At 68.4% G+C, this 55772-nt stretch carries 53 protein-coding genes, 1 tRNA gene and 1 pseudogene (1 of these 55 running past the window's edge); 29 read left to right on the forward strand and 26 right to left on the reverse strand.

Annotation, left to right across the window (positions count from 1 at the left end):
* The coding region (locus Q8W67_RS19165) for a methyl-accepting chemotaxis protein (RefSeq protein WP_305548643.1) at window positions 1-1370 on the reverse strand (1370 nt) is incomplete at its 3' end.
* A 633-nt stretch (window positions 1371-2003) separates the two neighbouring features.
* Here Q8W67_RS19165 and upp point away from each other — a divergent pair.
* Complete coding sequence (gene upp, locus Q8W67_RS19170; protein ID WP_305548645.1) at window positions 2004-2639, forward strand: uracil phosphoribosyltransferase; 636 nt, start codon at window positions 2004-2006, stop codon at window positions 2637-2639.
* Window positions 2640-2957: 318 nt separating this feature from the next.
* On the opposite strand, the gene Q8W67_RS19175 is transcribed toward upp, so the two are convergent.
* Genes Q8W67_RS19175 through kaiC form a run of 4 tightly spaced genes read right to left on the reverse strand, consistent with a single transcriptional unit; the run spans window position 2958 to window position 7055 of the window.
* Window positions 2958-4715 (reverse strand): ATP-binding protein, encoded by a 1758-nt coding sequence (locus Q8W67_RS19175; protein WP_305548647.1) that lies wholly within the window; start codon window positions 4713-4715, stop codon window positions 2958-2960.
* The gene (locus Q8W67_RS19180; RefSeq protein WP_370693908.1) at window positions 4712-5032 is read right to left on the reverse strand and encodes a circadian clock KaiB family protein; all 321 of its coding nucleotides are present in this window, start codon (window positions 5030-5032) and stop codon (window positions 4712-4714) included. Before Q8W67_RS19180 ends, Q8W67_RS19175 begins: the two co-directional genes overlap by 4 nt.
* On the reverse strand, window positions 5029-5370 hold the full coding sequence (locus tag Q8W67_RS19185; protein WP_305548649.1) for a circadian clock KaiB family protein: 342 nt from the start codon (window positions 5368-5370) through the stop codon (window positions 5029-5031). The genes Q8W67_RS19180 and Q8W67_RS19185 overlap by 4 nt, the downstream gene beginning before the upstream one ends.
* Window positions 5367-7055: a circadian clock protein KaiC gene (gene kaiC, locus Q8W67_RS19190; protein WP_305548651.1), complete on the reverse strand. Its 1689-nt coding sequence runs from the start codon at window positions 7053-7055 to the stop codon at window positions 5367-5369. Before kaiC ends, Q8W67_RS19185 begins: the two co-directional genes overlap by 4 nt.
* Before the next feature lie 319 nt (window positions 7056-7374).
* Between kaiC and Q8W67_RS19195 the strand changes: the two genes are divergently transcribed.
* From Q8W67_RS19195 to Q8W67_RS19210, 4 genes are all read left to right on the forward strand, one after another.
* Complete coding sequence (locus Q8W67_RS19195; RefSeq protein WP_305548654.1) at window positions 7375-8007, forward strand: DUF938 domain-containing protein; 633 nt, start codon at window positions 7375-7377, stop codon at window positions 8005-8007.
* 120 nt (window positions 8008-8127) lie between these two features.
* A complete protein-coding gene (locus Q8W67_RS19200) occupies window positions 8128-9369 on the forward strand; it encodes an ABC transporter substrate-binding protein (protein ID WP_305548656.1) in 1242 nt (413 codons plus the stop codon).
* A 126-nt stretch (window positions 9370-9495) separates the two neighbouring features.
* A complete protein-coding gene (locus Q8W67_RS19205; RefSeq protein ID WP_305548659.1) occupies window positions 9496-10509 on the forward strand; it encodes an NAD(P)H-quinone oxidoreductase in 1014 nt (337 codons plus the stop codon).
* Window positions 10510-10621: 112 nt separating this feature from the next.
* Complete coding sequence (locus Q8W67_RS19210; RefSeq protein WP_305548661.1) at window positions 10622-10924, forward strand: hypothetical protein; 303 nt, start codon at window positions 10622-10624, stop codon at window positions 10922-10924.
* 99 nt (window positions 10925-11023) lie between these two features.
* On the opposite strand, the gene Q8W67_RS19215 is transcribed toward Q8W67_RS19210, so the two are convergent.
* The 11 genes from Q8W67_RS19215 to Q8W67_RS19265 all read right to left on the reverse strand — a co-directional run bounded on the left by Q8W67_RS19215 (window position 11024) and on the right by Q8W67_RS19265 (window position 22164).
* Complete coding sequence (locus Q8W67_RS19215; protein WP_305548663.1) at window positions 11024-11905, reverse strand: 3-hydroxybutyryl-CoA dehydrogenase; 882 nt, start codon at window positions 11903-11905, stop codon at window positions 11024-11026.
* A 190-nt stretch (window positions 11906-12095) separates the two neighbouring features.
* Window positions 12096-13049 carry an electron transfer flavoprotein subunit alpha/FixB family protein gene (locus Q8W67_RS19220; protein WP_305548665.1) on the reverse strand — a complete coding sequence of 318 codons (954 nt, stop codon included), beginning with the start codon at window positions 13047-13049 and terminating at the stop codon, window positions 12096-12098.
* Window positions 13050-13115: 66 nt separating this feature from the next.
* Entirely contained in the window at window positions 13116-13865 is a 750-nt protein-coding gene (locus Q8W67_RS19225; protein WP_305548785.1) for an electron transfer flavoprotein subunit beta/FixA family protein, read from the reverse strand.
* A gap of 210 nt (window positions 13866-14075) precedes the next feature.
* Window positions 14076-14648, reverse strand: a complete 573-nt coding sequence (locus Q8W67_RS19230; RefSeq protein WP_305548668.1) for a cob(I)yrinic acid a,c-diamide adenosyltransferase — start codon at window positions 14646-14648, stop codon at window positions 14076-14078.
* A 13-nt stretch (window positions 14649-14661) separates the two neighbouring features.
* On the reverse strand, window positions 14662-15288 hold the full coding sequence (locus tag Q8W67_RS19235; protein WP_305548670.1) for an acyloxyacyl hydrolase: 627 nt from the start codon (window positions 15286-15288) through the stop codon (window positions 14662-14664).
* Window positions 15289-15422: 134 nt separating this feature from the next.
* Complete coding sequence (locus Q8W67_RS19240) at window positions 15423-15608, reverse strand: twin transmembrane helix small protein (protein WP_305548673.1); 186 nt, start codon at window positions 15606-15608, stop codon at window positions 15423-15425.
* Window positions 15609-15677: 69 nt separating this feature from the next.
* Window positions 15678-18320: a TIGR02302 family protein gene (locus Q8W67_RS19245; RefSeq protein ID WP_305548675.1), complete on the reverse strand. Its 2643-nt coding sequence runs from the start codon at window positions 18318-18320 to the stop codon at window positions 15678-15680.
* Window positions 18321-18455: 135 nt separating this feature from the next.
* Window positions 18456-19664, reverse strand: coding sequence for a polyhydroxyalkanoate depolymerase (locus Q8W67_RS19250; RefSeq protein WP_305548677.1), 1209 nt, complete (start codon window positions 19662-19664; stop codon window positions 18456-18458).
* Between the two features lie 305 nt (window positions 19665-19969).
* A complete protein-coding gene (locus tag Q8W67_RS19255; protein WP_305548680.1) occupies window positions 19970-21472 on the reverse strand; it encodes a phosphomannomutase/phosphoglucomutase in 1503 nt (500 codons plus the stop codon).
* Window positions 21473-21547: 75 nt separating this feature from the next.
* Entirely contained in the window at window positions 21548-21793 is a 246-nt protein-coding gene (locus Q8W67_RS19260) for a hypothetical protein (RefSeq protein ID WP_305548683.1), read from the reverse strand.
* A gap of 161 nt (window positions 21794-21954) precedes the next feature.
* The gene (locus tag Q8W67_RS19265) at window positions 21955-22164 is read right to left on the reverse strand and encodes a hypothetical protein (protein WP_305548685.1); all 210 of its coding nucleotides are present in this window, start codon (window positions 22162-22164) and stop codon (window positions 21955-21957) included.
* 423 nt (window positions 22165-22587) lie between these two features.
* Between Q8W67_RS19265 and Q8W67_RS19270 the strand changes: the two genes are divergently transcribed.
* The 4 genes from Q8W67_RS19270 to Q8W67_RS19285 all read left to right on the forward strand — a co-directional run bounded on the left by Q8W67_RS19270 (window position 22588) and on the right by Q8W67_RS19285 (window position 24396).
* Window positions 22588-23241 carry a Maf-like protein gene (locus tag Q8W67_RS19270; protein WP_305548688.1) on the forward strand — a complete coding sequence of 218 codons (654 nt, stop codon included), beginning with the start codon at window positions 22588-22590 and terminating at the stop codon, window positions 23239-23241.
* Entirely contained in the window at window positions 23223-23420 is a 198-nt protein-coding gene (locus Q8W67_RS19275) for a DNA gyrase inhibitor YacG (protein ID WP_305548690.1), read from the forward strand. Before Q8W67_RS19270 ends, Q8W67_RS19275 begins: the two co-directional genes overlap by 19 nt.
* 106 nt (window positions 23421-23526) lie before the next feature.
* Window positions 23527-23602: transfer RNA gene (locus Q8W67_RS19280), tRNA-Phe, on the forward strand.
* Between the two features lie 584 nt (window positions 23603-24186).
* The gene (locus tag Q8W67_RS19285) at window positions 24187-24396 is read left to right on the forward strand and encodes a hypothetical protein (RefSeq protein WP_305548692.1); all 210 of its coding nucleotides are present in this window, start codon (window positions 24187-24189) and stop codon (window positions 24394-24396) included.
* 66 nt (window positions 24397-24462) lie between these two features.
* Here the strand turns inward: Q8W67_RS19285 and Q8W67_RS19290 are convergent, their stop codons facing one another.
* Together Q8W67_RS19290 and Q8W67_RS19295 are read right to left on the reverse strand one after the other, a co-directional pair.
* Window positions 24463-25215 (reverse strand): Crp/Fnr family transcriptional regulator, encoded by a 753-nt coding sequence (locus tag Q8W67_RS19290; RefSeq protein WP_305548694.1) that lies wholly within the window; start codon window positions 25213-25215, stop codon window positions 24463-24465.
* Between the two features lie 340 nt (window positions 25216-25555).
* A complete protein-coding gene (locus Q8W67_RS19295; RefSeq protein ID WP_305548803.1) occupies window positions 25556-25729 on the reverse strand; it encodes a hypothetical protein in 174 nt (57 codons plus the stop codon).
* A 137-nt stretch (window positions 25730-25866) separates the two neighbouring features.
* On the opposite strand from Q8W67_RS19295, the pseudogene Q8W67_RS19300 reads away from it, so the two are divergent.
* Window positions 25867-26208, forward strand: a pseudogene (locus Q8W67_RS19300) (methyl-accepting chemotaxis protein); the annotation flags it as partial.
* A 110-nt stretch (window positions 26209-26318) separates the two neighbouring features.
* Here Q8W67_RS19300 and Q8W67_RS19305 read toward each other — a convergent pair.
* Complete coding sequence (locus Q8W67_RS19305) at window positions 26319-26792, reverse strand: DUF2852 domain-containing protein (protein WP_305548696.1); 474 nt, start codon at window positions 26790-26792, stop codon at window positions 26319-26321.
* 152 nt (window positions 26793-26944) lie between these two features.
* A complete protein-coding gene (locus Q8W67_RS19310; RefSeq protein WP_305548699.1) occupies window positions 26945-27601 on the reverse strand; it encodes a TetR/AcrR family transcriptional regulator in 657 nt (218 codons plus the stop codon).
* Window positions 27602-27793: 192 nt separating this feature from the next.
* Here Q8W67_RS19310 and Q8W67_RS19315 point away from each other — a divergent pair, with 192 nt between their 5' ends.
* The 3 genes from Q8W67_RS19315 to Q8W67_RS19325 all read left to right on the forward strand — a co-directional run bounded on the left by Q8W67_RS19315 (window position 27794) and on the right by Q8W67_RS19325 (window position 29923).
* Window positions 27794-28090, forward strand: coding sequence for a hypothetical protein (locus Q8W67_RS19315; protein ID WP_305548701.1), 297 nt, complete (start codon window positions 27794-27796; stop codon window positions 28088-28090).
* A 133-nt stretch (window positions 28091-28223) separates the two neighbouring features.
* The gene (locus Q8W67_RS19320) at window positions 28224-28616 is read left to right on the forward strand and encodes a thioredoxin family protein (protein ID WP_305548703.1); all 393 of its coding nucleotides are present in this window, start codon (window positions 28224-28226) and stop codon (window positions 28614-28616) included.
* 134 nt (window positions 28617-28750) lie between these two features.
* A complete protein-coding gene (locus tag Q8W67_RS19325) occupies window positions 28751-29923 on the forward strand; it encodes a glycosyltransferase family 2 protein (RefSeq protein ID WP_370693909.1) in 1173 nt (390 codons plus the stop codon).
* Between the two features lie 264 nt (window positions 29924-30187).
* Here Q8W67_RS19325 and Q8W67_RS19330 read toward each other — a convergent pair whose 3' ends face one another.
* Window positions 30188-30925, reverse strand: a complete 738-nt coding sequence (locus Q8W67_RS19330) for a zinc-ribbon domain-containing protein (RefSeq protein ID WP_305548706.1) — start codon at window positions 30923-30925, stop codon at window positions 30188-30190.
* Window positions 30926-31107: 182 nt separating this feature from the next.
* Here Q8W67_RS19330 and ftsE point away from each other — a divergent pair, with 182 nt between their 5' ends.
* From ftsE to Q8W67_RS19345, 3 genes are all read left to right on the forward strand, one after another.
* Window positions 31108-31800 carry a cell division ATP-binding protein FtsE gene (gene ftsE / locus Q8W67_RS19335; protein ID WP_058193336.1) on the forward strand — a complete coding sequence of 231 codons (693 nt, stop codon included), beginning with the start codon at window positions 31108-31110 and terminating at the stop codon, window positions 31798-31800.
* The gene (locus Q8W67_RS19340) at window positions 31797-32765 is read left to right on the forward strand and encodes an ABC transporter permease (protein WP_305548709.1); all 969 of its coding nucleotides are present in this window, start codon (window positions 31797-31799) and stop codon (window positions 32763-32765) included. The genes ftsE and Q8W67_RS19340 overlap by 4 nt, the downstream gene beginning before the upstream one ends.
* Window positions 32766-32917: 152 nt before the next feature.
* Window positions 32918-33700, forward strand: coding sequence for a YdcF family protein (locus Q8W67_RS19345; protein ID WP_305548712.1), 783 nt, complete (start codon window positions 32918-32920; stop codon window positions 33698-33700).
* Between the two features lie 11 nt (window positions 33701-33711).
* Here Q8W67_RS19345 and Q8W67_RS19350 read toward each other — a convergent pair whose 3' ends face one another.
* From Q8W67_RS19350 to Q8W67_RS19360, 3 genes are all read right to left on the reverse strand, one after another.
* A complete protein-coding gene (locus Q8W67_RS19350; protein ID WP_305548715.1) occupies window positions 33712-34038 on the reverse strand; it encodes a hypothetical protein in 327 nt (108 codons plus the stop codon).
* Window positions 34038-34505, reverse strand: a complete 468-nt coding sequence (gene ptsN / locus Q8W67_RS19355) for a PTS IIA-like nitrogen regulatory protein PtsN (RefSeq protein WP_305548718.1) — start codon at window positions 34503-34505, stop codon at window positions 34038-34040. Before ptsN ends, Q8W67_RS19350 begins: the two co-directional genes overlap by 1 nt.
* A 142-nt stretch (window positions 34506-34647) precedes the next feature.
* Entirely contained in the window at window positions 34648-35241 is a 594-nt protein-coding gene (locus Q8W67_RS19360) for an HPF/RaiA family ribosome-associated protein (protein ID WP_305548720.1), read from the reverse strand.
* 155 nt (window positions 35242-35396) lie between these two features.
* On the opposite strand from Q8W67_RS19360, the gene Q8W67_RS19365 reads away from it, so the two are divergent.
* The 5 genes from Q8W67_RS19365 to Q8W67_RS19385 all read left to right on the forward strand — a co-directional run bounded on the left by Q8W67_RS19365 (window position 35397) and on the right by Q8W67_RS19385 (window position 42979).
* Window positions 35397-36965, forward strand: coding sequence for a glucan biosynthesis protein D (locus tag Q8W67_RS19365; protein WP_305548722.1), 1569 nt, complete (start codon window positions 35397-35399; stop codon window positions 36963-36965).
* Between the two features lie 40 nt (window positions 36966-37005).
* Window positions 37006-39195, forward strand: a complete 2190-nt coding sequence (gene mdoH, locus Q8W67_RS19370) for a glucans biosynthesis glucosyltransferase MdoH (protein WP_305548724.1) — start codon at window positions 37006-37008, stop codon at window positions 39193-39195.
* Between the two features lie 170 nt (window positions 39196-39365).
* Window positions 39366-40220, forward strand: coding sequence for a DUF3108 domain-containing protein (locus Q8W67_RS19375; protein ID WP_305548725.1), 855 nt, complete (start codon window positions 39366-39368; stop codon window positions 40218-40220).
* 43 nt (window positions 40221-40263) lie between these two features.
* Window positions 40264-40422: a hypothetical protein gene (locus tag Q8W67_RS19380; protein ID WP_305548727.1), complete on the forward strand. Its 159-nt coding sequence runs from the start codon at window positions 40264-40266 to the stop codon at window positions 40420-40422.
* Window positions 40423-40660: 238 nt separating this feature from the next.
* Complete coding sequence (locus Q8W67_RS19385) at window positions 40661-42979, forward strand: Tex family protein (RefSeq protein ID WP_305548729.1); 2319 nt, start codon at window positions 40661-40663, stop codon at window positions 42977-42979.
* A gap of 106 nt (window positions 42980-43085) precedes the next feature.
* Here Q8W67_RS19385 and Q8W67_RS19390 read toward each other — a convergent pair whose 3' ends face one another.
* Complete coding sequence (locus tag Q8W67_RS19390; RefSeq protein ID WP_305548731.1) at window positions 43086-44279, reverse strand: flagellin; 1194 nt, start codon at window positions 44277-44279, stop codon at window positions 43086-43088.
* 506 nt (window positions 44280-44785) lie between these two features.
* Complete coding sequence (locus tag Q8W67_RS19395; protein ID WP_305548733.1) at window positions 44786-46927, reverse strand: tetratricopeptide repeat protein; 2142 nt, start codon at window positions 46925-46927, stop codon at window positions 44786-44788.
* A 778-nt stretch (window positions 46928-47705) separates the two neighbouring features.
* Between Q8W67_RS19395 and Q8W67_RS19400 the strand changes: the two genes are divergently transcribed.
* The 8 genes from Q8W67_RS19400 to soxC all read left to right on the forward strand — a co-directional run.
* Complete coding sequence (locus Q8W67_RS19400; RefSeq protein ID WP_370693910.1) at window positions 47706-48197, forward strand: CBS domain-containing protein; 492 nt, start codon at window positions 47706-47708, stop codon at window positions 48195-48197.
* A gap of 366 nt (window positions 48198-48563) precedes the next feature.
* Window positions 48564-49208 carry a TetR/AcrR family transcriptional regulator gene (locus tag Q8W67_RS19405; RefSeq protein WP_305548735.1) on the forward strand — a complete coding sequence of 215 codons (645 nt, stop codon included), beginning with the start codon at window positions 48564-48566 and terminating at the stop codon, window positions 49206-49208.
* A 23-nt stretch (window positions 49209-49231) separates the two neighbouring features.
* Complete coding sequence (locus tag Q8W67_RS19410; RefSeq protein ID WP_305548736.1) at window positions 49232-50215, forward strand: MDR family oxidoreductase; 984 nt, start codon at window positions 49232-49234, stop codon at window positions 50213-50215.
* A 145-nt stretch (window positions 50216-50360) separates the two neighbouring features.
* A complete protein-coding gene (locus Q8W67_RS19415) occupies window positions 50361-51581 on the forward strand; it encodes an ABC transporter substrate-binding protein (RefSeq protein WP_305548737.1) in 1221 nt (406 codons plus the stop codon).
* Between the two features lie 12 nt (window positions 51582-51593).
* On the forward strand, window positions 51594-52829 hold the full coding sequence (locus Q8W67_RS19420; protein WP_305548739.1) for an MFS transporter: 1236 nt from the start codon (window positions 51594-51596) through the stop codon (window positions 52827-52829).
* Between the two features lie 20 nt (window positions 52830-52849).
* A complete protein-coding gene (locus Q8W67_RS19425) occupies window positions 52850-53671 on the forward strand; it encodes an enoyl-CoA hydratase-related protein (RefSeq protein ID WP_305548741.1) in 822 nt (273 codons plus the stop codon).
* A complete protein-coding gene (locus Q8W67_RS19430; protein ID WP_305548742.1) occupies window positions 53668-55116 on the forward strand; it encodes a class I adenylate-forming enzyme family protein in 1449 nt (482 codons plus the stop codon). Before Q8W67_RS19425 ends, Q8W67_RS19430 begins: the two co-directional genes overlap by 4 nt.
* A 113-nt stretch (window positions 55117-55229) precedes the next feature.
* Window positions 55230-55772 carry the beginning of a sulfite dehydrogenase gene (soxC, locus tag Q8W67_RS19435; RefSeq protein WP_305548800.1) on the forward strand. 732 nt of this gene lie beyond the right edge of the window, so only the first 543 of its 1275 coding nucleotides appear in the window; its start codon is at window positions 55230-55232; its stop codon lies off the right edge, out of view.

A 55772-nucleotide genomic window follows, 5' to 3' on the forward strand; every position in this document is an offset into this window, starting at 1 on the left:
TGCGCGATCTGGCCGGCGATCTCCCCGGTGGCCCGGGCGGTCTGCTCGGCCAGCGCCTTGACCTCCGCGGCCACCACGGCAAAGCCCCGGCCGGCCTCGCCCGCCCGGGCCGCCTCGATCGTGGCGTTGAGCGCCAGCAGGTTGGTCTGGCCGGCGATCGACGCGATCAGCCCGACCACGTCGCCGATCCGCGCCACCGCGCTGCTCAACTCCTGCACCAGCGCGCCGGTCTGCCCGGCCTCGGCGACCGCGACCTGGGCGAGCTTGGCCGAGCCGTCGACCTGCCGGCCGATCTCCTCGACCGACGAGCCCAGCTCCTCGGCGGCCGCCGCCACGGTGCCGACGTTGGAAGCCGCTTCCTCGGCGGCGGCCGCGACCGTGGTCGACTGGCTGGCGGTCTGGGCAGCGATATCCGTCATGGTCTGCGCCGTAGCCTGCAGTGCGGAAGCGGATGACGTAACCTTCCTGATGATGCCGCCGACCGCGGCCTCGAAGCCATCGGCTAACCGGCGCATGCCGGTCCTGCGCTGCTCTTCGGCGGCGGCCCGCGTCTGGACGGCCTCTGCCTCCAGGGCGCGGATACGGATCAGGTTGTCCTTGAACACCTGGACCGCAGCCGCCATCGCGCCGATCTCGTCGCGGCGCTGCCGAAAGGGGACCTCTGCGACGGTGTCTCCGTCCGCAAGCCGGGACATCGCGGCCGTCATGAGCTGGATCGGACGGGAGATGCGGAACAGGCAGAAGGCGGCCGCCGCCAAGGCCGCGACGATCGACAGGGTGACGTTGCCATAGGCAGCCGTGGCCGCAGCCTTAGCCCGGTCCACTGTCGCGTCGGCTTCGCGGCTCGCGTTACGCTCGTTCACGGCAACCAGACGGGCGAGCGTGGCGCGCGCATCATCGTAGAGCTTGACCGTGTCGGGCCCGGTGATCAGCGCGAGCGCCTCGGGCTGGCGGCCAGCCTCCATCAGGCGGCGCATTTCACCGTCGTCCCGCTCGTACTTGCTCCACAAGGTCGCGAAGTCATCGTACAGGCTTCGCTCTTCGGAGGCGGACATCAGAGGCTCGTAGGCCGCCCGCGCCTTGCCGAGCAGTGCATGGGTGGCTGCGAGCTGGACCTCGTTCGCTGCGCGGCGTTCGGGCGTATCGGACAACGTCGTCAGGCGATACTGCTTGATGCGTACTTCCGAAGCCGCGATCTCGATATCGTTGATCGTCGCGACGGAGGGCAACCGTCTGGTGGCAACGTCCGTTACGGATGTCCGAATATCGGAAAGCTTAAGAACAGAAAATCCGCCCTGCACCGCAGCGATCAGAGCGAACAAACAGAAGATTACGGCAAGCTTTGTCTTGAGTGAGAGCTCGAGATGCATGGCTTTCGTGGGGCTGCTCGACGGGGCAGCCGGAAGCGGCCTCCGATCTTACATACATAATGATTATTCCAGATAAGGGTATGATAATTCAATCGAAAATATCCAGATGTAATGTAATATATCGATCTTAAGTCGTTTTTATTGAATAATATCTCCATTTTAAACGGTCGGCAGAAACAATATTCGAATTCGAATCATTGATATTTTCTCTTAATCAGAGAAATTTTCACATTTTCGTGATGTTGACCATCGCGCTCATGCACACTCGAAGAAGCGATCAATCAGAAGGCGACGCATGGATGATAAAAAATTCAAATTATGACTTAATAATCGAATTTATATAATATCAGATCTAAATATCTGTCTCACGATGCAGAGAATACAAATATCAGGAGCGGGAGCGGGGAACAGTTCCTACCGCACTTCCTGCGTCTCGGACGCGCCCCGCGGCGGCGCTTGTCACTCGGACCTGCCCGTTTCGGCGAGGACAGCGGCGCCATCGGTATCCAGGGCTTCCTCATCGCGCGGGGACCATGGCGATCGCGATCGGATGCCGATTCTTCGCCTTGGAGCGACGTTGCGCCCCGGCGCACGCTCCGGCATTGCTCGCTCTTCGGGGCAGAGGGGGCGGCGATGCCGACAGGTCGGGTCACGGTGGTCGATCACCCCCTGGTGCAGCACAAGCTCACCCACTTGCGGGACAAGAACCGCTCGACCAAGGGCTTTCGACAGCTCCTGAACGAGATCGGCATGCTCCTCGCCTACGAGGTAACCCGGGACCTCCCGCTCGAACCCGTCACAATCGAGACACCTCTCCAGCCGATGGAGGGGCGACAGATCCAGGGCAAGAAGCTGGTCCTCGCCCCGATCCTTCGGGCGGGCGTCGGCTTCCTCGACGGAATGTTGTCGCTGGTCCCCTCGGCGCGGGTCGCCCATATCGGGCTCTACCGTGATCCGGATACGCTCGAGGCGGTCGAGTATTATTTCAAAGCCCCCTCGGACCTTGCCGACCGGACCGTGCTGGTGCTGGACCCGATGCTCGCCACCGCGAATTCGGCCATCGCGGCGCTCGACCGGCTGAAGGCGCGGGGCGCATCAGACCTGCGCTTCGTCTGCCTGCTCGCGGCCCCCGAAGGGCTCGCCAAGTTCCAGGCCGCTCATCCCGACGTGCCGCTCTGGACCGCGGCCATCGATAGCCACCTCAACGACCACGGCTATATCGTGCCCGGCCTGGGCGATGCGGGAGACCGCATGTACGGCACGCGGTGACAAGCGGGCCGCGCCCGGTTCCCCCGGGGGGCGGCAACCGAGCACGCTTTCCGCCTCGGATGCCGTTCTTCTGTACGCCTGCGACTAGGTTCCGACTGGCCGAGTCAGGGCCTGATCTGGACGGGAGCCGGATTTCCCAAGACTGACGCGACCGGGTCGTCGACCAATCCGGCGGTCCGGAAGTGATCCGGTCCTGAGCCTGAGCACCGCCCGGTCAGTCTCTTGCTCGCTGCCGGCGGGAACCGGCAATCCGGCGCCTCAGGTAAATCCGGGCGATGCCGGGCGTCCTGCAATCATCGGAGGCCGCACGGGCGAGCACTAGCGCTTCCCCATCCGGCGCTCGGTCTGGCCCTTGAGGGCCACTTTACGGAGGACCCGAGAGAGCTGCTCGACCGAGTAGGGCTTCTGGATCAGGTCGAACCCGTGCACCCCTTCCTGCGCGAGGACGTGACTGTATCCGGAGGTGAGCACGACGGGCAGGTCTGGCAGGCGCCGCTGCAATTCTCGGGCGAGCGCGATCCCGCCCATCCCGGGCATCACCACGTCGGAGAACACGGCGTCGAAGCGGAACGGGATCTTCTCGATCTCGTCGAGCGCCTCTTCCGCGTTTGTCGCCCAGACGGTCGTGTGGCCGAGGTCCTCCAGGATCTGGGTCGCGAAGCGGCCGACCTCAACATTGTCCTCGACAACGAGCACGCAAAGATTGGCCTCTTCGGAGCCGCGCTCGTCACCCGGCGCAGCGCCCGCAGCCTCCGGCGAGGCCTCGACCTCCGGCAGGTAGAGGGTAAACGTCGTCCCGTCGCCCGGGACACTCGACACGTCGACGTCCCCGCCCGACTGCTTCGCGAAGCCAAATACCTGGGAGAGCCCGAGGCCGGTGCCCTTGCCGACATCCTTCGTGGTGAAGAACGGCTCGAAGATGCGCGGCAGGACATCAGCCGCGATGCCGACCCCGGTATCGGAAAGCGACACCGCCGCGAACAGGCTCCGCGAACTCGCATGGCCGCGGATCGCCGGCATCGGCCGCCCGCCCGCGAGCCGCAGGGTCAGCGTGCCCTCGCCACCCATCGCGTCGCGGGCATTGACGGCCATGTTGATCAGGGCAGTCTCGAACTGGCTGAGATCTGCGCGGATGTAGCAGGCTTCGTTCGGAAGCTCGGCGACGACGGTAATGCGCGCGCCCGTGACCGAGTCGAGCATCTCCGCCACCGCGCGTAAGGAAGCTCCGACCTCGAACACCTCGGGTTTCAGTGCCTGGCGGCGGGCGAAGGCGAGGAGCTGACCGGTGAGCTTGGCGGCCCGGTCGACCGTATCCGAGATGGCCTCGACGTAGCGGCGGCGTCGCTCCTCAGCGAGATCGGGGCGCTTGAGCAGGTCGGTGGACGACTTGATGACCGTGAGCAGGTTGTTGAAGTCGTGCGCGACGCCGCCGGTGAGCTGGCCGACCGCCTCCAGCTTCTGCGACTGGCGCAGAGCCTCCTCGACGCGCTCGCGCTCAACGCTCTCGGCCTGGAGGCGGGCATGCGCCTCGGTCAGGGCGCGCATGTTGCGCCTCTGCTCGGTCAGGTCAGTCAGGACTCCGCAGAGCAGGGGTTCGTCGCCCTGGCGCTCGAAACGGCTAAGCGACAGGAAGGTCGCGCGCTCCGACCCGGCGGGCGTGCTGAGGTCGATCTCCTCACGCACCGGGGCGATTATCGCCTGCTGAATAAGGTGGTCGAGGTCGGTATCCTGCTGCAGGAACTGGCCCAGGCACCGGCCGATCAGCCGTTCCTGCGGCTCGCCGAGCATGTCGGCCAGCCGCCGGTTGCAATAGAGCACGGTGCCGTCCAGCCCGAGGGTGAACGCGCCCTCCTGGATCTGCTCGATCAGGACGCGATAGGGCCGGTCGGCGTTCTCCAGAGTGTAGACGAGGCGCTCGTGGTTGGGGCCCTCGACCACCACCGCGTCGAAATCGCCCCGCCGGATCGCCGCTAGGGTTTCCTCGCTCTCTTCCAGCCGCGCCTCGAGCTCCCGAATATGCGCCCGATACGCGTCCAGAGTTGGATCGCCACCCGGCAGCAGAGCATCGACGCTCATCTCCGCGCCTCCACAGCGGGGTCGAGTTCGAGGCCGCGCAGGATGCGGCGTTCGTCGAGAAGGTCGCCGGTGATCCGACGTTCGGGAAGGGGGGCGATCTTGAGCAGGGTGGGCGCGGCCAGCACCCCGTCGCGCTCGGCCAAGTCGGGCTGCTGATAGATGTCGATGATCTCCAACTCGTAGCGACCCGCGATATGCGTTTCACAGAGTCGACGCAGCACCTCCACCGCCCGCAGCGAACGCTGCGCGGTGCCGGCGACGAACAACCTCAGACGGTATTGATCCGGCATGCCCGAAGCCGGGGTGTCGGCGCTCAAGGCTGCTCCGCCCGCGAGCGGATATCGAGGCCGACGAGCACCTTCTCGGTGTTGGAGAGGTCGCCGATGATCCGCTTGAGCGGCGACGGAAGCCGACGCACGAGGGTCGGGATCGCCAGGATCTGGTCGCCGGCGGCGAGCTGCGGGTTTTTCAGGAGGTCGATGACCTCGATGTCGTAGCGGCCCGACAGGTGCGTCTCGCAGAAGCGCTTGAGATTGGTCATCGCGGCAAGCGACTTTGCCGTCTGGCCGGCGACGTAGAGGCGCAGATGATAGCGCCCCGGATCACCGTCGGGATCCGTCTCCGGCTCGCCGCCTTGAGAGGTCGTCTCGCTCATTCCGCAGCACTCCGTCGCGCTATCAGTTCCCGCCGCTCGTCCTCCAAATGCGCCGCGCGCAATCTGTCTTCGGTGCGCAGAAGGTCCTCTTCGTCCTCGGCCGCCTCCAGACTCGCGCGCAGCTCCTCGATCTGCCGCTCGATCGCCGAACGCCGCCGCGCCACATCCCGGACTCGGCGCTCGGTCTCGTGCGCATGCAACTGGGCGGCCGCCTTCTCGTTCGCTTCCTGCACCAGACGCGCCGTCCCGGTCAGAACGCCCGCCGGCCCGATATAGGCATCCACGAGGCGGACGCCCTCCGACGACATGAGAAACTCCCGGATCTGGTTCGAGTGGCTCATGCCGCGCGCTTTGATTACGTAGAGCGTGCGCGTCCGTTCGCCATTCGCCTCGACGTTGAGGAGCTTGATCCAGGCATCCATCAGCGAGGATACGCCGAGGTCGTCACCCTGGCCGATCGATCCGTCGGTGCGCAGGCTGGTGAAGACGGCGGTGATGCCGCGGCACTTGATCAGGTCGATCATCCGCAGCAGCGTCGCCTGGAGCTCGCTCGAAGGGCCACGCAGGGCCGAGATCGGGTCGATCACGACCACGTCGGGCCGAAACGCCTCGAGATCGCGGTGCATGCGCGCGAGATGCATCTCCAGGCCGAACAGGCTCGGCCGCGCCGCCTCGAATCGCAGCAGCCCGCTCTCGACGTGCCGGCCGAGGTCGAGTCCGATCGAGCGGGCGTTGCGGCAGATCTGGGCGCCGCTCTCCTCGAACACGAACGCCATGCACCGCTCGCCGCGCCTGCAGGCCGCGTCGATCACGGACGCCGTGAGCATGGTCTTGCCGGTACCGGGCTCGCCGGAGACGAGGATGCTGGAGCCGCGATAGAAGCCCCCCGGAGCCAGCATGGCGTCGAGCCCGTCGATGCCGGACGAGATCACGCCGGTCGACACCGCGTAGTCCAGATCGGTCGAGGTCACCGGCAGGACGCTGATGCCCTTGTCGTCGATCAGGAACGGGTATTCGTTGGTGCCGTGCGCCGAGCCGCGGTACTTCACCACCCGCAGGCGGCGGGTGGTGATCTGGTCTTCGACCCGGTTGTCGAGGAGCACGACGCAGTCCGAGACGTATTCCTCCAACCCCTGGCGGGTGAGCTGCCCGTCGCCGCGCTCGCCGGTGATGACCGCGGTCAGGCCGCGATCCTTGATCCATCCGAACAGGCGGCGTAGTTCCGCGCGCAGCAGCGATGGGTCGGTGAACCCGGAGAACAGGGTCTCGATCGTGTCGAGCACCACGCGCTTGGCGCCGACGCTGTCGACCGCGAAGCCGAGGCGGATGAACAGCCCTTCGAGGTCGTACTCGCCGGTCTCCTCGATCTCGCTGCGCTCCACGCGCACGTGATCGATCGCGAGCTTCCCGTCGGCGACGAGCCCGTCGAGGTCGTAGCCCAGGGAGGCGACGTTGGCCGCCAGATCCTCGGCCCGCTCCTCGAAGCTCATGAAGACGCCGGGCTCCCCGAACCGGGTCGCGCCGTTGACCAGGAAGGTGGAGGCGAACAGGGTCTTGCCGCAGCCCGCGGCACCACAGATCAGCGACGGCCGCCCGGCCGGAACGCCGCCATAGGTCACAGCGTCGAAGCCCTCGATGCCGGTCGGTGTCTTGGGCAACGTAAGGGCGGCTTTCTGGTCAGGCACGTCGGTCGCAGTCCTGCACGTCTCTAACGAAGGTTGGGGCGCGGCGCGGCTCTGGACGAGCGGACCCTCCGGGATACAGGCCGGGGGACGGGACCATCGCGATGGCCGCTGCCCCCATGCCGCTTCGCCACGGACCGGGCTCACCCGACCGCCATGCAACAGACACAGTCAGAAACGCCGCGAAGATTGGGCGACATCGGCCCGGAAGCCGGTATGACAACGTCGTTCCGAGCGCAAGGCAAGACAGCCATGCCCGAAGAACGATAGGGTATGGATTGCCGTCTTCGGAAATCGACGGATGCGCGGCGGAGAGAGGTCGATGCTGGGTTGGGACCTCGACGGCGATGCACTGCCCGCTCCGGCCGTCGCCCGCAATCGGGATGCGATCCTGGCCGTCCTCCGCGTAGTCCTGCCCGCCACCGGAACGATCCTGGAAATCGCGAGCGGATCCGGCGAGCACGCCGTCCATGTCGCGACGGCGTTGCCCGGCCTGACCTGGCAGCCGAGCGATCCGGAGGAAGCGGCCCGGCGCAGCGTGGCGGCCCATGCCCGTCGATCCGGGGTGGCCAACATCCTGCCGCCCCTCGACCTCGATGCGGCCTCGGACCGATGGCCGGTCGCCTGCGTCGACGGGATCGTCTGCATCAACATGATCCACATCGCGCCGTGGGCTGCCACCGAGGGACTGATGGCCGGCGCCGGGCGCACACTGCCGGCAGGCGGGGTGCTGGTCCTCTACGGCCCCTTCCGGGAGGGCGGGCGACATGGAGCCGACAGCAATGCCGCCTTCGACGCGGATCTGCGCGCCCGCGACCCGCGCTGGGGTGTGCGGGACCTCGAGGCGGTCTCGCGGGTCGCCGCGACGGCCGGACTGGAGCTGATCCGACGCATTGCCATGCCGGCCAACAACCTGAGCCTGGTCTATCGCCGGGCGGCGCTGACGGGGAACTGATCGCGGGAACGCCGCGCGCTTCGCAGACTGCACATTGTATTCACCTCACCGAATGCTACACAATTCGTCCGTGACCCCGATGCGATTGAAAAAACCGCACGGTCCGGAGGAGGAAGCAAAATGGCGACGTATCGCAGCTATTCGAGCCGGGCCATCGCGGCTTTGACGGCGGCCGGATTGTGTGTCGCGGGAGAGGCGCGGGCGGCAGATCCGATCCGGATCGGCGTGATCGCCGAGGCGCAGTCGGTGGTCGGCGCCTCGATCCCGCAGGCTGTCCAGCTCGCCGCAGACGAGATCAACGCCAAGGGCGGGGTCGACGGGCGCCAGATTCAGGTCGTCACCTACGACGACAAGAGCTCGGCCTCGGACGCGGTGCGCGCCTTCCAGCGCGCGGTCTCGGAGGACAAGGTCAACCTCGTCATCGCCAGCTACATCTCCGAGGTCGTGCTAGCCCTGATGCCGTGGTCGGCAAGGCTCAAGACCCCGATGATCACCCCGGGCGCGGCCTCCAACGAGATCAGCCTCGCCGTCCATAAGGACTATGCGCGCAACAAGTACACCTTCCACGGATATCTCACATCCGCAGCACTCGCGCAGTCAATCTGCGACTCGACCAAGGACATGCTCCTCGACCTGATGAAGGTGAAGACGGCCGCGATCATGAGCGAGGATGCGGCCTGGACCCGCCCGCTCGACGTCGGTTACGAGAAGTGCCTTCCCGAGATCGGCGTGAAGGTTGTCGACCACATTCGCTTCTCGCCGGACACGGGGGATTTCACGCCGATCTACAACAAGATCGAGGCGGCCAAGCCCGACCTGATCGTCACCGGCATCTCGCATGTCGGCGTGCAGCCGACCGTGCAGTGGCAGAACCAGCAGGTGCCCCTGGCGATGACCGGCATGAACTCGCAGGCGACCTCCTCGACCTTTTGGGCCAATACCAACGGCGCCACACAGGGAGTCATCTTCCAGAGCATCGCCGTGCCCGGGGCGGCGATCACCGACAAGTCGCTCGCTTTCAGCGAGGCCTTTAAGAAGCGGTTCGGGAGTGACCCGTCTTACGCCGGCTACATGGCCTATGACCAAGTCTACTATACCGCCGACGCGGTGAAGCGCGCGGGCTCCACCGAGGCCGACAAGCTGGTCGAGGCGCTGGAGAAGACCGATTGGGTCGGCACGGTCGGCCGCACGCAGTTCTACGGGAAGGACGATCCTTTCACGCACTCCATCAAGTACGGACCGGGCTTCGTCACCGGCTTGATGGCGCAGTGGCAGGACGGCAAACAGGTGGCGATCTGGCCCAAGAGCCTCGCCCAAGGACAGATCGTCCTGCCGGCTGCCGTGAAGGCTGCGGCGCGATAGGCGCGATCGCGTAGAACGACAGGACACGGGCGCTGCGCTTGCCAAGAGCGCCCGTTGCCGCAAGTAGAGCCGGACCCGCCGCCCCCTGGGCGCGGCCCGGAACACGCACGCGTTGAGGACGCTTCGATGGCCAGCACCGCCCTGCCCGAGACCATGCGCCAGATCCGATTTTCGGGCCCTGGCGGGCCGGAGGTGATCGCCGTCGAGAGCGTGGCGCTGCCGAGCCCGGGACCGGGACAAGTGCTGATCGAGGTGGTGGCCGCGGGCGTGAACCGCCCGGATATGATGCAGCGCGCCGGCCTGTATCCGCCGCCGCCCGGCGCGACCGAGGTCCCGGGCCTCGAAGTCGCGGGCCGTGTCGCCAAACTGGGAGAGGGCGTCGAGGGCCTTTCGGTGGGCCAGGAGGTGTGCGCGCTCGTGATCAGTGGCGGCTATGCCGAGTTCGCCGTGGCCGAAGCGTCCCACTGCCTGAAACGTCCGAATGCCATCTCTCTCATCGACGCGGCCGGGCTGCCGGAGACTTTCTTCACGGTCTATTCCAATGTCGTGCAGCGCGGCCGGCTCGCCCCGGGCGAGAGCTTCCTGGTGCATGGCGGTTCGAGCGGCATCGGTGCGACTGCGATCCAGATGGCCAAGCATCTTGGCGCTCGGGTGTTCGCGACCGCGGGATCGGCCGAGAAATGCCGGTTCTGCGAGAATCTCGGGGCGGATGCGGCGATCGACTACAAACAGGCCGATTTTGCCGAGGAGGTGAAGCGCCTCACCGACGGGCGCGGCGTCGACGTCATCCTCGATATGATCGGTGCTAGCTATTTGGCGCGAAACCTCAAGTCACTCGCACCGGACGGACGCTTGGTGATGATCGCCCTGATGGGCGGCTACAAGGTTGACGGCCTGAACATCACGCCGATCATGCGCAACCGCCTGACTTTCACGGGCTCGACCCTGCGACCGCGCTCGAAGGGCGACAAGGCCGCGATCGCCGAGGGGCTGCGGAAGGATGTCTGGCCGGAGCTCGATGCCGGCCGGATCCGCTCCGTGACGCATGCCACCTTCCCCCTGGAGCAGGCGCAGGCGGCGCATGAACTGATGGAATCCAGCGCCCATCTCGGCAAGATCCTGCTGACCACCGGCCGGTAGCGGCGCGGACCGGCAGGAACCCGCCTCGTCGACGCCGCGTTGGCGGCCGGTAACGAGATCGTGTCGCAGGCGCTATTCGGAGCATTGCGTTCCGTCGACGAGGTATTTGGACATGGCCGAAAAACTGAACCCGCAGGACAGCCGGCAGGGTGAGCGCGGCAAACCCGTCCTTTGGGTCCTGGTCGCCAGCCTCGTCCTGCTGGCGATCGCCACCGTGGGCCTGCTCACATGGAACGGGGCGAATGCGCCTAAGGATTATGCCAGCCAGAGCCAGGATGCGTCGCGTCGCGAGGTGACCGGTTCGGTCAATGGCCAGCCCAACGGCGCATCGCCTTCGAACAGCACTGCGGTCCCGGGCGGCAATCCGTCCTACCCGCAGCCGGCCCAGCCGGGCGCCGATGGTGGCGCCAAGTAGCATGCTCCGGACGGCGCCCGTCGCCGTCCCACATGCCAAGCGAGTGGATCGGGACAGGGCCGCCGCCGGCCGATTGGCCGTGATCGTCCGGTTTGCGCGTCAGCGTGTCGGGACCGGAGTCGCTCCGCGGTAATCGTAGAACCCGCGCTTGGCCTTACGGCCAAGCCAGCCGGCCTCGACATACTTCACGAGAAGTGGGCACGGCCGATACTTGGAATCGGCCAGTCCCTCGTAGAGCACCTGCATCACGGACAGGCAGGTATCCAGTCCGATGAAGTCGGCGAGCTGGAGCGGGCCCATCGGGTGGTTGGCGCCGAGACGCATGGCGGTATCGATCGACTCGACCGATCCGACACCTTCGTAGAGCGTATAGATCGCCTCGTTGATCATCGGCAGCAGGATGCGATTGACGATGAAGGCCGGGAAATCCTCCGACATCGTCGACGTCTTGCCGAGCTTGGCGATGAACGCCTTGGACGATTCGTAGGTCGAATCCTCTGTGGCGATGCCGCGGATCAGCTCCACGAGCTGCATCACCGGCACCGGATTCATGAAGTGGATGCCGATGAACCGCTCGGGCCGGTCCGTAGACGCGGCGAGCCGGGTGATCGAGATCGACGACGTGTTGGTGGCCACGATCGCGTCTGGCCGGAGCGACGGACAGAGGTTCGAGAAGATCTCTCGCTTGGTCGCCTCGTTCTCGGTGGCAGCCTCGATCACGAGGTCGCACGGTGCCAGATCCGCGAAACTATGAGCCGGCTGGATGCGCCCCCGCACGCCGCGGCTCTCCCCCTCGCTCATGCTTCCCTTGGAGACGAGCCGGGCGAGGCCGCCTTCGATCGAACCGAGACCGTTCTCAAGACGGGCCGGATCGCGGTCGTTCAGCAGGACGTCGAGACCGGCCGTGGCGCAGACCTGCGCGATGCCACTCCCCATCTGGCCCGCGCCGATGATGCCGACCCGCTTGATCTCCATGTCCATCTGTCGACCTGTGCCCTTGATGCGGACGTTGAAGCACGGACGCCCGACGAGACGGACCGCGCCAACGCGACAGCCCGTGCGAAGACCGGCCGTCTCAGACTTCTAGACTATTCTCGCGCGCGGAAGGAACCCGCGGACATGCACACTGCGACAACGCCCGCGTGTTGCACCCTGCCGGGCGAACAGGGCCTTACTGACCCTTGACCTTTCCAATCTCCGCCTTCAGGTCCGGGACGATCTGAAACAGGTCTCCGACGAGGCCGTAATCGGCGACCTGGAAGATCGGCGCGTCCTCGTCCTTGTTGATGGCGACGATGACCTTCGAGTCCTTCATCCCGGCCAAGTGCTGGATCGCCCCCGAGATGCCCACCGCCACGTACAGGTCCGGCGCCACGACCTTGCCGGTCTGGCCGACCTGCCAGTCGTTCGGCGCGTAGCCGGCATCCACGGCGGCGCGGGACGCGCCCACCGCGGCGCCGAGGACGTCCGCCAGCGGCTCGATCAGTTCGTGAAACTTCTCGGACGAACCGAGAGACCGGCCCCCCGACACGATGATCCGGGCGGAGGCCAGCTCCGGCCGGTCGGACTTGGCGATTTCCTCGCCCTTGAAGGTCGAGCCGCCGTCCCCCGGTGCAGCGGCCGAGACGGCCTCGATCGGTGCCGCCGCGGCGCCCTCGGCGGCCGCCTTGAACGCCGCCGTGCGCACGGTGATCGCCGTCTTGCCCGCAGGGATCTGCACGGTCTGGATCGCGTTGCCCGCGTAGATCGGCCGCTCGAACGTGTCGGGCGCCACCACCTTGATGATGTCCGAGACCTGCGCGACGTCGAGCAGGGCGGCCACCCGCGGCAGCACGTTCTTGCCCGTGGTCGAGGCCGAAGCGATGATGATGTCGTAGGGTCCGGCGATCGACGCGATCAGCGCGGATACCGGCTCGGCCAGATCGTGATCGTAGATGGCGTCCTCGGCGTTCAGGACCTTCTCGACACCGTCGAGCTTGGCCGCAGCCTCGGCCGCGGGCTTCGATCCGGCACCCAAGACGAGGGCGTGGATCGGGGCGCCGATCGCCTTGGCGGCTGTGAGCGCCTTCAGCGTGCCGTCCTTGATCTGGCCGTTGCCGTGCTCGACGAAGAGGAGTGTCGTCATGGTCTTCTGGTGCCCTTGAAGGAGATGGCGCGACGCTCGACCGAGACCGGGAGCGTCGCGAGCGGATCAGATGACGCCGGCTTCGACCTTGAGCTTCTGCACGAGCTCGGCCGCGGAGCCGACCTTGACGCCCGCGGAGCGGCCCGGCGGCTCGGCGGTCTTGAGCACCTTGAGCTTCGGGGTCACATCGATACCGAGGCTCTCAGGGCTCAGCTCCTCGAGCGGCTTCTTCTTGGCCTTCATGATGTTGGGGAGCGACGCGTAGCGCGGCTCGTTCAGGCGCAGGTCGGTGGTGACGATCGCCGGAAGCTTCAGGCTCACCGTCTGGAGGCCGCCGTCGACCTCGCGGGTCACGTCGAGGCTGCCCTCGCCCGCCTCGATCTTGTATGCGAAGGTGCCCTGCGGCCAGCCGAGCAGAGCGGCCAGCATCTGTCCGGTTTGATTCGAATCGTCGTCGATCGCCTGCTTGCCCAGGATGACGAGCAGCGGCCCTTCCTTTTCGACCACGGCCTTGAGGAGCTTGGCAACCGCCAGCGGCTCGCAATTCACGTCGGTCTTGACCAGGATGGCGCGGTCGGCGCCCATGGCGAGCGCGGTTCGCAGGGTCTCCTGCGCCTGCTGCGGGCCGATCGAGACAGCCACGATCTCTGTGACCTTGCCCTTCTCCTTGAGACGGATCGCTTCCTCGACCGCGATCTCGTCGAAGGGGTTCATCGACATCTTGACGTTGGCGAGTTCGACCCCGGAGCCGTCGGCTTTCACGCGGATCTTGACGTTGTAGTCCACCACCCGCTTGACGGGCACCAGCACCTTCATGGCGGTCACGATCCTTCCCGGGAAATTCTTGTCGCCGCACCCACCTTTCTCTCAACTGCCTGAGGCGCGGAGAGACGGGGGCACGCAGGGCGCGCGGACCGTAACGGCCACATTTCGGCCTTGTCAACGCGGCCGGCGCGACCCGGGCAAAGGGCGCGGTCGGTGAAAGACGGCTTCAGCCGCGCAGGGCGCGACCGCCGATCCGCCGCGTCAGCGGTTGGCGCCCGGCACCCAGAGCACGTCGTCGGCCCCATTCGCGTTCGCCGCGCGGCTCGCGACGAACAAGAAGTCCGAGAGGCGATTCAGGTAGCGCAGGGCCTCGGGCGAGACGATCTCGTCCTCCCGGGCCGCCAGGCTCACCGCGAGGCGCTCGGCCCGGCGGCAGACGGTTCTGGCGAGGTGAAGCGCGGCCGCGGCGGCAGAGCCGCCGGGCAGCACGAAGGACTTCAGAGGCGGGATCGCCTTGTTGAGGGCGTCGATGTCGCGCTCCAGCCGCTCGACCTGGCTCGCGACGATCCGCAACGGCTCGTAGGACAGCGGCTCCTGGCTCGGGGGGGTGGCGAGATCCGCCCCGAGGTCGAACAGGTCGTTCTGGATCGCAGCCAGCATCCCATCGAGGCGGCCCAGTGTGTGCAGGCGCGCCATCCCGATGCAGGCGTTGGTCTCGTCGACCGTGCCGTAGGTCTCGACCCGCAGATCCGCCTTCGAACGCCGCTGCCCATCCGCGAGCGCGGTCGTGCCCTTGTCGCCGGTGCGTGTGTAGATGCGGTTGAGCTTGACCAAGGATCCTCGCGCCTCAGAACGTGTAGCCGAGCTTGCCGCCGAAGTTGGTCAGTCCGCGGTTGTTGGCGCAGAGGCCGGCATTCGACATATGCTCGACGGTGGCCATGACGCTCCAGTGCTCGGTCAGCCGGAAGCCGAGAGCCGCGGCCTCACGGAACATGGGTGAGCATCCGAGGGTGTTGAAGCCGTACGGGGTCTCCGCCTTCGGCCCGGTATAGCCGTTATGGGCGACGCCACCGAAGAAACCGTCCAGGAACACGCGCCGGCCCAGCGTCTCGGGGAAGATCTCGACGGTCCAGGTGGCACCCAGATAGGCGTAGCTGGTCCGGCCGCCGGTGTTGTAGCTGCCGCCGACCGTCGGACGCGGCACGAAGGCCTGCCAGAACGGATCAGGGCTGACTTGCGGCTTGGCGAACAGGATTTCGCCGTTGACGTTGGCCTTGCTGAAGCCAGGGAGCTTGCCCTCGGCGCTGCCGGGATCCTGCACGGCACCGCCGATCCGTACTTCCGAGACGATGCTGAGCGGCTGAACCGGTGCCGCGTAGGCCGCGGGCGGCGGCGGGGCGTCGGCCGCCGAGGCCGGCAGGATCGCCGCCCCGGGGATGAGGCTGAGGGCGCAGAGGCGCAGGGCGGCAATCATCAGGCTTGGCCGTCTCGGCTTGGCAAAATCGCTTCGCCGAGCGTAGCACGAGGTCCGTAGATGCAACCGGCCAATTCATCCCCTGCCGGGGCGAAAGCCGCACGGTGCGGCGGCACGGTCACACTCCCGACGGTTCAGGCCGAGCGCCACCAGACGACCCCCATGATGATCACGATCGCCACGAACTGAAGCAGCACGCGCAAACGCATCAACTTTTGCGAGAGATTGGCACTGCCGCCGCGCATCATGTTGGCGAGGCCGAGCAATAGGACCGTGACAACCGCCAGGCAGGCGACGAGGACGAGCAGGTTAGACGACATGGCGGCGAGGATCCGAATCCGGCGGGCGCCGTCATCCGGCGACCGTCGCTGAGGAAGGCGGTGGTGCGATCAGTTACGTCGGAGCAGGCGCTCGAAATAGTCGAGTTCCTCGCGGGGACGACTCGGGTCGCCGAGCTTGCGCCGCAGTTCTTCCATGATCCGCCGCGCACGTTGGACGGCCGATTCGTCGGCGGTCGGGACGCGGACGCGACCGTCGCTCATGTCGCGGCCCCGCGTCGGGCGGCCGAGGGGATCGTCGTCGCGGGCGCCGGCCTGTCCCTGCTGCCCGGGCTGCTGTCCGCCCTCCTGCTGACCCTCGCCCTGCCCCTGGCCCTCAGCCATCTCCTGCATCTGCTGGGCCATGCCCTCGGCGCCGCGCTTGAGACCATCGAGCGCGCGGCCCTGGGCGTCTACCGCCTCACCGGAGTCGCCGTCCTTCAGGGCGTTCTCGGCCTCACGCATGGCGTCCTCGGCATCGGACAGCCCCTGCTCGCCGCGCATGCCATTTTCCTTCATGCGCTGCTCCAGGTCCTCCAGCCGCTTGCGAAGTTCCTGCTGACGATCACCGACATTGCCCTGCTGGCCCTGCTGGCCCTGTTGGTTTTGGCCTTGCTGGTTCTGACCCTGCTTGCCCTGTCCTTGCTGGGGCTGACCCTGCTGGGGCTGCCCCTGCTGGCCGCGCTGTCCCTGCTGCTGCTGCTGTCCGCGGTTCGGCGGCCGCTGAACGCCGCGCTTCTCTTGGCCGTCCTTGAAGGTCTCGTCCCGCAGGCCCTGCTGCTCGCGCGACATCGCGTCGAGATCGCGCATCTGCTTCTGCATCTCCCGGGATGCCTGGTCGGAGCGGCTGCCTCGCTCGGCGGTCTGCAGATTCTCCAGGATGTTGCGCAGCTGTTCCATGAGACGCTGCGCCTCCGCGGTATCGCCGCGTTTCATCGCATCGGCCATGTCCTGGATCATCTTGTCGAGATCCTCGGGCGTCACCGTCTTCGATTGCTGGTTGTTCTGGCTGCGCTCGGACTGGTCGCTGGGTTGGCGGCTCTGCTTCTCGGCCATCTGCGAGAGGAACTTGTCGAGCGCCTGCTTGAGGTCCTGCGTGAGGCGCTTGATCTCCTCGTCCGGCGCGTTGCGCTCGATCGCCTCCTTCAGCCGGTCCTGCGCCTGGCGCAGTTGCTTCTCGGCATCCGAAAGATCGCCGTCCTCGATCTTCAACGCCATCTCCCAGAGGAGATCGGCGACTTCCACCAGCTCGGCATCGGTGGTCGCGCCGCGGAGGCGCTCGGTCGCGGTCTTGAGCCCGAGGAACACCGCGGGCTGCGGCGTGAATTGGTCGGGTGCGACGAGGAGCGCGTCGAGCGCGCCCTGCACCCAGCGTCGATCGGTATCGGGTGCCGTGACGAGCCGCCGTCGATCCTCGGCCAGGGCCCGCGCCAGGAGATCGCGGAACGGACGGGCCGGCAGCGTCATCTCGGTATCCGGGGTGCGGCCCTCCTGGCCGGCCTCGTCCTTCACGACGATGTGGAAGCGCACGCGCGCGCCGGACCACGGGCTGTCGGTCAGGTCCACGAGGGTCTTGGTGTCGGCCTCGCCCGTGGCTTCGGCCGGCAGCGCGAGGCCGATCCGCGGTACCGGCGCGAGGGAGCGGCCCGGCTTGAGCGGCTCGACGATTCCCTCTGCGGAGCTGATCCCGTAATCGTCCTTGGCGCGGTAGGTGAGATTGAAGGTGCCGCGGCCGTTCACCTCGGGGGCGCCCACCAGGGTCACCTCCGGCGGCCTGTCGGGAATCGCCTCGACGGTCAGCCGCTGCCGGCCGGCCGGCGTGACGATCACCAGTTCGGCTCCGCCGATGATGCGGTAGCGCTCCTCGCGCAGGTCGGGGCGCTGCTCCTGCCCGGGAACCGGAACGAGCCCGGCATTCGGCGTCAGCGCTGTTTGAGCCGCCGCTTTCCCCTGGCCGGCGATCCGCACGATCAGCTGCGCGTTGATCGGCGCCCGCAGATGCTGGTCGCTACCGTCCATTGCGATCAGAAGCGGTGGCAGGCGCGTGTAGAGCGGCGGGTCGATCCAGCCGTCCACGCGGAAATTCGGCCCCGGCGCGGCCGGCTCGTGCCAGTCGAACGCAGCGCCGATCCGCTCGCGCCATTCGGGGCCGGCCACGAACAGGCTTGCCACTGCGGCGACGACAAGCCCCGCGCGCACCGCGAAGGGATCATGCTTGGCCATGCCGGGGCGCGGAAGGCCGACCCGTAAAGCCGCCACCGCCTGCGCGGCGCGGCGCTGGTGCAGGTCCCAGAGCGTCCGGCTGCCGGGATCCGCGGCGCCGACAACCAGCGAGTCCTGCGCCGCAGAGGCCGGGCCGTGACGCAGAGCCGGATCGCGGGCCGCGGCCTCCCGGTCGAGGCGCGCCAGGGCCTGGCGCCGATCAGGCCGGGCGAGGTGCACGAGGGGCAGGAGTGCGCCGACCAGAAGGATGGCCATGGCGGCCAGCCCGATCTGGCGCCAGAGCGGAGCGAGATCGAGCCAGAGCCCGGACCAGGACAGAACAAGGAACAGGAGGCCGATGCCGAGCCCACGCCAGAGGACCGGCCATGCCTGCTCCCACAGGTAAGCCGCGCGTGCCTGTGCCACCAGACGGTCGAGCCGCGCAGCGGCCGCCTGCCCGGTCTCGGTGCCGGTCCTGCCGGTGCTGCTGCCGAAGCCGTCCCTGTCGATCACGCCGACCGTTCCGCCTCACGCCAAAGGATAAGTCACAGGGGCCCGGCGGGATCCGGGCTCCGATTTCCTGAGGCTAGCATGGTGGGCCGCGGCGGTCGGCGGGTCAAATCGGCGCGACCTTGGGCACGCCGACGATCAATTGTGCGCCTGGATGAAATTGCGCACTTGGGGGTAGATCTGCGTCTCCCAGCGCTTTCCGGCGAAAACGCCGTAATGGCCCACTCCGGCCTGGAGGTGGTGAGACCGCATGTACGGGGCGAGCCCTGTGCAGAGATCGTGCGCCGCCATGGTCTGGCCGACGGCGCAGATGTCGTCCCGCTCGCCCTCGACGGTCATGAGCGCGGTGCGACGGATCGCCCCCAGGTCGATCGGCTCATCGCGATAGGTCAGGTCATTCTTGGCCAGGGTATAATCCTGGAACACGATCTTGACGGTCTCGAGGTAGAACTCGGCCGCCAGGTCGAGGACGGCGAAATACTCGTCGTAGAAGGTCTCGATCGCCTCCGCCTTGGTCTCCTCGCCCTTAGCCATGTGCCAGAACAGGTCGCTATGGCCCTGGATGTGGCGCTTGGCGTTCATCGACATGAAGGCCGAGACCTGAACAAAGCCAGGATAGACCTTGCGGCCGGCGCCTTTGTGCCGGGCGGGAACGGTGGCGATCAGGTTCTTCTCGAACCACTCGATCGGCTTCGACGTCGCGAGTTCGTTCACGCCAGTCGGGTTGACCCGGCAATCCACCGGCCCCGCCATAAGGGTCATGCTGCGCGGGGCCGCCGCATCCTTCGCCTGTGCCATCGCGGCGGCTGCCACCAGCGCCTGCACGGCCGGCTGACAGACCGCCACGATGTGCGAGCCTTCACCCATCACCTGCAGAAATCGGATGAGGTGGGCGACGTAATCGTCGAACCCGAACTTGCCCTCGGACAGGGGCACGTCGCGCGCATTATGCCAGTCGGTGATGTAGACGTCGTGGTCAGGCAGCATCGTCCGCACTGTGGCGCGCAGCAGCGTGGCGAAATGGCCGGACAGCGGCGCGACCATCAGCACCTTGGGCTGCTCGGTGTGGATGTCCTTTTTGAAGTGCAGCAGGGTGCCGAAGGGCGTGACCTCGACGGCTTCCTCGCTGACGGGCACGCTCCGGTTGCCGACATTGACCGCCTCGATCCCATAGGCGGGCCGCGCGAAGGTGAGTCCGGCGCGCATCATCATGCGGGCGCCGGCCGACATCCACCGGGCCGGCTCGCTCCAGGCGATCCAGGGCGACCATGCGTCGTTCAAGACCCGGCCCCAGGCCCTGGTCTGGGCGGCGATGTCGGTCTGCAGGTCGAACGTGTCGTACAGCATCGGGCGGGCACTCGCAGGCGCCCGGCCCGGTACGCGGGCGATCGGGACGGCAACCTTTGGCGGATGCCGGGATGGGATCTGCATCAGCATGGCCGTGCAGGATGGGTCGGTCCTGGAGGCGCCGCAACCGTCCAAAAGGCGGAGACGAACAGGAAAACCGCGGCCGTGACTTTGTTGCACCAACTTGTCACGGATGTCGGCCGCAGCTCCGTGTGTGCAGGCTCGCACGCGGCGACGCGCCTTCGGCATGGGCTGCCGCCGCACGACCTGAGTGCGCGCGTGGCGGTCCGGTGGGGGTACCCGGCTCAGATCGTCTGATTGTAGGCGCCGACCTCGGCATTCTCCCGCAGCACGGCATCGACACCCTTGAACATCGCGCGCAGGCGCTCCTCCGAGACCGGGCTCTCGACCACGACGACAAGCTCCGGCTTGTTGGACGAGGCGCGCACCAGGCCCCAGGTCCCGTCCTCCGTGGTGATCCGGACACCGTTGACGGTGACGAGATCCACGATCTTGGAGCCGGCGATCGGCTCGCCCGCCGCCTTCATGGCGCGGAACCGCTCGGTCACGGTCTCGACCACCCCGTACTTCACGTCGTCGGCGCAGTGCGGCGACATGGTCGGCGAGCCCCAGGTCTTCGGCAGGGCCCGGTAGAGGTCGGCCATCGACTTGCCAGGGTTGCGGTCGAGCATCTCCAGCACCGCGATGGCAGTGAGCAGGCCGTCGTCATAGCCGCGCCCGATCGGCTCATTGAAGAAGAAGTGCCCGGACTTCTCGAAGCCCGCCAGCGCGCCGAGCTCGTTTACCCGCCGCTTGATGTAGCTATGGCCGGTCTTCCAGTAATCGGTCTTGATCGCCTGGGCCTGAAGCTCCGGGTCGGTGTGGTAGAGGCCGGTGGATTTCACGTCGACCACGAAGGTCGAGCCCGGATGCAGCTTGCCGAGGTCGCGCGCCAGCATCACACCGATCTTGTCGGCGAAGATCTCCGCGCCCTCGTTGTCCACCACGCCGCAGCGGTCGCCGTCGCCGTCGAAGCCCAGACCGACATCGGCGCCGTGCTCCTTCACGGCGTGCGCGATGGCGTGGAGCATCTCCATGTCTTCCGGGTTGGGGTTGTAGCGCGGGAACGTGTAATCGGGATCGACGTCGAGCGGGACGACCTCGACGCCAAGCGCCTCCAGAAGCCGCGGCGCGAAGGCACCGGCGGTGCCGTTGCCGCAGGCGGCCACGACCTTTAGCTTGCGGGTCAGCGGCTTGGCCCGGGCTCTCAGGTCCTTCAGGTAGGTCTCGGCGAAGCCCTCGACGAACTCATAGGAGCCGCCATCGCGGTACTGATAGGTCCCGCCGAGCACGATCTCCTTGAGCCGGGTCATCTCCTCGGGCCCGAAGGTCATGGGCCGGTTGGCGCCCATCTTCACGCCGGTCCAACCGTTGTCGTTGTGCGAGGCGGTGACCATCGCCACGCACGGGCAGTCCAGCGCGAACTGGCCGAAATACGCCATGGGCGAGAGCGCCAGCCCGATATCCTTCACCCGGAGGCCCGCGGCCTGCATGCCGGCGATCAACGCGAGCTTGATCGAGGACGAGTAGCTGCGGAAGTCGTGGCCGGTGACGATGTCGGGACGCACGCCCATCTCGTGCACCAGCGTGCCGATGCCGAGGCCCAGCGCCTGAACCCCCATCAGGTTGATGTCCTGTGGGAACAGCCATCGCGCGTCGTATTCGCGGAAACCCGTGGGCTTGACCAGCGGGAGCTGCTCGAACGCGAAGGTGTTCGGCGCAAGGCCCGCTTCAGGCTTGGGAAACATCGCTTGAGCTCCGCTCGACCTTAGATACGCGCAGGCCCTAGCGAATCATCGGACCGGGGGGAAGGTCTGCCCGCCTCACGAGGCCCGGCGGACGATCGGGCCGTGCTCACCATCGGTCCGACGATGCTCGCAGGCGATCTTGAGGTAACGGTCGCCGCCGCCGGGCAGCCCTGCCTGGGCCGCCATGGTCTGCGCGTGCATCAGGCACTCCATCGGCGTGTGCGCCGGAGAGACGATGATGTCGAGAGCTGTGTCGCGGGAGCAATCCTGCGCGAGCAGCGTACCGGCACAGACCAGGGCGACGGAAAGCAATTCGGACATGACGGACCTCAGTTTCGAGCAATCGAAAGGTCCGCGGGGTGCTCTGGCGTCCGAGCCACCGCGTTGTGGTTGCCTGGGTGCTTCCTCTCTCGTTCAGGACCCTTAAAGCACGCCGCGTGCCAGCCGCGCTTGAGCTCCGGATCCATCAGATCTCGCTCTAATCAATCCCGCGTCGAGAGCCAGTGCGTCTCCTGTTCGGCGGCCGGAAGCAGTGCAGCGACCGCATCGAGATCGACAACGTACTGATCGGTGAGCAAGCGCCACATCTCGACCGGCGAGGTGACCTTCGGCCTCAGGCCGTCGAGGGCTCGGGCGAGCAGCGTTGCGGTGACGAGTTTCGGGCGTGCCAGGAGCGGATCAGCGTTCAGCATCAGTCTCGGCCCTATTCCGGGACCGACAACATCCGCCGGACTTGGTTAACGTTCGGTTACGGAGCCGATCGAAATCTTTGCGCGTCTTGGTTATGTCGAGCCAATGCTATTGGGCTCTGGTTATTTCCAAAAATTCCATGATGTCGGGCTTATTTCGCGCCGTGCGTTTTTATTCGCTCCATTGTCGGGGCTGGAGCAGCATGAACATCGCGAGGGGCCTGCCGGTACAGCCCTGTCCGGTTCACAAGCCCGACCCCATCCCTTATCAGGCACGGAAGATCGAAGCTGTCCCGGCGGGGTCGGTCCATGGCCGCAGCACCGCCTCCGCGCGCGATCGCCAGCGGCCGCCCTGCGGCGCTGGAATCGCCGGGCGGGCTCGACCGAACCGGCATCGCTCTCGGCCGAACGTGCGAACGGAACATCATGGACGCCACACCAGAAGCGATCGGTGGGACGCAGGGGCCGACGACCCGGTTCGTCCTGGCCTCCGCGTCGCCGCGCCGCCTCGCGCTCCTGCAGCAGATCGGCATCGAGCCGGACGCACTGCTGCCCGCCGAGATCGACGAGACGCCGCGCAAGGCTGAACCGCCGCGCGAGCTCGCCCGTCGCCTCGCCCGCACCAAGCTCGCCGCGGCCGAGGCGGCCCTTCAGCTTGACGATGCCCGGGTCCCGACATGGCTGCTGTCGGCTGACACGGTGGTGGCCGTCGGGCGGCGGGTCCTGCCCAAGGCCGAGGTGCCGGACGAGGCGGCCGATTGCCTCCGTCTCCTCTCCGGCCGGCCCCACCGCGTCTTCACGGCGATCTGCTTGCGGTCGCCGAATGGCCGGCGGGAGCGGATCGTGGAGACCCGTTTGCGCTTCAAGCGCCTCTCGGGACGCGACATCCAGGGCTATCTCGCCTCCGGAGAATGGCGCGGGAAGGCAGGCGGCTACGCAATCCAGGGCCTGGCCGGCGCCTTCGTGGTGAAGCTTGTCGGCTCGTACAGCGCCGTGGTGGGCCTGCCGCTCTACGAGACCATGAGCTTGCTCGACGGCGACGGCTATCCGGTCCGGGCCGCATGGGGCAGCCTCGCGTGATCCAGGAGCGCCGCCCCGACTGCCCGATCTGCCGGCGCCCGTCGACGGCGGAGTTCCGGCCGTTCTGCTCGCAGCGCTGCGCCGATGTCGACCTCGGACGCTGGTTGAACGAGCGCTACGCGATTCCCGAGGACATCGATTCCGACGAGGCGCCGCGCGAGCCGGATCCCGAGCGCTGAAATTTTTACGCCGCTCTCGTCACGCCGATGTCACGGCGAGGCTGGACAGGCCGCGAAGCACTGACTATACCCCGCGGCGTTCGAGGCCGACAGCGCCGCGGACGACGCCCAGGTAGCTCAGTTGGTAGAGCATGCGACTGAAAATCGCAGTGTCGGTGGTTCGATTCCGCCCCTGGGCACCATCAGTATTCTCCGGACGCTGAACGAGTAAGGTCCCGCATTCCGGCGCACGCCGAGTCGGCGGGTCTGAGCACCAACGTCGCGCGTGGAATGCTAGGCGGATAGGGCCGTAGCCGCCCAGTCTCTTTCAACAGACCTGCACATTTCCGCTGCCGGAATTTCGACGGCGATCGGTCATGCGGTCCCGCATCACACATCGCAGCAACGATGCCTTCGGAATCGGCAGCGGTCGTCGAGGCGGGCTCTGGCCGGCGAAGGCGCAGACGCGAACGGGCTATGGACAGCAGGCTCAAGCATCCCGACCATCGGCGGGAGCTGAGCCATCGCATCGAGACGGCCGCGCTGATTCTACAACCGATCCTCTCCTGCCGCCTCTCGACGTTGCAGAGGCCGTCGCCGGTTCGTCGTGACGGCAGCGGCTTCGCCTGTCTCGCGCACGGCCGATACAGACCGGTGCTCCGGCGAATGCGCCTTGCCGAGCCGTTCCGTCGCTCCCGGAAAGGTGGATGATGCGCTGGATACGGTTGAAGACGATCCCCGGCCCGGGTAGAGGCCCCGGCTCGGATGTGAGACGCGGGGAGCGCGGATGGGCGATGACGTGGCCGCTCTCCTTCTCGCTCTGGCCGAGGAGAACGCCGAACTGCGCGCGCAACTGGCGGCGGCCCAGGATATGCTGATGGAGACGGCGATCGACGCCGGGCACCTGCACGCCCGGATCGAGGCGATTCAGTCCGAGCGCGATTCCTGGCGGGCGGAGGCCGAACGGCTGGCCAAGCCGAGAGCCGGGGCCGGCTGAGCCCGGCTCACGGACGAAGCGGGCGGAGGTCCGTGGACGCGGAACTCACGGCAACGGGCGGGTGGTTCAGGTCGCCTCCCGTTTGCTCAGGTGCAGATAGGTCGGGTCGAACTCCGCCGCCGCCGTCAGGCCGTCCCAGTCGTGGACCGTCAGGCGCCGATTGCGCAGCGTGATCAGGCCCGCGGTCTTCAGGTCGCGGATCGTACGGTTGACGTGGACCGGTGTGATCCCGAGGGCATCCGCGAGCTCCGGCTGGGTCATCGGCAGGTCACAGGTGCGATCCGGTGAGAGACCGACGGAGTCCAGACGCGTGATCAGCTCACAGAACAAATGGGCCATGCGGGCGTAGGAGTCCCGGCGACCGGTATTGAGCATCCACTCACGCACGATCGCGGCATCGATCAGCGTCGCGCGCCACAGCGCCTCCCCCACCCTGGGATGAGACCGCAGCAGCGCGCGCACGGCATCGTGCTGGACGAAGCCGACCTGGCAAGGGCTGACGGTGGCGATGCTGATGTCGAGGACTTTCAGGTGCAGACTCTGGAAGTCGGGCACGTCGCCGGCGACATGGTAAGCCATGACCCGGCGCTTTCCGGCCTGCGTGGACTTGTAGGTACAGGCGACGCCCTCGAGCACAGTGAAGCAGCGGGAGGGGCGGTCTCCCTCGCGCACGATATCCTGATAGGCACCGACCTGCGCGACCTGCATGGGTAGGGCGAAGAGTGCCGCCCTCTCGTCCACCGAGAGCGTAAAAAGGGCGATGCTTTCGATCTTGCGGACGAACGGATGCTTGTGAATGGGGTGAACCGATTCCGTCATCACGCCTCCGTCGGCAGCTAAGAGCATATGGCTTCACTGCCGTTGGCACGTTGGGTCGAGCACCGATCCCGACGTGGCATATCAGCGGCGTCTCGGCCGGGCCATGTCGGACCGATCGCCTTCCCAACAGCGCGGCGCTGTACGACACCGAATAAACACAGTGAAGCCGGTCGATACTTACATCCGGTAGCCCACGACAGATCGAGGACGCATCAAGGCATTAGGTCTCCGAGGGGGGCCGGAGGCGGTTCGATCGCCCGCAGGGACGTCATCGCAGGCGAACGCCCCGGGACCGCGAGGGCCTCGGTATCGTCAGCGCTCGCCGGAAGCCACCCGGCAGTCAGCGCGTGCCGAAACCGCCCTGATCCAGCGACATGGTCCGGGCCGGCCGATCTTGATCATCGCGCACCAGCAAGGTGCCATGGATGGGTGAGCCTTCCAGAGCGCGGTTCAGAGACTGGCCGGCATGGATGGCAGACCAGAATGGCGGCGCTTCGCTCGTCTCGACTGTCACGCTGCAGGACGATCCGCTTCGTCCATTCGATCCGGCAACCGGCTGCGTCGATCGCGGCCCCGCTGGATTCGAAATCTGCTTCATCATCCCGGCAGGTCGACGGCTCGGCCACGCTCGTCCTAGTCGCGATCGCCGAGGCCGGGCAAGCCGGGGCGCTGGTGCAGGAGCTGAGCGGCGCGGTGGCGCGGATCGGCGATCGGCGATCGGCGATCGGCGCGATCGCGGCGCGCATCCGGGAGTTCAGCGGGGTCGGGACCGGCATCGCGGCGGCGGTGAAGGAGCAGAGCCGGGCGACCCGGGAGATCGTGCGCAACGTCGGGCAGTCGGCGGCCGGCACTGGCGGGGTGACCGCCACCATCGCCGGCGTGGCCGAGGAGACCGGCGCGGCCAGCCAGGTCCTGAACGCGGCCTCGGAGCTGTCGCGCCAGTCCGAGCACCGCGGTGCCGAGGCGGCGCGCTTCCTCGACAGCCTTCGGGCGCCTCAGGCGCCGGCAGCCGGTTCGGCGGCGCGACATTGCGGGCTCGTCCTGTCGAAGGCGAGGCACTCGCGGGCCAGGGCCGATCGGCGAGGCCCGCGAGACGGACAGCATCAAGCCGAGAAGGGACGGTCCTGGCCGCCTTCGCCGCGACGTTTCGCCATGAATGCGTCGAACTGCTCGCGGTCCTTGGCCCGCTTCAGCTCCTCGACGAATTCCGCGAAGGCTCGGCTTTCTTCTTCGAGGGCGCGGCGCTGAGCCTCGAGCCGCTCGAGTTCGGCGCGGCGATACGCGTCGAAGGCCGCATTGCCGGTGGTGCTGCCCCGGTTCGCCGCCTCGAAGGCGCGGGCGAAGCGCGAGGCCGGACGCCCGGCGCCCTCGAAACCGGAGACGCCCCGGCGCGCTGCGTCGCGAAGTTCGGAGAAGGCCGGGTAGCCTGCGAACTTCCAGGCGACCAGCGCCAGACCGACCGGCCACCAATAGATGAAGCCGAGGACGATCGCCCCGATCTCGAGGGAGCGACGCGGGAACGGGCCGGAGCGGCAGAGCCTGCCGTTCGCCCAAGAAGAGGAGGATTGAGATGTCACGGCTTGGCTCCGCTGTTCATGTGAACGCGGTTAACATGCGAGTGCTCGCACGGCCTTTCAAGACCGGCGCGCGCCCGGTCCCGGGCCGCTCCCGATCGTTGCTCCGATATGCTCGCCTGTGCCGATCCGGATCCACTCCGGCGGCACGCCGGCTAACGGTCGCCCGGTCGCGCCACACCATGCACCAGGGCAAGAACCCCGGCGCGTAGCAATTCGTACTTGTCGGGGAATCCCGGGCCGCGCGGCAGGTGCCCGGCTGCCGAAAGGGTTGCGATGCCGTGGGCGAGCGCCCAGACCTCCAGGGCGATGAAGCGCGGCGCCACGCCCCCAAATCCGTCCGCGAAGGTCGCCTGCAGCGCCTCGACGAGCAGGTCGAACGGGCTCGGCCTTCCCGGCTGCCCCTCCCCCGCCGCGGAAGCGTCGGGGGCGGCCCCATCGGCCGGGAGCCCGCGGGTCTCGAAGATGGCGGCGTAGTAGGCCGGCTCTTCCTCGGCAAAGGCGAGGTAGGCCTCGCCCATGCGAGTGAAGCGTTCGAGCGGCGTGCCGCGGGATGTGAGTGCTCGCGCCAGCCGGGCCGCAAGTTCCGCGAAGCCACGCCCGGCCAGTTCCTCCAGCAGCGCCTCGCGGCCGCGGAAATGCCGGTACAATGCCGCCGGCGTCACGCCGACGAGTCGCGCGGCGTCCACCAGCGTAAAGCCGCCGATCCCGCGCTCGGCGATGAACCGGCGCGCGGCCTCGATCAGGGCCTCCTTCAGGTTGCCGTGGTGATAGCTCCGCCGGTCGCCCGGTCCGTCTCGCCAGGGTCGCAAGTTCTCAGGTCCTCTGCGCGCGCGCAGGCATTACGGTCGAGCACGGCGTTTGTTGCGGTCGCAACCTCTCGCACAATGCTTGACCATGAGGCGCTGGCGCAACATTATTACACTCCAACCCATCGAATCGTGGCGGGCCATTGACAGACGGACATATCGGCCCGTGGTCCGCCATAGGGAAAACCACTCGGCATGGCTTTCGTGAGCCTGAAGGCGTGGCGCGCCCGCTCGGCGGAGCGTGCCGAGCTCGCGGCGCGGCTGAAGCGGGAACTGATCGCGGCGCTGAGCCTCAGCGAGGCCGACGCGCTGGCGGTGAACGAGATCGCCTGCGCGGATCCCGGCTGCCCCGACATGGAGACTATCGTGCTGGTGATGCGGGCGGGTGCTCCAACCCGGGCGCTGCGGATCCGGCGCCCCATGGACGCGGTGGATGCCGACGACATCGCGGCACTGGCGGAACAGGACCGGCTCGGCGATACCTCTCGATGATGTGAGGCGCCAGCCCGTCGCGGGCGATCCCCGTCGCCTCCAAAGGACGCCGCGATTGTGGGCGCGTCGTGTAACGACGGAACGTTGGTCGCCGAAAGCCAATCAACACCATCGCGACCGAAGGAGATGCCCCATGAAGACCCGTCGCCACACCCTCTCGCTGGCCGTCCTGGCCATGGCTGCGGGCCTCTCGCAGGCGGCCTCCGGCGAGGTGATGCCGTTCTCGGCCTCGGCTTTCGAGGCTGCACAGAAGAGCGGCAAGCCGATCCTGGTCGAGGTCAGCGCCCCCTGGTGCCCGATCTGCAAGACGCAGAAGCCGATCCTCGCCAAGCTCGCCGCAGAGCCGCGGTTCAAGGATCTCCAGATCTTCGACATCGACTTCGACAGCCAGAAGGACCTGCTGAAGCGCCTGAACGTGCGCATGCAGAGCACGCTCATCGCCTACAAGGGCGAGACCGAGACCGGCCGCTCGGTGGGTGAGACCCAGCCGGAATGGATCGAGGGCCTGCTCGAAAAGACGCTCTGATCCGCGCGCACGGCGCCCGCGGCCTCCACAGAGAACCCGGGGAAGCCTTCCGTTTCCGTTCAGGCAATATCCCGCATAGCCGCGGCGCCCCGGTTCGGAGCCGTCCGACGGGGGCCTGACGGAGACCGTATTCGGTGACCAACGCCACCCTGCCGCCCACCCCTGTGCCCGATGCGATCGTCGCCGTGCCCGTGCGCAACGAGGCCGAGCGGATCGAGGCCTGCCTCCGGGCGATCGACGCCCAGGACGGGCTGGCGCCGGGGAGCCTCGGGCTGGTGCTGTTCCTGAACAACTGCACGGACGGGACCGAGGCGATCGTCGCCCGGCTGGTGCCGGGCCTGTCGATACCGGTTCGGGTCCTGGTCGAGGACTTTTCGGGAGCGCATGCCGGCTGGGCGCGGCGCCGGGCCATGGATGCCGCCGCCGCATGGCTGGGCGATGCGGGGAATGCGGGGATGATTTTGTCCACCGACGCCGACAGCCGCGTCCCGCCGAACTGGGTCGCCCGAAACCGCGCGGCGCTCGACGCCGGCGCCGATGCCGTCGCGGGACGGGTCGAGCTCGACGCCGCGGAAGCGGCGCTGCTGCCGCCGTCCCTTCCCGCTCGCGGGCGCCTGGAAGACATCTACGACGCGCTGATCACCGAAGCCGAGGCCCGCATCGATCCGGACCCGAACGATCCCTGGCCCTGTCACCGAACCGCGATCGGCGCGACGCTGGCGGTGACCCGCGGCGCCTACCGCGCGGTCGGCGGCATGCCCGAAATCCCGCTCGGCGAGGATGGTGCCTTCATCGCGCGGCTGATCCAGCACGGCTTGCGCGTGCGGCACGCCACCGACGTGTGCGTGACCATCTCGGCCCGGCTCACCGGCCGCGCGCCGGGCGGCGTCGCGGACACGATCCGGTCGCGCTGCGAGGAGCCGGACGCCCTCTGCGATGCCCGCATGGAGACCTTCCCCCGGTCCGTGCTCCGCTACCTCTGGCGGCGCCGGTTCCGCCGCCTGCACGGCAGGGGTCGGCTGGCCGTGGACCGCGCCTGGGCATGGGCGATCGGGCTCGACCCGGCGGAGGTGGACCGTATTGCCGCCCTTCCGCTCGGACAAGCCATCGCGGAGGCCGAGCGGGCCAGCCCGCGCCTCGCCTACCGCCCGATCGGCCCCCGCCAGCTCCCGGCGCAGATCCGGCTCGCGCGCATCGGCGTGCCGGCGATCCGGCTTGCTCTTTGGATCAACGGATCGGCCCGCAAGGTTTCGCGCACGGCTGTGCCCGATCGGTCGATGGCCGATCCCCGCGGCAGCCGGATCTGATCCGATCGGCAGCCGCGCACGGCGAAAGGGTCTCGCGGCGATAGGCCGAAGTGGCAGCAGACGGCGGCCCTTGAGACGGCCGCGCCGGTGAAGCGGCATCCCACCGTGCGGGGACTCGGCGACCCTGGGGGCCCGAGCGAAACGGATATCCGGTTCGCGCTGCGTCGCGTCAGGCCCGGTCCTGCGCCGCTCGTCGAACATTCTCGTCGGCTCGACGCGTCATACGGTTTCCGGTTGAACAGCTCGGCCGATCGTCCCGTGCCGTCATCGCGATTCGGCATCGGCGAATCGCAACACAACGGCGCGGCCGTTCGCCGGCGGGCTCGTCAGGCTCCCGCGGAACCGCGCCGTCTCGGCCGTGCCAAGCACCGCCCGGGGCGCCGAAACAGGAAACGTCCGGACGACCCGCCCGCCGGCATCGCGGATCTCGACGCTCAGCGCCGACACCGGCACATCGCTCCGCGCGATGCCCACGAGGTCGCCTTCGACCACGAGCTCCGCCGGCCGGCCATCCTCTGCCGGATTGCTGAACGCCACGACATCGCGGATCTCGATGCCGCGGATGTTCACCGGGAGCCCGATGCGCGCGAACAGGCCCGCGCTCTGTGGGATCGCCCGGACCACGCTGGTGCGGGCGAGGCAAAGGAGCGGCAGCGCCGCCAGGAGTGCCAGACCCAACGCCAGCGACGCCGACAGGCCGGCGAGCCGGCCCTTGGCACTTCCGGAGCGCTCTGGACGACCACGCCGGGCTTTCGGCACCGTCGGAACGGGCGCATCCGATACGGCCCTGACCGAAGCCGCCGCGTCCTGCCACGCGGCATCTGAAGCCGGATCAGGCACGGCCTGCGCGGCGAGTTCCGACTCGTGCCCGGCGAGCACGTCGGCAGGCGTGAGGAACCAGGTCTCGCGGCAGGCCGCACAGCGGACCGAGCGGCCCTCCATGCCGACCTTGCCGGCCTCGATCCGGTACTCGCTCGCGCAGCTTGGACAGACGATCAGCATACGCGCCACATTCGCAGGGATGAACCCGATCGAAGCCGGACGGTACGATCGGTTGAGAAAGTGTGTCTGAACAGGGTTAAGCTCCCGTGAAACCCGGGAGGCCTTGAAAACGCCTGCCCGTCCGGCGATTCCCGAGCCATGGATGGGCGAAACCCGGCGTGGCCGTGAACCTACAGGCGAGCATGAAGAGCCTGCTGCCCGGCGCGGAACGGCCGGTGGTGCAGTTCGAGAACGTCGGCATGCGCTACGGCCTTGGGCCGGAGGTGCTGTCGGATGTGAGCTTTCGCATCGCGCCGCGATCCTTCCAGTTCCTCACCGGGCCGTCGGGGGCCGGCAAGACGACGCTGCTGCGCCTGATCCTGCTGTCCGTGCGCCCGACGCGCGGCCTCGTCTCGATCTTCGGCGAGGAGGTGAGCGGCATCTCCGCCAAGGCGCTCACCGGGCTGCGGCGGCGCATGGGCGTCGTGTTTCAGGATTTCCGACTCCTCGACCATCTCACCACCTACGAGAACGTGGCGCTGCCCCTGCGCGTGCAGGGGCGTTCCGAAGCGAGCTACCGGGCCGAGGTGGTCGAATTGCTGCGCTGGGTCGGCCTCGGGGAGCGCATGCACGCGCTCCCGCCGCTCCTCTCCGGCGGAGAGAAACAGCGGGCCGCCATCGCCCGGGCGCTGATCGCACGGCCGGACCTGTTGCTCGCCGACGAGCCCACCGGCAACGTCGATCCGGGTCTCGGGCGACGGCTGCTGCGGCTGTTCCTGGAACTGAACAAGCTCGGGACCTCGGTGATCATCGCCACGCACGATTTCGGCATCATGGACGCCGTCGACGCCCGCCGGATGGTACTGGGCGAAGGCCGGCTGCGGATCGAGGAATGAGCACGCAGGCAACGACGGGGACTCCGGCGGAGCCGCCGACCGTGGGCGCGGATCCGACGCTGCCGGCGAGCCTGCGCCGCAATGCGCCGCTGGTCCCGACCGATACGGCGGCCGGCCGGTCGCTCGCGGCGGTGATCGCGATCCTGACCTTCCTGGCGGGCCTGTGCGCGGGGGCCGCCGAGATCGTCGCCACGAATGCCGGGCAATGGCAGGGCGACGTCGCTCAAGAAGTGACGATCCAGGTCCGGCCGGGTCCCGGCCGCGACGTGGACGGCGACGTCTCCCGGGCCGAGGCGATCGCCAAGTCGGAATCCGGGATCGCCGAGGCGCGAGTCTTCTCCAAGGCCGAGGCCGAGCGGCTGCTGGAGCCTTGGCTCGGCAGCGGCCTCGACCTCTCGGACCTGCCGGTACCCCGCCTGATCGCCCTCAAGCTCGCGGGTGGCCAGGGCGCGGACCTGAAGCGCCTGCGCGCGCGCCTCACCGAGGCACTGCCGGGCGTGGCGAGCCTCGACGACCACGCGCTCTGGCTCCAGCGGCTCTCGACCGCGGCCAGCGCCTTCGTGGGCATCGGCATCGGGATGGTGCTGCTGGTGCTGGTCGCCACCGGCCTCGCCGTGACCTTCGCCACACGGGGCGCAATGGCGGGCAACCGCGAAGTGGTCGAGGTGCTCCACTTCGTCGGCGCCGACGACGATTACATCGCCCGCGCGTTCCAGCGCCGGTTCTTCGGCCTCGGCCTGCGCGGCGGCGCCATCGGCGCAGGGCTGGCGATCCTGGCCTTCGCGATCGCCGGTCTGCTGGCCCGAGCGGCCCGCTCGGGCCCAGCCGGCCAGGAGGTCGAGGCCCTGTTCGGCGCCTTCCAGGTCGGCCTTCGCGGCTATGCCAGCGTGATCGTGATCGGTGTGATCGCGTCCGTCGTCACGGGAGTCGTCTCGCGGATCACCGTGCGGCGCTTCCTTTCGTGACAGATTCAGACCCCGTGCCCGAGGAGGAAACGGGGGGGCTTGGCTGCCGGTTAACGATCTGGAAACCTTATCCCTGCGGTGTGGATTCGGCTGATCAGGCTGCCTCCGGGTCGCCGCATTCGGCGCCGATCCTCCGGAGGATGATCACGCGTATGCTACGCGACCCGGATCCGTACCCGACCGATGCCCTCGGCTGGGCCTGGCACGAGTGGGTTCGTCCGCGCCGCGTCACCGCGCCCGCGAGGCCCAGACCTCGGGGTCGGATCGCCCTGTGGAGCTGCTGCGTCGGCGCCGGCCTCGGCACCCTGGCCCTGTTCGCCGGCTTTCTGGTCTTCGTCAGCGTCCTCGCCCGGCACGAGCGGGCGCCGGCGGACCGGGCGGATGGGATCGTGGCCCTCACCGGCGGGGCGCAGCGGATCGGCGACGCGATCGACCTGCTGGCGGGGGGCTACGGCCGGCGCCTGCTCATAACCGGTGTCAACGAGCGCACGAGCCGCGACGAGATCGCCCGCCTGAACCCGACCCAGCGCGCGCTGATCGCCTGCTGCGTCGATCTCGACTACCGGGCGCGCAACACCATCGGGAACGCCATCGAGACGCGGCGCTGGATGCGGGCGCACCGATTCAATACCGTCGCGGTGGTGACCTCGAACTACCACATGCCCCGGACCCTGATCGAGCTGGACCACGCGCTCCAGGACAGCGACCGTGTCTTTCCGCACCCCGTGGTGACGGAAGGGTTCGATGCCGACCGCTGGTGGCAGAGCCCGCCGGCGGCCAGGCTCCTGGCCTCCGAATACGTGAAGTTCCTGGCGAGCTGGGTGCGCACCCGCTTCGAGACGGACCCGGAGCGCTCCCGGGTGGCGATCCTGATCGGCCGCGGCAAGCCGGTGAAGATGGTGGCCGAGCCGCTGATGCTGCGCGGAGTCGACTGAAGGCCCGGTTCTCAGAGACCCTTGCAGTGCGCCTTGATGGCGGCGGAAAATTCCCGGTCCGAGCTCTGCACCTGGGCCAGGCGCTCGACCCGGTCCGAGCCCGAGAGACATCGCCCGTAGACACTGGCGACCCGGCGCATCGTCTCCACGTGGCGGCGCCAGACGCGGCAGTTCTTGGCTCCGTCGCCGTCCGCCTGTTCCAGCTGTTCCAGGGCCTGTCGCTGCATCGACTGCGCCACCAGGACATCGCGCGCGCAGGTGGTCTCGCCCTGCGCATGAGCGACCCCGGTCAGCCCCGCCAGGAGGGCGAGGAACGCGAAGGTTCGAGGCATCGGCATCAGGCGGCCTGCGGCGCCGTGGAGCGGGTCAGAAGAGCGTAGAGCGCGCCCGCGTCGCGGGCCGCGCGAATGTGGTTGAGCATGCCGGGCTCACGAAGGACGCGTGCGACCTGGGCCAGGGCCTTGAGATGGTCGGCGCCCGCCCCTTCGGGCGCAAGCAGCAGGAAGGCGATGTCGACCGGCTGGCCGTCGAGCGCCTCGAAATCCACCGGCCGGTCGAACCGGGCGAACAGCCCGAACAGCCGGTCGAGCCCGGGCAGCTTGCCGTGCGGGATCGCCACGCCGTCGCCGATCCCGGTCGACCCGAGACGCTCGCGCTGGAGCAGCGTATCGAAGACCGGGCGCTCGTCGAGTACCGGCAGCCGGCGTGCCGCATGCGCGGCGAGATCCTGAAGCACCTGCTTCTTTGTCCGCGCACGCAGGGACGACACGACCGATTCGGGGTCGAGGAATTCCAGAACTGGCATCGAACGACCGTTGCCCCGCCACCCGTCCGCGAAGGAGCGGGCCTCGTCTCAGAGACGTGGACGACCGCATCGGCCACGCCCCCGATTCTTAATGGGCCGAAGAACGGGCCGGTTCCGGCCCCGTTCTCCCGGTCCACGCGCATCAGTCGGTTGCGCTCGGCGGGTCCACCCAGCCGATCGCACCGTCGCTGCGCCGGTATACGACGTTGACGCGCCCGGTGCCAGCATGGACGAAGACAACCACGGGGGATCCGGTCATGTCGAGCGCGGTCACCGCCTCGCCGATCGTGCGGCGCTGCAACGTCCGCGTACTCTCGGCCACGATCGGCGGGTGGGCATCACCGCCCATCCCGTCTTCGTCCTCCGCCTCGGGGGCGGCGAAGACCGCGTAGGCCGCCTCGACTGCCGCGTCGTCCCCGGGACCGGTGGCGTGCTGCTTCAACCGATGCTTGTAGCGACGCAGGCGCGTCTCGAGACGGTCGGCGGTCTGCTCGAAGCTGGACCGGGCGTCGTGAGACACGCCGACCGCCTCGATGGTGAGCCCCGACACGAGATGCAGGACACAATCCGTCCGGTACGCAGTCCCGTCCCGCCGCAGCGTGACGTGGCCGGTGCAGGAATCGTTCATGTGCGAGTCGAGATATTTAGCGAGGGTCGCGGACATCCGCTCCTCGACGCGGCCACGCAGACTCTCGCCGAGATCCACGCCGTGGCCTGTGACCCGCAACGATCCCATGCTGCCTCCCCCGTTCTGATGCAGTCGCCGAATTAGAGAGCCGGCTCGCGCTAAGTCAACGGAGGTCCCATCCGTTCCGGTCGGCCGCTTAACGCTGGGTTCAGCCGGGGTGCCCGTATACAGGCAGCACACCCACACCCGAGACGAAGGCCTGCATGACCACCGCCGACGGAATGTCCGCTGCCCCGAACCGACGCGCCGTGCTAGCCGGCGCCGTGGGTAGCGCCGCGGGATTCCTGCCGGCGGCACTGCGCGCGGCCGAGCCGGGCCCGGGGCCGTCCCTGCCGGGCCCCGGCGAGGCGTTCGAGGCGAAGACCCTCGCAGACCTGGCACGCGCCCGGGCCGCCGCGCCCTACGTGGCGCCGAAGACCGATGACGTGCCGGCAGTCCTGAAGGCGCTGTCCCGGGATGCCTACGAGGCGATCCACCCGATCCCCGGCCGCACGATCTGGGCTGGACGCGGGCTCGGCTTCGAGATCGAGCCGCTCCTGCGCGGCTCAATCTTCGTCACGCCCGTGTCGCTCTTCGTCGTCGAGAAGGGACTCGTACAGCCGGTGCCCTACGACAAGACGGACTTCGTCGCTGCGGGGATCGAGTTGCCGGATCTCAATGCCGACACAGCCTTTTCGGGGTTTCGCCTGCGCGCTCGCTTCGGCGATCAAACCGACCTGTCAAACTTTGCCCTGTTCCAGGGGGCCTCGTTCTTCCGCCTGGTGGCGGAGGGGCAGGATTTCGGCATCAATGCCCGGGCGCTCGCCCTGCGACCCGCCGATGCCCGCGGCGAGGAATTCCCGCTGTTCCGGGCCCTGTTCATCGAGGTCCCCGACCCGGGGCAGCCGATCATCGTCCACGCGCTCGTCGAATCGGAATCGGCCACGGCCGCGTTCCGGCTCACCCTCACGCCGGGCCGGGAAGCGTCCACCGCCGAGATCGACGGGACCGTCTTCGCCAGGGCCGAACTCGATCATATCGGCCTCGGCGGCATGCAGGGAAGCTACCTGTTCGGACCGCTCGACCGGCACAAGGTGGACGACCTGCGCGCCGCCGCCTTCTCGGTGGAGGGGCTGGCCATCCACAACGGCTACGGCGAGCCGATCTGGCGCCCGGTGCACAATCCCGAGGCACTCCAGGTCTCGGCGTTCCTGGACCGGGGGCCGAAGGGCTTCGGCCTCATGCAACGCGCCCGCGCCTACGACAATTTCGAGGACGACCGGCGGCACTGGGAGTTGCGCCCGTCCCTCTGGCTCGAGCCGCGGGACGACTGGAACGAGGGGTCGGTTACGCTCCTGGAGATCCCGAGCGATTCCGAGCTGAACGAGAACGTGTTCGCGTATTGGCGCCCCAAGGCCAAGCTCGCCAAGGGCGCCGAGATGCGCTTCGTCTGCCGCCAGCACTGGTCCAAGGGCTGGCCCGATCCGCTGCCGCCCGATCTTGCCCGGGTCAGCGACAGCCGCTGCGGCCGCGGCAGCTCGGGCAACCGCCGCCTGTTCGCGGTCGATTTCGACGGCGACGCGCTGACCCGGCCGGACGAGATCGACGTCGCGCTAAGCGCCTCGGCCGGGACGATCACCCGGCAGGATCGCTTCAGCTATCCGGAGCGCAAGACCCTGCGGGTCCTGTTCGAGCTCGACCCCGGCAGCGAGCGGGCGAGCGAATTGCGTCTGGTGCTCAAACGGGGCCAAGACCGGGTCAGCGAGAGCTGGCTGTTCCGCTGGACGCCGTAGTTCCCCGCCCCACCAGCCTCCCCGAGGATCACAAACCGCCGTGCGCCTGGACGAGACCACCACCCTGCCGAAGCCCGCACCGCCCGCTCCCCCGGAGAAGGGCCGCCCCGCCTCGACCGGGGTCGCCTCCGCTCGGGTCGCACCCGCGATGCCGCCCGAGGCGCCCCTGGCGATGCCGGTGCAGGACCTCGCGACCTGGGATGCCGGGCGCGCCCAGCGGCCATCGCGAGCCCGGCGAAGTCCCTGGGCCGCCCGCGCCCTCGTGTTCGGCGGCGCCATCGCGCTGACCGGCTACGGCGGCTGGCAGATGGTCGAGACCGTGTCGGTCTCGGGCAGCCCCACCGCGCTCCAGCTGGTCCTGGTCGTGCTGTTCTGCCTTACCTTCTCGTGGATCGCGTTGGCCTTCACCAGCGCCGTGGTCGGGTTCGCGGTCCTGCTGCGCCGACAGACCGCAGCGCAGGTTCCGGCCGCGCTCGCGACCCGGACAGCGGTGCTGATGCCGGTCTACAACGAGGCGACCGCCCGGACCTTCGCGGGGGTCGAGGCCATGCGCGAGGCCGTCGAGGCCACGGGGCTCGGCGACCATTTCGACTGGTTCGTGCTCTCGGATTCGACGCAGGCCGATGCCTGGATCGCCGAGGAACGCGCCTTCCTCGACCTGCGCCACCGCCTCGGCCCGGAGGCGCGGCTCTACTACCGCCACCGGCCGAAGAACCATCACCGCAAGGCAGGCAACATCGGCGACTTCGTCACCCGCTGGGGCGGTCATTACGACCACATGCTGGTGCTCGACGCCGACAGCCTGATGAGCGGACCCGCGATCGTGGCGCTGGCGGCGGCCATGGAGGCCGATCCGGATGCCGGCATCATCCAGACCCTGCCGCTCATCATCAACCGCAACACCCTGTTCGCCCGTCTCCAGCAATTCGCCGCCCGGATCTACGGGCCGGTGATCGCCGCCGGGCTCGCCGCCTGGTCAGGCCGTGACGGCAATTACTGGGGCCACAACGCCATCATCCGGACCCGTGCCTTCGCGCAGGCCTGCGGCCTGCCGGACCTGCCCGGACGACCGCCCTTCGGCGGCCATATCCTGTCCCACGACTTCGTCGAGGCGGCGCTGATCCGCAGGGCGGGCTGGGCGGTCTACATGCTCCACAGGCTGCCGGGCTCCTACGAGGAGAGCCCGCCCTCGCTCATCGACGTGGCGGTCCGCGACCGGCGCTGGGCGCAGGGCAACCTCCAGCACGCGAGGGTGATCGGCGCGGCCGGCCTGCACCCGGCGACCCGCCAGCACTTCGCCACCGGCATCGCGGGTTACCTGGCCTCCCCCTTCTGGCTGTGCCAGCTGATGGTCGGCATCATGCTCGTCCTGCAGACCGCCACTGAGCGGCCGGACTATTTCGGCGGCGCCGGTTTCTCGCCGGTCTTCCCGCGGTTCGACCCGATCCGCGCCCTCCAGCTCTTCGGGCTGACCATGGCGGTCCTGCTCGCCCCGAAGCTTCTCGGCCTGATCCTGGCCCTCCTGGACGGTCCGGTACGGCGCGCCTGCGGCGGCGGCGGCCGGCTGGTCCTGTCGAGTCTCGTGGAGATCCTGCTGTCGGCGCTGGTGGCGCCGGTGGCCATGGTGATCCAGTCCGGCTCGGTCATGGGGATCCTGCTCGGGCGCGACACCGGCTGGAATCCGCAGCGGCGCGACGACGGCTCGATCCCGATGCGCGACATCGTTGCCCGGCACCGCTGGCACACCGCGCTCGGCCTCGTGGCGGGGATCGCGGCCTTCGCGATCGCGACCTCCCTGTTTCTCTGGATGAGCCCGACCATCCTGGGCCTCGTGCTGGCGATCCCGATCTCCTGGGCGAGCGGCCAGCTCGGCCTCGGCTTGGCGCTGAAGCGGCGCCGGCTGCTCGCCACCCCCGAAGAGGCGGCACCGCCGGAGATTGCCGTACGGGCCGGAGCCCTGGCGGCCCGCAACGCGGCCCAGGGACTCGACGAATCCGACGCCCTCGCGGCGCTTCACGCCGATCCGCACCTCGCCGAGGCCCATGCCCGGATGCTGCCAGCCGGACAATCCCGGCCACGCGGGGCCATCGACCCGGATCAGACCCTGGCCACCGCCAAGATCTGCGAGGCCGAGACCGTGGCGGAGGCCCGAGCGTGGCTCTCTCCAAAGGAACGCATGGCGCTGCTGCACGACAGGGCGCTCATCGACCGGCTGGTGCGGCTGGACTAGCGCATCGCCCTTTCCCGAACGCTGGCGGCCACTCTTCGGGCCGGAAGCTCTGGCATCTGGTTTGCGGCATGCGGCTCCGGCGCGTCGAATCCCGCACCCGGACCGTCTTCCCCGAGGGGGACAGGGTGAGCGGCACCACCTCAGCGGGACGAGGTCCTGCGCGATGCCCATTGGCCCTCGCAAACAGGCAGGGCTGCGGGGCCTCCGTCCTCCTGACGCTGTTCTTCCTTCTCACGGCACGCTCGGCGGATGGCGCCTCCCGACCCGATGCGGCGCAGCGCTTCGTCGCGCATTACAGCCTGAGCTTTCTCAATGTGCCGGTCGGCCGTGCCGACCTCACCGCGGAAATCGCTGCCGACCGGTACGTGATCAGCCTCGACGGCGGTCTGTCGGGGCTGGCAGGCTGGTTCTTCCAGGGATCCGGCAGCGCGCGTTCGCGGGGGCGCCTCTCACCAGCCGGCACGGTGCCGGGCGATTTCCGGATCGACAGCCGCTACGGTACCACGCCGGTTCTCGTGCACGTCGCCTTCGAAGCCGGAACGGTCCGCACCGCCGAGGTCCGACCGGAGGCGGCGCCGAAGCCCGACCGCGTGCCTCTCAGCGCAGACGACACCGCCAAGGTCACCGATCCGATCGGCATGTTGGCGGTGCCGGTAGGGCCCGGACCACTGGCGCCCGCCCTGTGCGACCGCCGCATCGCTGTCTTCGACGGTGCGACCAGGGCCGACATCGTGCTGTCGCGCGGCGTTGTCGTCACGGTGGCGGCTGGCCCCTATCGCGGCCCGGCCCTGGAGTGCCGGATCCGCTGGGTGCCGGTCGCGGGCCATCGCGCCAAGGGCCCGTCGGTGCGGCGGATGGCCGAGAACGACGACATGCGCGTGCGCCTGGCACCTGTCCCAGAGGTAGGCCTGCTGCTGCCGCTCACCATCGCGGTCGGGACCGGCTGGGGTACCGCCCGGATCGAGGCCACTACCTGGGGCGCCCCGCCGGCGGTACGGGCCGCCTCTCCCGTCAGAAGCGATTAACCATTCCGGACCTAGGTTCGGCCCGCCAAGATCGGAGCCATTCATGACCCTGCTGCTCGCGTTGCTGCTGCCGCCCCTCGCGATCGCCATCGTGCTGGCCCGCGGCGAGCCGGTGCGCACCATCAGCTGCCTCGGCGCGATGGGCGTCGGCTGCGTGATCGCGTGCTGGAGTTTGATGGGGCTGCTGCGTCAGCGGGCCTGATCGGATCCGCACCGTCCCGTCAAGGATCGCGGGCCAGCCGCCAGATCGCGTCCGGACCGGGCGACGCGCTGCGCGCAGGCCAAGCTTGCCGAGATGACGAAACGGGCCGAATCGATACCGGTCGGCATGGGACGGGCAGCGCCCCCTCGGCGCGTCGGCGCCTTGCTTCCGACCGCCGGGCGGCTATGGCAGGCTCCCGCAGCCCGATCGCTGCCCAGGCCCGCCTGCCGGAGACCGCATGACATCCGTGAACGCGTTGATCGCCGAGGAACTCGGGGTCGCGGAGGCGCAGGTCGCCGCAGCTGTAGCGCTCCTCGATGGGGGCGCCACCGTCCCGTTCATCGCGCGCTACCGGAAGGAGAATACAGGCGCCCTCGACGATGCGCAGCTGCGCAGGCTGGAGGAGCGGCTCGGCTACCTGCGCGACCTCAATGCACGGCGCGCCGCCATCGTCGCGAGCATCGCGTCCCAGGGCAAGATGACCCGCGCACTCGCCGCCGCCCTCGAGGCAGCCGACACGAAGGCACGCCTCGAGGATCTCTACCTGCCCTACCGGCCGAAGCGGCGCTCGAAGGCGCAGTCCGCCCGGGAGGCCGGCCTCGAACCGTTGGCCCAGGCGCTGTTGGCGAGACCCGACGCCGATCCCGAACGCGCCGCGGCGGCGTATGTCTCGGCCGAGCGGGGCGTGGCCAGTCCCGAGGATGCCCTGGAGGGCGCAAAGGCGATCCTGACCGAGCGCTTCGCCGAAGACGCCGACCTGATAGGCCGCCTGCGCGCGGATTACTGGCGCAGCGGCCAGCTTGTTTCGAAGATGCGCAAGGGCAAGGCCGCCGAGGGTGCGAAGTTCGCCGACTACTTCGACTGGAGCGAGCGGCTGGAACGGATGCCTTCGCACAGAATCCTCGCGATCTTTCGCGGGGAGCGCGAAGACATCCTCGACCTCCAGTTCACGGCCGAGGGCGAGGAATCAGAACCCGGCACCCCCGGCCCGTTCGAGACCGCGATCTGCCGCCGGCACGGGATCGCCGCGCGGGGACGCCCGGGCGATGCCTGGCTGCTGGAGGTCGTGCGCACCGCCTGGCGCACCAAGATCCGGACCGGGATCAAGCAGGACCTGCGCGCCCGGCTGTTCGAGCGGGCCGAGGACGAGGCCGTCAAGGTCTTCGCCGGCAATCTGAAGGACCTGCTGCTCGCCGCCCCGGCGGGCGGACGGGCGACGTTGGGGCTCGATCCCGGCTATCGAAACGGCGTGAAGGTTGCGGTGGCGGACCGCACCGGCCGGATCGTCGCGGTCGAGACAACCTATCCGCACGAGCCGCAGCGCCGCTGGAAGGAGGCGGTCGCGAGTCTCAGCCAGCTCTGCCGCCGGCATCAGGTCGAGTTGATCGCGATCGGCAACGGCACGGCTTCCCGGGAAACCGAGCGGCTTGCCGCCGAAATCGTGGCGGCGAACCCCGACCTGACTCTCGCGAAGGTGACGGTCTCGGAGGCCGGCGCCTCGGTCTACTCGGCTTCAGAGATCGCCTCGCGGGAGTTGCCGGACCTCGACGTGTCTCATCGCGGCGCCGCCTCGATTGCCCGCCGGCTGCAGGACCCGCTCGCCGAGTTGGTGAAGATCGACCCGAAGTCGATCGGCGTCGGGCAGTATCAGCATGATGTCGACGAAGCCAAACTGTCGCGCCAGCTGTCGAGCGTGGTCGAGGACGCAGTGAACGCCGTCGGCGTCGACGTGAACACCGCCTCCCCTGCCCTGCTGGCGCAGGTTTCGGGGCTTGGCGCCTCAATGGCGGACCGGATCGTCGCGCACCGCAACGCGAACGGTCCGTTCCGTACGCGCTCGGCGCTCAAGGCGGTGCAGGGGCTGGGACCGAAGACCTTCGAGTTGGCGGCCGGCTTCCTGCGCATCCAGGGCGGTGACGATCCGCTCGACGCGTCGGGGGTCCACCCGGAGGCCTATCCTGTGGTGCGCCGGATCCTGCAGGCGACGAAGAGCGACATCCGGGTCCTGCTCGGCAACGCCGCGACTTTGAGCAACCTCGACCCGGAGGCCTTCGCCGATTCGCGCTTCGGTGTGCCGACCGTGCGCGACATCATCGCCGAGTTGGAGAAGCCCGGCCGCGATCCGCGCCCGGCCTTCAAGACGGCGAGCTTCCAGGAGGGGATCGAGACGATCGGCGCTCTTCGGTCAGGCATGCAACTCGAAGGCGTGGTCACCAATGTCACTGCCTTCGGTGCCTTCGTCGATATCGGCGTCCATCAGGACGGCCTGGTCCACATCTCCGCGATGGCGCGCCGGCGGATCGCCTCACCCGGCGAGGTGGTCCGGACCGGCGAGGTCATCCGGGTCTTGGTGCTCAGCGTCGACGTCCCGCGCAAGCGCATCGCGCTCTCGATGCGGCTCGACGACCCGATCGAGTCGTCGTCGCCGGCGCGGCGCACCGCCGACCCTCTGCCCGACCCCCGCCAGATGCGGTCCGGGCCGCCCCCGGAATCCGGCGGCGGCGCCCTCGCCGACGCGTTCCGCCGGGCTGGATCGCCCCCATCCCGGCGCGGCTGATCCGGGCACGGAATGCCTCCGTGCCGATGCGGTCCGGATGGCAAAGGCCCAAAAGGAAACGGCCGGAGCGAGACCCCGGCCGTTCCAGAGTCGATAAGGCTGATGCTTAGCGAAGCAGCTGCAGGATGCCCTGCTGGGCCGTGTTGGCCAGCGACAGGGCCGAGATGCCCAGCGACTGACGGGTCGACAGAGCCTGCGAGTTGGCAGCCTCCTGGTTGAGATCGGCCGCCGTGAGGTTGGACGAGCCGGTATCGAGGATGTTGATCAGGTTCTTGCTGAAGTCCTGACGGTTCTGCACGACCGAGAGGTTCGAACCGAAGGTCGAGGCGTCGGTGCGCAACTGGCTGGACGCCGTCGTCAGGCTGTTCAGGGTCGTGTTGATGTCGGCGTTCAGCAGGAAGTTGCCCTGTCCGACCGTCGTCGTCTTCGCCGACGTGCTGGTGATCGACGTCAGGCCGAGGCCGTTCGAGGTCTCGTCGGTGGCCGTGACCGTCAGGTTCGAGTTGCCCTTCGGGTTGAAGTTGATCGTCAGGTCGTTGTTCGAACCCTTGCCGTGAATGAGGTTGGTGCCGTTGAAGCTCGCGTCGTTGGCCAGCTGGTCGATCTGGGTCAGCAGGCTGTTGAACTGCGTCGCCAGGGTCGCACGGGCCGACACGCCCGAGACGCTCAGGTCGGAACTCTGGCCGACCGCAGTGGTCGTGCCGTAGGTCGGTCCGGAGGAAGCCGTGCCACCCGAGAAGCCGATCGCCGTCTGGTCGGCCGAGCTCTGGAATTCGACGTCGGAAGACGCATTGATCACGATCTTGGTACCGGTCGTGTCCTTCGCGAAGCTTCCAGCACCCACCGCGCCGTTGAGCTTGGTGATCGCTTGGTCGATCGTATCGGTCGACGCCAGGGAGACGGTGGTGGCGGCGCCGTTGACGTAGAGGTTCAGGGTGGTGGCCGCGGCCGGGGCCGAATAGGCGGTCGAGGCAGTGCCCGTGGTGGTGATCTGGGTAGACAGCGCCTGGTTGGCGACCGACTTGGCCTGATCGACGAGCTTCTGGATCGAGGTGATGCCCTGGTTGGCCGCCTGGATCGCCTGGACGCCGTTGGAGATGCCGTCGAGCAGGTTCGACAGGTCGCCCGACCGCTGGCTGAGCGACTGGGACGTGAAGAAGCTCACCGGGTTGTCGAGGGCCGAAGAAACCTTCAGGCCGGTGGAGAGCCGGTTCTGGGTGGTCGCGGTCAGCGAAGCCGTATCCTGCAGCGAGAGCAGGTTCTGGCGGGTCGCGGCGGTGAGCGTGACGTTGGAAGACATCGTGGCGATCCTTTTGATCGGGTAGCCGTCTTATTGGCGGCACTCGCGACATACGGCTCGACCACTTGCCGAGGTCTTAATTCGATCTCCGAAACGGTGTCTCCAATGGGACATCGTTAACGACCCATCTTCACGACATGCAGAAATCGAATCGTGGCTCAATCCTGCATGCGATCCGAGAGCAGAGATACATGGGCGCTAGCCGATCAACGGCAGGCGATCTGCCGAGCCGCCAAGGCTCGTTATTCCGCCCAGCCTCGTCGGAACGCGCGAGGGGTACGATCGCCGTCTCTTAAGCACCCCGAAAAGCCGTCCCCTCGCCGTCAAGCGGCCGGATGGACGGAGCGCGGCGGTCATGCACCCGCAGACCCCTGCGGCGTCCCGGGATGCCAATGCACCATTCCAACGGACGATCGTGGGAGCACCGCCTCGCCGGCGCGCGGCCCGTGGGAAACGCCTCGCCCTTGGGCACTCGTACTCCGTCCGATCGGTGGCGTGGCCGAGGCTCAGCCCTGCCCCTCGGACAGCCAACTCCGCCACATCCCCCGGAACGCCGCGCCGATATCGGCGGCGAGGCCGCAATGGTCCATCAGTGGGCTGGCGTGCAGACGCTCGCGCAGGCCCTCACGGATCGCCCGAAGGCGATCGCGGTCGCAGGCGAGATCCCGGGCTATCGCCACGTAGGCGTCCGCGCTGTCACCGATCAGGTCCGGGAGGCCGACCGCCGTGAGGACCGAGACGCCGGTGCGCGCCGCCGCATGGCCGCCGCGCAGGGTCACGAACGGCACGCCCATCGACAGGGTGTCGTAGCTCGTCGTGCCGCCATTGTATGGGTAGGGATCCAGGGCGATGTCCACGCGATGGTAGAGTTCGTGGTACCCGCTGTTGACACGCGGCTGAAAGATCACCCGGTCGAGCGGCAACCCGGCCCCGGCGAGGCGTTCCTCGACGGCCCTGCGGACCTCCGGCGTCGCGATGTCTCCCACCACCATGAACAGCCGCGCATCCGGGACCGCCATCAGGATCCGCGCCCAGGTCACGAGCGCGTCGTCACAGACCTTGGTCAGGCGGTTGAAGCAGCCGAAAGTGACGTACCCGGTATCCTCGAAGGGCGCACGCTCACGCACCGGCGGCAGGTCGTCGACCCCCGCATAGGTGGCCGTGACGCGCGGCAGGCGCCAGAGCCGCTCCGTGTGCAGGGGCTCGGCGAGGCCGGGCGGATCGGTGATCGGGTCGGTGAGGCGATAGTCGATCGCAGTCAGCCCGGTGGTGCCGGGATGCCCGATCCAGGTCACCTGGACCGGGGCGGGCTTGCGCGCGAACAGCAGCAGTCGGTTGCCGGCGCTGTGACCGGACAGGTCAACCAGGATGTCGATGGCGTCGCGCTCGATCAGGTCGGCGGCCTCGTCGTCGTCGAGGCACGCGAGATTGTGCCAGCCGTCGAACAGCGGGCGCAGCCGCTCCGAGACGGCATCCTCGCTCGCATGCGTCATGTAGGCGACCACCGTGAAGGCATCGCGGTCGACGACGCGCAGGTACGGCTCGAAGAAGCGGACCAAGGCGTGGTTGCAGAAATCGCCCGAGACGAAGCCGACGCGCAGGCGGCGAGCGGGGTCGCGATCAAGGGCGAACGGACGGCGGCGGAGCAGCGGATCCGCATAGCGGCGGCCGTAGGCCAGCGCGTCCGCGGCATACTCCGCGTGCGGGATGTCCGCAGAGTAGAGCTTGGCGAATAGGCGGTTGGAAGCGACGAACAGCTTCGACGGATCAAGCGCGATGGCCCGGTCGAAGGCCTCGATCGCCTCGCCCAGGCGCCCGAGGGCGAGCAGGGCGCTGCCGCGGTTGCTGTGCGCGCCTGCATTGCCCGGCTCCAGGCTGATCGCGCGCTCGGCGTGCCGCAAAGCGTCGCCATACCGGAAGCGCCGCTGGTAGACCCCGGCGATGTTGGCGTGGGCCATCGCGTGGTCGGGATCGAGTTCCAGGGCCCTTTCCAGGGCGGAGATGGCCCCGTCATGGTCGCCGCGATTGGTCAGGAGGGTGCTGAGTCCGCTGAAGAACAGCGGATTGGCCGGCTCGCGGTAGAGCGCGATGCTGATCAGGTCGTAGGCGAGTTCGGGCCGGTTCGTCCGGGCGGCGACCGCCCCGGCCAAATAGGTCGCGTGGGCATGGGCTTCGTCGAGGAGAATGACGAGGTCGAGCAGCGCCTCCGCCTCGGGAAACTTGTTTCGATCGTAGAGGGACTGTGCCGCCGCAAACGTCCGTTCGACGAAGGCTTTCGTGAGCGCCTGCGCGTCAGGACCGAAGGTCTGCGCCTTGTACCGCTCCAGGATGGCGCGCGCGTCAGGCTGCCTGTCGACTGCCAGCAGCGTGGAGGCGAGAGCGAGCCAGTAGGCAGGGCGCTGCGGTGCGCCCCGCAAAGCCGTGACGAAATGGGTCACGGCCCGTTCCGGCGCACGGCCTGCGGCTAGCTGTCCGAGTTCGTAATGTGCTTCGGGATGGTCGGGCTCGGCACCGAGCACGCGGCGCAGGCTGACCTCAGCCCGTTCGACCCGACCTGCGGCGCGATGGTCCCTGGCCTTCGCCAGGAAGCGCTTGGCCGCACTACCCTGCGCGGCTTCGCCGGCCCGCCCGCCCTGCTGATCGAGCATTCCGCGCCCTCCTGTCGCGGGCACGATTGCGAAAGCACGGTTAAGGTCGCGTAAAGCCGGCCTGGATTGGGTTTATGTCCGATCGACGCTGCGGCGCTCGAGTCGCCGGATCAGCCGGGACCGCTTCGCCCCGATCTACGAGACCGCCATGTGCGATGGCACGGCACGGGTCGCGCAAGATCCGACCGGGAGGGGGAAGCCGGATCGGAGTGCGGCGCGCGCAGGCGCCGCGTTGGGCCGAGACTTCAGGCCCTCCGCGTAGACGAGCCAGGGTTCCGCCCCGCCCATCCGTTCTGCCAGGATGGTGGTCCGGAGGTTGGAGGCGCGTGCATCCATCGTACGGTGAATGCGTGGCGGTCGATCGAGCATGGGGGCCTCGTGGGTTCGGAGGCGACCCTGTGCGCTCGAGGTTGCTGAATGGTGGCCGCCGCCCCGGACCACGCAAACGTGAGCGCGGCCGCGAGAGCTATCGGCCCGGCACGGGCCACAGAGGATGGTCTGAACGATCTCGCCTCCACCGGGGGGCCGAGCGGCGGTCTCCGCGCCGGACTGTTTGAATGGATCGGCTAGCACCAACCGAGCAGGGCGTCAGCTTCGTGGCGCCACCCGCATTGAAGCTCGGGTCCGGCTCTCGGCCTCGACACCCCGGCCCGGCTCGCGGATCAAGGACGATGCCACCCGAATTGCCGCGCGCCGTGAACGCCCGGAATGGGACGAAGACGTTTGCGGACGCGTTGTTGATCCACCTCAACGCAGCAAGGCCGCAGTTCGGGCGGAGATGTCCAAGTTCGCCTTGCTCGGGCACGGCCCGGCGAAGGCGCCGCTGAAGCGAACACCCGAGGAGCCCGCCATGAAAGTCAAAGACGTCATGCACAAGGGTGCCGCCTTCGTTGCACCTGATACGCCCGTGAGCACGATCGCCAAGCAGATGCGCGATGCCGATATCGGCGCAATTCCCGTGAAGGCGAACGGACATCTGTTGGGCATCGTCACGGACCGCGACATCGCCTGCCGGGCCCTGGCGGACGGCAAAGACCCTCGGCAGATGACCGCCAAGGATGTGATGACCAGCAAGGTTGTCGTGTGCGCGCCCGATGATGAGATCGCCCACGCGATCAAGACCATGGAAAGCAAACAAATTCGGCGTCTTCCCGTCACCGACAGCGATGAGGCGCTGATCGGCATGGTGAGCCTCGGCGACATCTCGCACAAGGCCGGCAAGGACCTGTCGGTCGAGGTTCTGCGCGCAGTCTCTGCGCATCATCGCTGACGGTTCGTCGGCTCCCGTCGGATCGGGAGCCGGCCTGCCATCCGGGATCGAAGCGCCACCATCGTCCCGCCGGCGCACCCTCTCGTCATCCGGTGCGAAGGTAAGGCCGTTGGCCGGTGGTGCGCTTCGCCCACGCCGGCGCCCACCGAGCGCGGGATTGCCCTGCCCTCCGCCACAAGCTTGATGCGGTCTCGCCAGCATCGCCCGTTTCACCCTGATGCGGCCTGAACGAACCCGGGCCATCATCAACCCGCACGCGCTGGATGCTCGGTCCGAAGTTCGATCGGATGCGTGGATGCGGCCCCGGACAGACCCTTCGACACGGACCCCGTTGAATTTAATAGTCAACCAGTCTACTGATAAATCATGAAGCTCGAATCGGCCATGGCTGTCACGCCGCGAAAAAGGGGTCGTCCCCCTCGGCTGGAGCCGGCCTACGGCACGTCGCGGGAAGCTTTAATTCGCGCCGGCGTCGCCCTGCTGTCGGAGAAGGGGTATTCGGCAACCGGCCTCGAAGAGGTCCTGCGCAGTGCCGGCGTGCCGAAGGGTTCGTTCTACCACTACTTCGCCAGCAAGGACGCGTTCGGCGCCGAGCTGATCGATGCGTACGCGACTTACTTCGCGCATAAGCTCGACCGCTGGTTGCTCGACGGGAATACGGCGCCTCTGCAGCGCCTCAGGAACTTCGTCGCCGACGCGCGCACAGGCATGGCGCGATATGAATTTCGCCGCGGCTGCGTCGTCGGCAACCTCGGGCAGGAGATGAGCGCCTTGCCGGAACTCTTTCGAGACCGCCTGCACGGCGTGCTGCTCGACTGGCAGGCGCGGACGGAACGCTGCCTACGAGACGCCCAAGCCTCCGGCGAAATCGCGGCCAAGGCGGATTGCACGGCTCTGGCCGCCTTCTTCTGGATCGGCTGGGAGGGCGCGGTCCTGCGCGCCAAGCTCGAGCGCAGTCCCGAGCCTCTCGACCTCTTCGCTGATTTGTTCCTGACCTGTCTGGCGCGCTGAACGCCACCCTCGGAGTGTACCGGATGTTCAAGGCGGTCTTGATCGAGAAGGATGAGGCCGGCTACCGCGCCGGCCTGCGCGAGATCGACGACGCGCAGTTGCCCGAGGGGGACGTCACCGTGGACGTCACCTACTCGACGCTGAACTACAAGGACGGACTTGCGATCACCGGGAAGGGGCCGGTGGTGCGCAAATTTCCCATGGTGCCGGGCATCGACCTCGCCGGCACCGTTCGCGAGTCCCGACATCCCGACTACAAGGCGGGCGACCGCGTCATCCTCAATGGCTGGGGTGTCGGCGAGACTCACTGGGGCGGCCTAGCACAGGTCGCGCGTCTCAAGGGCGACTGGCTGGTACCGCTGCCCGAGGCGTTCACGCCGCGCCAAGCGATGGCGATCGGAACCGCCGGCTACACCGCGATGCTGTGCGTGAACGCGCTCGAACGCCACGGCGTCAGCCCGGACAAGGGCGAGGTCGTCGTCACCGGCGCGGCTGGCGGCGTCGGCAGCACGGCGGTCGCTCTCCTGTCGCGCCTCGGCTACACCGTCGTGGCGGTCAGCGGACGCCCCGAGGAGGCCGACTACCTGCGCGGCCTCGGCGCGGCTGAGATCCTGGATCGGGCCGCGTTCTCGCAGCCGGGAAAGCCGCTCGCCAGGGAGCGCTGGGCCGGGGCCGTCGACGTCGTCGGCAGCCATACCCTCGCGAACGTCTGCGCCGCCGCGAAGTACCGCGGCGTCGTCGCGGCCTGTGGCTTGGCGCAGGGCATGGACCTGCCGGCAAGCGTAGCCCCCTTCATCCTGCGCGGGGTCAGCCTGATCGGGATCGACAGCGTGATGTGTCCGCGCGCCGAGCGGCTTGATGCGTGGGGCCGGCTGGTTCGCGATCTCGATCCGGCCAAGCTCGATGCGATCACGGACGAGATCGGACTGACGGATGTCGTGGCCACCGCCGAGCGCCTGATGGCGGGTCGGGTGCGCGGCCGCGTCGTCGTCGACGTCAACCGATAAATTCCAACCGGTCGCGACAGCGCACCGCAGAAACGCAGACAGGGCGCAAGGAAGACCTAATTCAGATGACTTAGCGGCAAGAACGGCGACGCCGACGGGCTGACAATAAAAATCGCAGTCCGCTCATAAAAATGGAGGAACGACCATGAAGAGTATATTCGCGCTTGCGATACTATACGGCGGCATGTGCGCCGCGCACGCCGATCCGCTGCCGCTCTTCCGGATCGGCGTCCTGACGGACCAGTCGGGCCTCTATGCCGACATCACCGGCCCCGGTTCCGTCGAGGCGGCACGCATGGCCGTCGAGGACTTCAACCCCGAGGCGAAGGGCTTCCGCGTCGAGGTCCTGTCGGCCGACCACCTGAACAAGCCCGATATCGGGGCCGCCATCGCCCGGCGGTGGTTCGACGTTGAGCACGTCGATGCCATCGTCGATGTGCCGACCTCGTCCGTCGCGCTCGCCGTGTCGAACATCGCCAGCGAGAAGGACAAGGCGTTCCTGATCGCCAGCGCCGGTACCTCGGACCTGACCGGCAAGAACTGCACGCGCACCAACGTCCACTGGACTTACGACACCTGGGCGCTCGGCAACAGCACGGCGCGAGCGGTGATCAAGCAAGGCGGTCAGTCCTGGTACTTCCTGACCACGGACTACGCCTTCGGGCACGCGCTGGAGCGCGATGCCTCTGAGGCCGTGGCGAAGGCCGGCGGCAAGGTCCTTGGGCACGTCCTGGCGCCCTTCCAGAGCACCGACTACTCCTCTTACCTCCTTCAGGCCCAGGGGAGCCGCGCGCAGGTCGTGGCGCTCGCGAATTCCGGCGGCGACACGATCAACGCCATCAAGCAGGCCTCGGAGTTCGGCCTGACCGAGGGCGGCCAGAAGCTCGTCGCGCTCCTCGCCTTCGTCTCCGACATCCACTCGGTCGGTCTGAAGGTCGCCCAGGGCCTGACCCTGACCGAGGCGTTCTACTGGGATCTCAACGACGGCACCCGCGCGTGGTCGAAGCGGTTTGCGGCCCGCAATGGCGGCCGCTATCCGACGATGGATCAAGCCGGCGTCTACGCGTCGATGCTCCACTGGATGAAGGCCCTCGCCGCGCTCGACAAGGACAAGGCGCATCACGGCACCGACATCGTCGCGCAGATGAAGGCGATGCCCACGGACGATCCCCTGTTCGGGCACGGCTCGATCCGAGCTGACGGGCGTACCATCCACGACCTCTACCTGTTCCAGGTCAAGAGCCCCGCGGAGTCGAAGGGCGCGTACGACTACTACAAGCTCCTCGACACCATCCCCGGTGACCAGGCGTTCCGCCCGATGCCTGACGGGGGGTGCCCCCTGGTGGCCCACACGGCCGCGAAATAGGGCGGTCCCGCCATGGCGCGCAGCGACCCCGGCACCGGCGAAGCCGTCAGCGCGAAACGGACGGCAGTCGTGCTGCTGCTCCTCAGCGAGGTCGCGGCGATGGCGACGTGGTTCGCGACCACGGCCTCGATCGGCGCGATCCGCACGCACTGGACGCTGAGCCCCTTCCAGGAGGCCCTGCTGACCAACAGCGTGCAGGCCGGCTTCGTCGCCGGCACGCTGGTGAGCGCGCTGCTCGGGCTGGCCGACCGGTTCGACCTGCGCAGGCTGTTCTGTGCGGCCGCCGCCACGGCCGGCCTCGCCAACCTGCTGATGCTGGCCTTCGAGCCGACCTCGCCGGCGGTGCCGCTGCTGCGCTTCGTGACCGGGGCCTGCATGGCCGGCGTGTACCCGGTCGGCATGAAGATCGCCGCGACCTGGGCGGTGGGCGATCTCGGCCTGCTGATCGGCCTGCTGGTGGCGGCCCTGACCCTCGGCTCGGCGCTGCCGCACCTCGTGGCGGCGTTCGGCCAGCTCGACTGGCACCTGCCCGTGATCGGTGCGGCGCTGGGGGCGCTCCTGGCGGCCGCCCTGATCCGCTTCGTGGGCCTCGGCCCCGCGATGGCCGAGGCGCCGCCCCTGCGCCTGGAGAACGTGTTGGAGGCTTGGCGCAATCGCGGTGTCCGCTTGGCCAATCTCGGCTATTTCGGCCACATGTGGGAACTCTACGCCATGTGGGCCTGGATCGGGGCGTTCATGGCGGCGAGCTTCCGTGAGCAGTACGGGAACGCACCGCCGTTCCCGCCGGAACTGGCCGCCTTCTGCGTGGTCGCGGCGGGGGCGTTCGGCGCCATGCTGGGCGGCTGGGCGGCGGACCGGTTCGGACGCACCCTGGTCACCGGCGCCTCGATGCTCGCCAGCGGAAGCTGCGCGATCGGGATCGGCTTCCTGTTCGGCGGTCCCGCCTGGGCGGTGCTGTCGGTCGGCGTACTCTGGGGCGCAGCCGTGATCGCGGATTCGGCGCAGTTCTCGGCGGCGGTGAGCGAGCTCAGCGATCGCCGCCTGATCGGCACGATGCTGACCGTTCAGACCTGCGTCGGCTTCCTGCTGACGCTCGTGAGCATCCAGCTCATCGCCTTCGCCGGAACCTTCCTCGGGTGGCGGTTCGCCTTCGCGCTGCTCGCCATCGGGCCGTTCCTCGGTCTGGCCTCGATGCTGCGGCTGCGGCGCCTGCCCGAAGCCAAGCGACTCGCCGGAGGGCGCCTGTGACAGCGAGGAGGACGCAGACCGTGAGCTTCACCACGATCACCTACGAGACGCTCGCGCCCGTGGCCCGGATCACGCTGAACCGCCCGGAGCGCACCAATGCGATCAGCGCGACCATGCTCACCGAGCTGGCACAGGCGATGGATGCGGCCGAGGCCGACTCCGCGGTGCGCGCCGTGATCGTGCGCGGGGCCGGCGCGGCCTTTTCCTCGGGGTTCGATCTCAAGGACCAGATGGCCCTGCGCCCCGAAGGCGTGAGCCAGTGGCGCCCGATCCTGCGGAAGGATTTCGACGTACCGATGCGCTTCTGGCACTGCCCCAAGCCGACTATCGCGGCGGTGCGCGGCCCGTGCCTCGCGGGGGCCTGCGAGCTGGCCCTGGCCTGCGACCTGACCGTGGCCGCCGACGACGCCTTCTTCGGCGAGCCGGAACTCAAGTTCGGGGCCGGCATCGTCGTGATGATCCTGCCCTGGATCGTCGGTCCAAAAGTCGCCAAGGAGATTATCCTGACGGGCGAGGACCGCATCCCGGCGCAACGCGCCTACGAGATCGGGATGGTCAACCGGGTGGTGCCCGCCGCCGAACTCGACGCGGCCGCGCTCCATCTCGCCCGGCACATCGCCGCGATCGACCCGAACCTCGTCAAGGAGACGAAGCGGGCGATCAACCGATCGATCGAGGCGCGCGGCATGTTGGAGGCCCTGGAGGCGGCCCTCGACATCGACCTGCTGATCGAGGGCGAAGGCTCGCCGGACAAGCGGGCGTTCATGGACATCGCCCGCGCTCAGGGCCTCAAGGCGGCGCTGGCGTGGCGCGACAGCCGCTTCCCGGGAGCGAGCACATGACCGGCGCGCTCGCGGCGATCATGCTCGAGGGGCTCGCACGCCCGGGCAGTCGGGTGGACGAGGCCTCCGGTCCGGGGCTGTCGGGGCACGAGCTCGACACGCAGGCGGACCTCGTGGCGGGGCTGCTGCTGGGAGCGGGCGTGCGCCCGCAAGAGCCCGTGCACGTGGCAATAGGCAATCGGGCTTCGGATCTCGGGGCGCTGCTCGGCGTCTGGCGAGCGGGGGCCGTCACGGTGCCGGTCCATCGGTCCGCCGCGCCGCTCACGCGTGCGACCGTCGAGCGGGCGACGCGTGCCCGCTTCTTGATCGACGGACTCGCCCTGGATACGATTGCGGGCGAGCCCCCGCCGGAGCGGCCCCTGCTCGACGGTGCTGCGCTCGTGGTCTTCACCTCGGGCAGCACCGGCACGCCGAAGGGCGTGGTGCTCGGGCACGCTGCCCTGGCGCGCAAGCTTTCGGTTCTCGACGGGCTGCTGGCCTTCCGCCCGGACGACGTGGTCGTGGTCCCGCTCCAGCTGACCTTCATCTTCGGGATCTGGACGAGCCTCCTGGCGATCCGCTCCGGGGCGACCCTCGTTCTCGTCGAGAAGTTCACCCGCGCGACGCTGGCGGGCGTGCTGGCGGAGAAGGCGACCGTCCTGGCCGCGGTGCCGACGATGCTGCGGGTCCTGATGACGGACGGCGCCCCGGCGGCCCCCCGCCTGCGCGCCGTGCTGACCGGAGGCGAGGCGCTCAGCCCGTCCCTGGCCCGGGCGGTCGGCGGAAGCTGGCCTGAGGCCGAGATCGTCGACCTCTACGGCTCGACCGAGACGGGGTCCTGTGATTTCTGCCATCGGCCGCGGGATACCGGCGACGCAGGCTCCATCGGCGTCCCGACCGAGGGCGTGTCCTTCCGCATCGTCCGGGACGATGGCATTTTGGCCCCTCCCGGCGCGGTGGGCGAGCTACGGATCCGCACTGCGTGCGGGATGCTCGGCTACCTCGACAATGCCGAGCTGACCCGAACCGCGTTCGAGGCGGACCATTTCCGGACGGGCGATCTCGCGCGCCTGCGCCCGGACGGTCAGGTCGAACTGGTCGGCCGCTCAAAGGAGATCATCTCACGCGGCGGCAACAAGATCTCGCCGCTGGAGATCGAGAACGCCCTGTGCGCGCATCCGGACGTCGCGGCGGCCCTGTGCGCCGGCGTTCCCGACGAGCGCCTCGGAGAGGCGATCCACGCGGTCGTCGTGCTGAAGCCCGGGCTCGCACTGACGGCGGACGAGCTCAGGCGCTGGGCATCGGTCAACCTCGAACGCTACAAGGTGCCGGACGTGATCGTCTTCAGCGACGTGCTGCCGTCGGGCGCGACCGGCAAGGCGAGCCGGGCGATGGTCAGCACACTCACCCTGGCAGGTACCGATGGATCGTCAGCCGGCATACATCGCCCGCCGTCGGGTCTTTGAGCATCCCCGGCTCGATCACGGTCGAGCCTGAATAAGAAGCGGAGGAAACGATGCCGGTCCAGCATGCTCCCCCACCCCCGGTCGAGGACGAGGCCTGTCCCTGTCGCGACGGCATGTTCGCCCCCCGGGGCGCCGACCGACGCCGCTTCCTCTTCGCCGCGGGCTCCGGGGTCGCCATGGGCCTCTCCACGGGCCGGGCCCGGGCCGAGGACAACCCCCCCGCTGGCGCCCGGTCCTTCGATGTGCCCGACGACCCGACCAAGGAGCAGGGTCGCGCCGTCGGCGCGGACGGCGGTTACGGTTCACGCTCGCAGTTCGAGAGGGCCGTTCGGGTGCGTTATCCGACGCCCAACGAGAACACGTCCTGGTCCTTGACCCCGCTCGCCGCGCTGGTCGGCAACCTCACGCCCTCTGCGCTGCACTTCGAGCGCCACCATGGCGGCATCCCGACTATCGATCCCGACCGCCACAGCCTCGTCGTCCACGGCATGGTCGGCACCCCGAAGCGGTTCAGCATGGACGACCTCCGGAGGCTTCCGTCCGTGACGCGCAAGCACTTCATCGAATGCTCCGGCAACGGCCTGACCGAGTGGAAGAAGCCGACGCTCAAGACCGTCCAGGGCACGCACGGACTGCTGAGCACGTCTGAGTGGACC

Source organism: Methylobacterium sp. NEAU K (genome assembly GCF_030700285.1).
GTDB lineage: Bacteria > Pseudomonadota > Alphaproteobacteria > Rhizobiales > Beijerinckiaceae > Methylobacterium.

Coding starts and splice junctions, on each gene's coding strand:
- upp (WP_305548645.1), top strand. CDS start 2,004: ATGCCGACAGGTCGGGTCACGGTGGTCGATCACCCCCTGGTGCAGCAC.
- Q8W67_RS19175 (WP_305548647.1), bottom strand. CDS start 4,715: ATGAGCGTCGATGCTCTGCTGCCGGGTGGCGATCCAACTCTGGACGCG.
- Q8W67_RS19185 (WP_305548649.1), bottom strand. CDS start 5,370: ATGAGCGAGACGACCTCTCAAGGCGGCGAGCCGGAGACGGATCCCGAC.
- Q8W67_RS19195 (WP_305548654.1), top strand. CDS start 7,375: ATGCTGGGTTGGGACCTCGACGGCGATGCACTGCCCGCTCCGGCCGTC.
- Q8W67_RS19200 (WP_305548656.1), top strand. CDS start 8,128: ATGGCGACGTATCGCAGCTATTCGAGCCGGGCCATCGCGGCTTTGACG.
- Q8W67_RS19205 (WP_305548659.1), top strand. CDS start 9,496: ATGGCCAGCACCGCCCTGCCCGAGACCATGCGCCAGATCCGATTTTCG.
- Q8W67_RS19210 (WP_305548661.1), top strand. CDS start 10,622: ATGGCCGAAAAACTGAACCCGCAGGACAGCCGGCAGGGTGAGCGCGGC.
- Q8W67_RS19215 (WP_305548663.1), bottom strand. CDS start 11,905: ATGGACATGGAGATCAAGCGGGTCGGCATCATCGGCGCGGGCCAGATG.
- Q8W67_RS19220 (WP_305548665.1), bottom strand. CDS start 13,049: ATGACGACACTCCTCTTCGTCGAGCACGGCAACGGCCAGATCAAGGAC.
- Q8W67_RS19225 (WP_305548785.1), bottom strand. CDS start 13,865: ATGAAGGTGCTGGTGCCCGTCAAGCGGGTGGTGGACTACAACGTCAAG.
- Q8W67_RS19235 (WP_305548670.1), bottom strand. CDS start 15,288: ATGATTGCCGCCCTGCGCCTCTGCGCCCTCAGCCTCATCCCCGGGGCG.
- Q8W67_RS19240 (WP_305548673.1), bottom strand. CDS start 15,608: ATGTCGTCTAACCTGCTCGTCCTCGTCGCCTGCCTGGCGGTTGTCACG.
- Q8W67_RS19250 (WP_305548677.1), bottom strand. CDS start 19,664: ATGCTGTACGACACGTTCGACCTGCAGACCGACATCGCCGCCCAGACC.
- Q8W67_RS19255 (WP_305548680.1), bottom strand. CDS start 21,472: ATGTTTCCCAAGCCTGAAGCGGGCCTTGCGCCGAACACCTTCGCGTTC.
- Q8W67_RS19260 (WP_305548683.1), bottom strand. CDS start 21,793: ATGTCCGAATTGCTTTCCGTCGCCCTGGTCTGTGCCGGTACGCTGCTC.
- Q8W67_RS19265 (WP_305548685.1), bottom strand. CDS start 22,164: ATGCTGAACGCTGATCCGCTCCTGGCACGCCCGAAACTCGTCACCGCA.
- Q8W67_RS19270 (WP_305548688.1), top strand. CDS start 22,588: ATGGACGCCACACCAGAAGCGATCGGTGGGACGCAGGGGCCGACGACC.
- Q8W67_RS19275 (WP_305548690.1), top strand. CDS start 23,223: ATGGGGCAGCCTCGCGTGATCCAGGAGCGCCGCCCCGACTGCCCGATC.
- Q8W67_RS19285 (WP_305548692.1), top strand. CDS start 24,187: ATGGGCGATGACGTGGCCGCTCTCCTTCTCGCTCTGGCCGAGGAGAAC.
- Q8W67_RS19290 (WP_305548694.1), bottom strand. CDS start 25,215: ATGACGGAATCGGTTCACCCCATTCACAAGCATCCGTTCGTCCGCAAG.
- Q8W67_RS19315 (WP_305548701.1), top strand. CDS start 27,794: ATGGCTTTCGTGAGCCTGAAGGCGTGGCGCGCCCGCTCGGCGGAGCGT.
- Q8W67_RS19320 (WP_305548703.1), top strand. CDS start 28,224: ATGAAGACCCGTCGCCACACCCTCTCGCTGGCCGTCCTGGCCATGGCT.
- Q8W67_RS19330 (WP_305548706.1), bottom strand. CDS start 30,925: ATGCTGATCGTCTGTCCAAGCTGCGCGAGCGAGTACCGGATCGAGGCC.
- ftsE (WP_058193336.1), top strand. CDS start 31,108: ATGAAGAGCCTGCTGCCCGGCGCGGAACGGCCGGTGGTGCAGTTCGAG.
- Q8W67_RS19340 (WP_305548709.1), top strand. CDS start 31,797: ATGAGCACGCAGGCAACGACGGGGACTCCGGCGGAGCCGCCGACCGTG.
- Q8W67_RS19345 (WP_305548712.1), top strand. CDS start 32,918: ATGCTACGCGACCCGGATCCGTACCCGACCGATGCCCTCGGCTGGGCC.
- Q8W67_RS19350 (WP_305548715.1), bottom strand. CDS start 34,038: ATGCCGATGCCTCGAACCTTCGCGTTCCTCGCCCTCCTGGCGGGGCTG.
- ptsN (WP_305548718.1), bottom strand. CDS start 34,505: ATGCCAGTTCTGGAATTCCTCGACCCCGAATCGGTCGTGTCGTCCCTG.
- Q8W67_RS19360 (WP_305548720.1), bottom strand. CDS start 35,241: ATGGGATCGTTGCGGGTCACAGGCCACGGCGTGGATCTCGGCGAGAGT.
- Q8W67_RS19365 (WP_305548722.1), top strand. CDS start 35,397: ATGACCACCGCCGACGGAATGTCCGCTGCCCCGAACCGACGCGCCGTG.
- Q8W67_RS19380 (WP_305548727.1), top strand. CDS start 40,264: ATGACCCTGCTGCTCGCGTTGCTGCTGCCGCCCCTCGCGATCGCCATC.
- Q8W67_RS19385 (WP_305548729.1), top strand. CDS start 40,661: ATGACATCCGTGAACGCGTTGATCGCCGAGGAACTCGGGGTCGCGGAG.
- Q8W67_RS19390 (WP_305548731.1), bottom strand. CDS start 44,279: ATGTCTTCCAACGTCACGCTCACCGCCGCGACCCGCCAGAACCTGCTC.
- Q8W67_RS19395 (WP_305548733.1), bottom strand. CDS start 46,927: ATGCTCGATCAGCAGGGCGGGCGGGCCGGCGAAGCCGCGCAGGGTAGT.
- Q8W67_RS19400 (WP_370693910.1), top strand. CDS start 47,706: ATGTCCAAGTTCGCCTTGCTCGGGCACGGCCCGGCGAAGGCGCCGCTG.
- Q8W67_RS19405 (WP_305548735.1), top strand. CDS start 48,564: ATGAAGCTCGAATCGGCCATGGCTGTCACGCCGCGAAAAAGGGGTCGT.
- Q8W67_RS19410 (WP_305548736.1), top strand. CDS start 49,232: ATGTTCAAGGCGGTCTTGATCGAGAAGGATGAGGCCGGCTACCGCGCC.
- Q8W67_RS19415 (WP_305548737.1), top strand. CDS start 50,361: ATGAAGAGTATATTCGCGCTTGCGATACTATACGGCGGCATGTGCGCC.
- Q8W67_RS19420 (WP_305548739.1), top strand. CDS start 51,594: ATGGCGCGCAGCGACCCCGGCACCGGCGAAGCCGTCAGCGCGAAACGG.
- Q8W67_RS19430 (WP_305548742.1), top strand. CDS start 53,668: ATGACCGGCGCGCTCGCGGCGATCATGCTCGAGGGGCTCGCACGCCCG.